We start from the raw sequence: 57,208 nt of genomic DNA, 5'->3' as shown, positions 1-57,208 counted from the left end.
TGTGGCGATCAAGGAAAAGTTCAGCTTGTGTTTTTCTGTGGCTTCATCTGCCTTATCTCTCATCAATTGAACGATTTTTTTGCCGAGTTCGAACGACTCTTCGCTCTCCCCGTGATGTTTTCCGGTCAATGCAGTCAAAGCTTCAGCCAGCCCGATAAATCCGATGCTCAATGTTCCGTGCTTTAGCACATCCTCTAGCGTGTCCTCAGGATCGAGCTTCTCGCTTTCATGCCAGATGCCTTGCGAATAAAGGAATTTAAAGTCTTTTGCTCTTTTTTTGCATTGAAAGGCGTACCGTTCAAGCAGCTGTTGAATCGTTAAATCCATGTAGCGGTTTAACAAGGCAAAAAACTGTTCAACGTTTTCGCTGAGCAGCCCTATTTTGACAATGTTGATCGATGTGAATGACAAATTCCCTCTGCCGACGCTGTTTTCTTTTCCATGAATATTGGACATGACGCGCGTTCTGCATCCCATATAAGCGATTTCGCTTTCCGGCGTTCCGTCATAAAAAGGTTTATTCACGGGCGAGTCGATAAAGCTGAAGTTCGGAAACAGCCTTTCAGCGCTCGTTTCCAATGCAAGCCGGTACAAGTCATAGTTAGGGTCTGTTTTATCGACGTTGACACCGTCTTTCATTTTAAAGATCTGAATCGGAAAAATCGGCGTCTCACCCTTGCCGAGACCTGCTTTTGTCGCTTTAAGAATATTTTTGATCAAAAGGCGGCCTTCCCTTGACGTATCCGTTCCGTAATTAATTGAAACAAACGGAACCTGCCCGCCGCCCCGCGAATGCATGCTGTTGGCATTATGTATAAAGGCTTCGCACGCTTGGTAAGTTGTGTTGTCCGTTTCTTCCCACGCTCTTTCCCTTATCTCTTCTTCTGTCAAAGTTGTCGGGTATTGTTTGATTTTCGCGAGATGCTTTTCGTACGTTTTCCGGACGTAAGGCGCCAGATCGTAATCGAACATCGGGAATGACTGGCCGCCATGCTGCATATTTTGATTCGATTGAAAAATGATGGATGCGAGTGACAATGCGCTCATAATGTCCTTCGGTTCCCTGAGGGAGCCGTGGCCTGTGTGGAATCCGTCTGTTAACAGCCGGCCCAAAGGTATTTGGCAGCAAGTCGTTGTCCCGCTCGGCATATAGTCTAAATCGTGCGGGTATATAAAGTTGTCTTCGACTGCTTTCTTGATTTCCGGCGACATTAAGTAATGGAGCGCATAATGTCTGGAACTCTCGGATGCAAACCGGCTCATTTGCCCCATCGGGGAGCGGCCGTCTACGTTGGCATTTTCCTGCATAATATCGTGATCTCCATACCCGACGATATCATGAAATGTTTCTGTCAATTGTAATAATCCCTGTTCTTTAAAGCCTGTTGTCATCCTAATCTCTCCTAAAAAGTAGCATATATAGTATCCATTTATTCATTAGACACTATATATTGATATTAGCACAAATTACATTCGTCAAATTTAGCAATTTGGTGACGTTATTCGAAAACGGTTATAAAAAAAACGCCCCGGACAAAATGTCCCGGTGCGCCTGCGGCAAAATTACTTGTAATCGATCGTCATTTGTTTCGGAGGTTTTCTTTGTTTCGTCCGCTTTTCGATCCAGACGGTTGCAAGCGGGGTCAGAAGCGAGGTGACAATGACGCTTGTCGCGATGATCGCGGTCGCTGAATCAGCTACCGGCGCAAACACGGGGTTTGCATCGGCAAGCGCATACGGCACGGCTACAGCAGCCCCTGCCGTTGATGATGCCGCTACGCCCGCGACACCGTCACCTCTTGCGACAAAGCGGTCCAGCAGATATAGAGTAGCACCTGAGAGAACAACGACTGATACGCCGACAACAATGCCTAAAAGGCCAGATTGGATCAACATTTTAAAATCGAGCGTGTTTCCAAGTGAAAATGCGAAGAACGGAATGATCGCCGGTACGACTTTTCCGAACAAATCGCGCAATTCAGAGTCAAGGTTCCCGAGAATGCAGCCGAGTAAAAACGGAATGACGGTTGCAGCCAGCGTCTCCCAAGGAAATGCCGCGAGCCCTGTCACACCGAAAGTGACCATCGTCATAAACGGGCCCGATTCCGTGCTGATAAAGGCAAAAGCACCGGCATCTTCCTTTCTTCCCATATGGTTCATTAAAGCCAAATACAGACCGCCGTTCGTTTCATTCATAACAGCGACAATCGCCAGCACGGACAGTCCCGCAAAAAACCCGCTTTGAATGCCTTCGTCTGGAATGAACTGCGCTGCGATCAAACCCAATAATGCGGCAAAGCCGACTTTGCCGAGCAGAAGCGTCAGTCCCTTCCTCGCAATATATCCTGAAGAACGAAAATCTATTGTCGCGCCAACGCAAAAGATAAATACCCCTAAAATCGGCAGCGTTCCGGTAATCAGGGCGCCTGTAAATCCGCCGAAAAACTCCGCGGTCCCCGGAGCAAACGTATTCAGCGTTGCGCCCAGAAAGAGCGGAATGATCATCATGCCGCCCGGCACACGTTCAATCGTTGCTTTAATTTTCATCATTTTTTCTCCCATTCTAAAAATTAATGAAAAAGCAAAGCTGTCGATCTTGCAAAACCTGAAGTCTTTTCACGCTGCGCACGCTTTATTTCTGCCGAACCCGCCGCTGAAAGATGCGCTGGAGATCCGCTTCTGACACTTTGTTCAGCTGGCTTCCCACTCCTACTGCCAATGCTCCGGCATCGAGCCATTTCTCCACATCGCCGGGATGAATCCCTCCGGTTGGTATGAATCGTACCTTCGGAAAGGGACCGGCGAGGTTCTTCATGTAAGGAATCCCGGAGGTCCCCCCCGGAAACAGCTTAAGAACCCGAAAACCCTTTGAGACCGCTTCCATAATTTCGCTTGGTGTTAATACGCCGGGAATAAAAAACGTATGCAATGAGGCGGCTTCCTCAGCCAGTTTTTCCGAAAAGCCCGGGCTGACGATGAATTTTGCCCCCGCCGCCGCGGCTTCCCTCGCCTGTTCGCTTTCAACCACTGTTCCGGCTCCGACAAGGAGACCGTCTTTTCCTGCAAATTTTTTAATCAACTCAGACGCTCCCGGCGTCGTATATGTGATTTCAATCGCAGTAATCCCTTTGTCGATCAGTCTGTGAATGCCTTCCTCAGCGGCCTCCTTATCGCCTGCGCGGACGACTGCGATCAGCCCGGCCTCGGCCAGCTGCTCTTGCACTTTTCCGATCATAGACATTTCCATTACGGTCAACCTCCTATTTTTTGGTTGTTTTCCTCTGCTGCCATAAAAGCTTTCAATTGATCCCTTGACGGCAGACCGTCCATATCCCCCGGAGCCATGACGGCCAGCGCTCCGATCGCATTTGCCCTCTGAACCGCTTCTTCCAGCGGAAGTCCGTCTAAAAGGCCGCTGATCATGCCGACGGCAAAACCGTCACCAGCGCCAACGGTATCAACAACCTTTTCCACCTCATAACCCGGTACATAACCTTCTTTTTCCGATGTACGGTAATAAGCCCCTTCTTTTCCAAGCTTGATGACAATCACCTTGACCCCCTGCATCACATAATATTGAGCGATATCCTCGGGAGAATTGCAGCCTGTCAGGAGTTTTCCCTCATTGATCCCCGGCAGAAACCAGTCTGCCTGCGCGGCGATCTCATTAATCGTATGAACCATTGTCTGCTGGTCCGGCCAAAGCTGGAAGCGGAGATTCGGGTCAAACGAAATCGTCTTCCCGTCTTTTTTCATCTGGTGAACGGCGTGGCGGGCAAAGCCCCGCATTTCCCTTGAAAGGGCAGGAGGTATGCCTGTCACATGCATATGTTTGGCTTGCTTGAAATACTCTGCCGGGTAGTCATCAATGCTCATCGTGCTTGCGGCTGATCCGCTCCGGTAATATGTGACATCAGGGTCCCCGCTTTCAACCTTTGACTTGAGCAGTATACCCGTCTGCCGGTCTGCAGTGCGTTTGACTTCAGAGATGTCGACGCCTTCTTTTTTCAATTCATTTAAAATAAAGGTTCCAAGCGAATCGGCACCGACCTTGCTCATCCAGCCGACCCGAAAGCCCAGGCGCGACAGTCCGACGGCAACGTTTGTTTCCGCTCCGGCAAGAGCCTTGGAAAACGAAGAAGCCTCATGCAGTCCGCCTGTTTCATTTGCGTAAAACATAGCCATCGATTCTCCGAAGGTCATCACATCAAGCGACATGATTTCACTCCCCTTTCAAAATGGTACCGGTTTCAAACATAGTTGCGGAAAAACACTCCCCCTAAGTTTTCGGGTGCATGAGTGTTTCCGTTTGACAAGTTCTACAGCGACTGCCTGTGAACAAGCTCCGCCTCAAGCTGAATCGTCTGCGGAGCACTTTCATCCCCTTCAATCCGTTTGATGATCCGCTCCATGGCGACCCTGCCCATTTCATGCGACGGCTGGGCGATGGTCGTAATGCCCGGACCGATCAATTTATACCATTCGGTATCATCAAATCCGGCAATTCCGATGTCTTCCGGAATCGAAATGCCAAGCTCATAAAGACAGCTGATGATTTTCAGCATTAGAAGCCCGTTGTTTCCAAGAATGGCTTTTTTCCCTTCTTTCATTTCCAAAAAGCTTTTGACGGACTGTAAAAGAGATTCTTTGTCTTTAACGTCAGCCTCATATACAAGAGGGATACCGCCGGCATTGCGTTCAAGCGCGATTTCTGTATAGGCGGAAACCCTTTCCTCCCTTGGACTGATCCCTTTAATCGGCTCGGTAAACAGACCGACCTGGGCATAGCCTTTGTCATACATGAGATTGACGATTTGACTTGTCACTTCGCGGTTGTTCGTTGTAACTGTATCGATCTTGAGCCCGGGCACTTTCCGGTCCACGAGCACAATCGACACATCCTGGCTGATTAAATCCATGAGCACATCGTTGTTTCTTCCCGTTGTATTCATAATCAGCCCTTCAATGTAATGCGCGTTCAGCTTGTGCAGCATCTCCCGTTCTTTTTCAGGACTGTTGTCCGTGTTGCAGACCATGATGCTGTACCCGTACTGATCGCAAACCTCTTCCACCCCTCTCAAGGTGGCAACTGAAAACGGGTTTGTAATATCCGCGACCAAAAATCCGATAACCTTGCTTTTTTTCACCTTCAGCCCCTGTGCCATCTGACTGGGGCGGTAATTAAGCTCCTCGATCGCTTTTTTGATGCTTTTCACCTTTTTCGGTGAGATGGCATCAATCTTCCCGTTGATATAACGGGAAACCGTTGATTTTGATACACCTGCATGTGCGGCTACTTCGTTGATGGTTACTTTCGCTGTTTGCTTATCCCTCATTCAAGTACTCCTATGACCTTATGATTTGAAACCGATTTCAAAAACTTTATACCATCAGCATATCACATCATTTAAAATTTGGAAGAGTCTTTTTTAATATTTCAAGATTGACCTTGACAATATTCAGAAAAAAGTGAAAAGACTGTTGACGATTTCCATTATTTACTTTACAATTCATGTTTGAAACCGTTACCAAAAACTTTGGCCCCTTCATTCAAGTCAGTCTAAAAACGTCCAATTCAAGGAGGAGAAGGTATGGAAAATCGTTATTCTGTTCATCCTGAACAAGCGAAACGATTCACAACCGCAGAGCTTCGCGAGCATTTTTTAATAGAGTCATTGTTTGTTGAAAACAAACTGAACATGGTTTATTCGCATGAAGACAGAGTCGTGATCGGCGGGGCCGTTCCAGTGAAGGAATCCATCGCGCTCGATGCCGGCGATTTTTTAAAAACGGACTATTTTCTGGAACGGCGCGAAATCGGAATTGTAAATGTCGGAAAACCCGGTGCGGTCAAAGTCGGTGATGAAGAATACGTACTGGAGCACAAAGATTTTCTGTATATCGGCCTGGGAAATAAAGACGTTTCTTTCTCAAGCTTGAATGAAGGCGGAGCCAAATTTTATTTCATCTCAGCGACCGCACACCAAAAGTATCCGGTGCAAAAAGCTTCGCTTTCAGAGCTTCCATACGATCATTTAGGAGAAGAAGCCTCTTCAAATGTCCGCAATCTATACAAAGTGATTCATGCAGACGGCATTCAAAGCTGCCAGCTGATGATGGGCATTACATTTCTTGAACCCAATAACACATGGAACACGATGCCGGCGCATGTTCATGACCGGCGGATGGAAGCTTATCTGTATCTTGACCTTGCTGAAGATGCAAAGGTGTTTCATTTCATGGGCGAACCGACGGAGACAAGGCACCTCGTCGTCGGCAACGAACAGGCAGTCATTTCACCGGCGTGGTCTGTCCACTCGGGCTCCGGCACATCCAACTACTGCTTTATATGGGCGATGGCCGGAGAAAACTACACATTTAAGGACATGGATGCTGTCCCGATGAATGTCATACGGTAAGGGCGTGAACGTGAGATGGGATATCTTGAATCGTATTTTTCACTTGAAGGCAAAACCGCGCTTGTCACAGGCCCGGGAACTGGAATCGGCAAAGGAATTGCCGAAGCGCTGGCAAAAGCGGGAGCGGATATCATCGGCACTTCACATACGAGCGGGCTTGATGAAACAAAGCGGCTGATCGAAGAAACCGGTAGAACGTTTACGTCTTATCAGCTTGATATGGGCAGCCTTGACGAGGTTGAAACCTTTGCAAAAGAGGTGCTTGACCGTCATCAGATTGATATTCTCGTCAATAATGCCGGGACGATCCGCAGAGAAAAAGCGGCTGATTTTTCCCGGGAGAACTGGGAAGCGGTGATCAATGTCAATTTGAACAGCTTATTTTTGCTGACGCAGGCTGTCGGCCGGCAGATGATTGAGCGAAAGCAGGGGAAAATCATCAATATTGCCTCGCTTCTTTCATTTCAAGGAGGCATTCTCGTCCCTGCATATACGGCAAGCAAGCATGCAGTAGCCGGATTGACGAAGTCTTTTGCCAATGAATGGGCGGCGCACAATGTCCAGGTCAATGCAATTGCGCCGGGCTATATCACAACGAACAATACAAAGCAGATCCGCGAGGACCAAAACCGCAATGCCGAAATCTTAAAACGGATTCCGGCCGAGCGCTGGGGTCAGCCGGATGACATTGCCGGAGCCGCCGTATTCCTTTCGGCGCCGGCATCCGATTATGTGAATGGACATGTGCTGGCGGTCGATGGCGGATGGCTGGCAAGATAATGCGCCGAAAAGGCTGCCGGTAGCTCGGCAGCCTTTATCATCGCTATGGCTTCAAAATCACTTTAATGCAATCATCTTCATGGCCGTTGAATAATTGGTAAGCGCGGCCGGCTTCTTCAAGCGGAAGCTGATGCGTAATGATTTCCTTCGGATCAAATTGATTCCCTTCAATCTTCTTGTAAATCTCAGGCATCAAATGGATAACCGGGGCCTGCCCCATTTTTAGTGTAACATTTCTGGAAAAGAACGCGCCGAGCGGAAACATATTATAATTGCTTCCATATACCCCTGTAATCTGTACGGTCCCGCACTTTCTGACCGCCTTTGTAGAAATTTGAATCGGTCCGAGCGTGCCGCCCTGAAGCTTCAGTTTTTGCTCCAGGTACTCAAGCGGAGATTTTTTGCCGTCCATCCCCACGCAGTCGATCACGACATCCGCCCCGCCTTTTGTAATCTCCTTTAAATGCTCGCCCATGTCAGGATATTTTGTAAAGTCAAATACTTCGACGCGGTTTAACGCTTCAGCCTGCCTTAGGCGGTAGTCCAAGTAGTCTACTGCAATGACCCGCTTCGCCCCTTCCATCCAGGCAAACTTCTGCGCCATTAATCCGACCGGTCCGCAGCCGAGAACAATGACGGTGTCTCCCTTTTTAACGCCAGCGTGAAGCACGCTCCAATACGCGGTTGGCAGGACATCTGATAAAAACAGGAGCGACTCGTCCTCCATCTCGCATGATTCAGGGATGACAAACGGCGTGAAGTTGCCAAACGGCACTTTTAAATATTCGGCCTGTCCGCCAGGGTGGTTTCCGAACTTTTCCGAGTAGCCGAAATATCCGCCTGAATCATAATGGGGATTGGCATTATCACACTGGCTTTCCAGCTTGTTTTCGCAATAAAAGCAATGTCCGCATGCAACGGTAAACGGGATGACGACCCGGTCCCCTTTTTTCACTTTTGTTACATCAGGTCCTGTTTCTTCTACAATTCCCATCGGTTCATGGCCGAGCTGGAAGCCTTTCGGAAGAGGAAAATTCCCTTGATAAAGATGGAGGTCTGATCCGCAAATCGCCGTAGAAGTAATTCTGACAACGATATCATCGCTTCTTTCTATTTTGGCGTCCTCCACCTGGCTAACTTTAACATGCTGAGGCCCTTGAAACGTTACAGCTTTCAAATCGTCACACTCCCATTATCGTTCAGTTGACTTTAGTGTGAGATAAACCCGGGTTCTTATTCAGTTTTTTAAACAAACGTTTCATTAACCGTCATGCAGAGCGGTCATGATTCATACATAGAAGAAAACGGAGGTGTTGGGATGCTGCTGCAAATACTAGTCGGAGGGCTGGTTGTTTTCGTTATTTTCTTTCTCGTGTTTCGGGCGATCAGAACGGGTAATCTGCCGCGCCATGACGATTCGCAGCCAGAAGACGGAGAAAACAGAGATCAGCCATGATTGGCTTGGCTGGCCTCCTCACACAAAAAAGGATGGGGCCATGCCCATCCTTTTGCCTATCGTTCAACCGGCTGCGTGTCAGTTCCCGTGATTCCGCCGTGCCTGTCCCGTAAATCCTGCTCGATTTCTTCAAGGCTTTTGCCTTTTGTTTCTGTTACTTTAAAGAAAACGAACAGGAAGGCCGCGATTCCGATGGCCGCATAGCACAGGAACAGGTAACTGATGCCCATCGCTTCCATGAGGACCGGAAAACTCAATGTCACAATTAAGTTCCCTGCATGAAGCATTAAAGTCGATACTCCGGTTCCCACCCCTCTGACATGAAGGGGGAACAGCTCAGGCAGCATCACCCAGACGATCGGCCCCCAGCTGACGGCAAATACGACGATAAACACACCTAAACAGATGACAGTCGTCCATGCCGCACCAGCGGTATTGCCAAAAAAGATATTGGTGAAAGAAAGCACGATCAAACTGATGACCATGCCGGCATTTCCAAATAATAAAAGCGGCTTCCGGCCAATCCTGTCAATAAAGCGGATCGCCACAAGCGTCATCAGAACATTGACCGTACCGATGCCGACTGTCCCCAAAATGGCTGCCGAATCTTCAAATCCGACATTCGTAAACGTTTTTGGGGCATAGTAAATAATCGTGTTGGTTCCAATAAATTGCTGGAGAAACGCCAGTCCGACTCCTGCGATTAACGCCGGGCGCACCCACGGTTCCAGCAGCTCTTTCAAGCCCCCCTGATCCTGCTTTTCCGCTTCCTTAATTTCTTTGACTTCCTGGTCGACCTGCTTTCCTCCCCTCATCTTGGACAAAACCCGTCGCGCTTTCTCTTCTTTTCCTTTTGTTAAGAGCCAGCGCGGGCTTTCCGGCATGAAAAAGATACCGATTAAAAGGCCGATTGACGGAATAAGAGCCAAGCCCAGCATCCAGCGCCATGCACCTGCGTCACTAAATGCATAATTGATCAAATAAGAGACCAGAATCCCGATCGTAATCATCAGCTGATTTAATGAAGAAAGCGCGCCCCTAGATTCCTTCGGCGCAAGCTCTGAAAGGTACAAGGGAACAATGGTCGTTGAACAGCCAACCGCAAGGCCGAGCACGATCCTGAAAACCACCATATATTCCGTGCTTGGAGCAAGGGCCGTTCCGAGCCCCCCAATGCAATACAGCACAGCCGCTGACATAATCGCCCTTCTTCTCCCAAAGCGGTCTGTCAGCCTGCCGGACAAACCCGATCCGAAAATCGCCCCGATTAAAATTGCGCTGACAACCAGCCCTTCTGTAAAGGCATTGAGCCAAAGCTCATCTTTCATAAATAAAATCGCCCCGGAAATGACGCCCGTATCATAACCGTAGAGCACACCGCCCAAGGCTCCAAAAAAATAAAGCCAGGCATTCGATCTTTTTCCCTTCATCAGTATATCCTCCTAACAAGGCTCGTCTTTTATAATCTTTAACCTTGTCTCGCTTTCTTCAAACCTAAGAAACTCGGAGCACCATTAAAAGGAATTTAAAAATATGAAACATTTTATCTGTTTCATCGTCTTATTTAAGGCGGCAAAATGATCAGATCCCGCGGAATTTCCAGAGAATCCCCATATGCAAAACAGCAAATATCTTGTAAAATCCAAGATTGGGAAACCATTTTTTTATCAAAATTTAGACTTATTCAACAATTGTACGTTTCAATATAAATAAAAGAGGAGCTTATACATGCTACGATCGCAACGAACGAAGAAAAAGAGACTAAGAAAATGGGTGAAATACTCATTGTTTTTCATTGCTTTAATCCTGACGGTGACAGCAGCCGCAGGCGGCTATGCGTACTACAAAGTGGCGAACGCCTCCAAAGATGCGCAAGTCACCCTTTCCAGAGGAGAACAGTCCGTCAAGCGGATTAAAGAGTTCAACCCCAAAAAAGATAACTTCTCCATCCTGTTGATGGGGATTGATGCCCGTCCCGGACAAAGCATGGACAAAGAACGAAGCGATGCGATGGTTCTCGCCACGTTCAACAGAAAAGACAAATCAGTGAAACTATTAAGCATCCCGCGGGATTCCTATGTTAACATCCCTGGACACGGCTTTGATAAAATCACGCATGCCCACTCATTAGGCGGGCGCGACCTCAGTACAGAAACCGTCGAAAACCTGCTCGACATTCCGGTTGATTACGTCATGGAAGCCAATTTTTCAGCTTTCAAAGAAGTAGTTGACGAGCTCGGCGGTGTACCGATCACAATCAAAGAAGACTATATTGTCCGGCAGATTAAAAAGGATACGAAAGGCAAAGTCAACCTCCAAACAGGTGAGCAGACGCTAAACGGAGAAGAGGCCCTTGCTTATGTAAGAACGAGAAAAGCCGATACGGACTTGAAGCGCGGCGATCGCCAGATGGAAGTCATCAAATCGATTATCAACAAATCCAAATCGCTTACTTCAATTCCGGCTTACGACGATATCCTTGATACAGTCGGAAAGAACGTATCAATGAACTTGTCGCTGAATGATGCAATCGGACTGATCCCGTTTATGACGTCCATTCAAACGATCGATACCCTTCAATTGAAAGGGAGCGATTATCAACCGGGCAAAGTCTACTATTTCCAGCTTGACCAGGAAAATCTCAACGAAATCAAGCAGGAATTAAAACAGCAGTTAGATGTATAATGAGAAAAAGGATGAAGATCATTCATCCTTTTTCTATTTAATGAAACTCAAGATTTACTATTGAAAAAATCTAAATTTAGGTTTAGCCTTTTACATAACATGTCCTTTTAGGGAATACTGCCGAAGAGAGCTGTTTTTCGCCTCCCGAAAAACGGCAAACTGCTCTTACAGGAGGTTATCTTTACATAATGAGGTTAATTGCGATCGATTTAGACGGGACTCTTTTAAATACCGAAAGCCAAATATCCGCAGAAAACCGGGCCGCTATCAAAAAGGCGCTCATCTCAGACTGCATCGTAACCATTTGCACGGGACGGGCCACATTTGACGTCAAAGCGCTTCTGAACGATTTGGATATTCCGATTATTGCCGCAAACGGGGGAACGGTTCACGATTTCAACTATAAACTCCTAAGCAGAACGTTAATGGACAAGGAAGCCGGAAAAAAGGCGGCCCAATACTTAACAGATCATCAAATCTATTTTGAGGTTTATACGGACGATGCGCTGCTTTCTCCTTATGACGGAGAGCAGAAGCTTGAAGCAGAGCTCGATATCGTCACAAGCGCCAACCCTGATGAAGACAGGGATACACTTTGGCAGGGCGCACTGACTCAGTTTAAACAATTCGGCATCAAACCCGTGCCCGACATTCGTGAGGTTTTTAACGGAGACGAACATATTTATAAGCTGTTGTGCTTCTCATTTGATATGGAAAAGCTGAAAAAAGCAAAAGAAGACCTTTCAGCCTTTCCAAAATTGGGACTCACATCTTCCGGAAGACATATCATCGAGATTCTGCCTGATGAATCCGGCAAAGGCCGCGCTTTAAAAGAGCTGGCCCGCCACTATGGAATCGAGAAAAAAGACATCTACGCGATCGGCGACAGCCCGAACGACCTGTCAATGTTTGAGGAAGCCGGCCATCGGATCGCGATGGGCAATGCAATCGATGAACTGAAGCATATCAGCACGTTTATCACGAAAAGCAATGACGAAAACGGCGTCGCTTATTTCATTAATAAACTGCTGGAAAATGAATATCAATAATTAAGAAAACCGCTCGAAGATGGACTCGAGCGGTTTTCTGCTACTCAATTCTGACGCTTCCGGCGTATTTATCTTTCCAATAGGCGCTCGTCTCCATATCTGCTGTCGTCACACCGGCAGACAAGGTGACAAGAACGACCTGGCCGTTTCCGATATAGATGGCGGGATTGAGAACAGTGGTTCCTTTAAAGAACACGATGTCTCCAGGCTCCAGCTCCTGTTTTGTGATTTTCTTGCCTGTACTGTATTGTTTATCAGCGTACCGCGGAAGTTCCACTCCTGCCGCCGTTTTATAGACATATTGGATAAACCCCGCCGTATCAAAGCCTTCCTTAGGCGATGTGCCGCCTTTTTGATAACCGACTTCGCCGATATGCCTGATCGCTTCGGATACAATCGGATTTTTCGGGAGGGACATGTTGTCAAAACGTCTGACTCCTGTGAACTTCTTCTGCCAGTAGGAAGCCGACAAGTAAGAGATCGTCACTTTATTTGAACGGCTCGCATGGATAAACCGGCCGCCCCCTGCATAGATGGCGTTATGGGATATTCCCGGTTTGTACGTATTGCTGAAAAACAAAACATCACCCGGCCGGATATCTTCAAGCTTCACCTTTTGACCGACCGCCCATTGCTGTTCCGCCGATCTTGGCAAATAAACACCGAGCACCTCTCTGAAAACGTATTGGGTCAGTCCTGAACAGTCAAACCCGAGATCCGGAGAGTTGCCTCCAAATACATATGGAACACCGACATAGCTCTTCGCTTTTTGAACGACAGGGTCCATAGAAATCTCAGGTTCTTTTGTGATCCTTTTCGCTTTAAGATACCCCGAGCTCCAGTAAGAGCTGCCTTCAAGCTTTGTCACGACAACTCCGTTTGATTTTGTGCTGTGGATGATTTGATCATTTCCCATGTAGATGGCGACATGAGTCGGCCCGTCCGTTTCCAGTTCGGCATTTTTGAAAAAGACAAGATCCCCCTTTTCGAGCTGCTGACGGCCGACGCTGCTTCCAAGGGTCGATTGCTCTTTTACCGTTCTTGGAAGCGTTATATCGAGCGATTGAAACACATATTGTACAAAGCCGGACGAGTCAAACCCCGTTTTCGGTTTCTCTCCGCCGTAGCTGTATTTCGCACCCTCAAGCTGTCTGGCGGTTTCTGCTATTTTCTCGCCGATCGTATCGGCGTGTACGTCATTGTGATTCGTTAAAAATAAAAACATCCAAAACACCGCAATTCCACAAAACAAAACCAACTTTTTGTTTGCCGCTTTTTTTATCAATTGTTCTGTTCCTCCTCTTCTTTCCTCTTTCATCGTCATTCAATTGGGATATTTAAAGGACTTTTTTTTACGTGTACAGCAGCGTCATAGCGAGAAGAAACGCGCAGCACAGCATGATCAGCTTTTTCACCTAAGCGCGGATTAAATGGATGAAGGGAAATATTCTAAAGAGGTCATGAACATGAGGTGTAGTTCCCATCCCGAATTGGTAAGGTGATGCATTTTTGAAGCTTAGTCGAAATTTGTCAGTTTTTATTCCCTTCAAAAGAATACAATAAACACGAACCCCAAAACCATGTATATATTCTCCTGATTTTCTATAAAACTTTATACACTGACCGGTTAAGAAAATTGTCGTGTTTCCTTTTCAAATCAGCCGCTTTTCACAGGTCTTTTATAACCGGAATCAGCACACGCAAAAAGAGAGTGCCGGCGGCACTCTCTTTTCTGCACTGTTATTGTTGGTTTTCCGTTGTGTGATCCTGCTGATTCACTTTTTGGATTTCCGTTGAGATTTTAGCTTTTTCATCGTTTGACAATTCATCAGAATACTTGAAAGCAGACATGAATGCAATGATCAACACTAAACCTACGAACGGCCAAATGGCTCTGACAAATTTCATTTGTTCACCACTCCGTTTTTGTTATTTTTCAGTTTGTCCGCATGATCGACTTCAAACGTCAATTTTCCGTTCTCTTCTTTCCAGTCGAGGTTTGTTCCTTTTGTCAATTGACGGAAGATCGCTTTTCGTTTCAAGAAATCGCTCTTGCCTAAAGGCGTCGGTGTTGCTTCGCGAATGTTGAGAGGCGTTATCTCAAAGCGCCCTTTGCCGTCATTCATTAAATGGTATTGTACAAGCGCGCTGTCCCGTGTTCTTGACCAGCCCTGATCAAACACAAAGTTTCCGAGGCTGTAGAAGATCACAGTGCCGTTATACACTTCGATCGGTTCGAGAACATGGGGGTGAGCGCCGATGATGACATCTGCTCCGGCATCCGCAATCGCTTTAGCCAGATCCTTCTGTCTGGCGTTCGGTTCATTGTCATATTCTTGTCCCCAGTGCACGTGGACAAGGACGATATCCGCTTTTTTGGATGCTTCCGCGATCATTGGAATAAAGATTTTCGGGCTGAGCGGCAGCACTCCGCCTCTGTTCTTTTTGGCTGTAAAGTTCTTCGTGTAGACGTCTGTAAAACCGAGCGTTGCGATTTTAACACCGTTCACATCCTGATAGGATACGTGCTGTTTCGCGTCTTCGAGATTATTCCCTGCTCCGACAAGCTCCAAATCCTCATTTGAGAATTTATTCAGCGTATCCTTCAAACCGTCTTCCCCGTAGTCCATCGCATGGTTGTTGGCAAAGTTCAGTACGCTGAAGTTCAGCTTTTTCAATGTTTCGACTGATTCTTGATTCGTTTGCAGATGGATGTTCTTTTCTGCCTCTTGATAGTCCTTTGCATTGGTTACAGGGTTTTCAAAGTTTCCTGTGATAAAATCTGACACATTAAAGTACGGCTTCACATTTTTGAAGACACTTTCCGAACCGTGCAAGTTTGTCACTTTTTCTACGTTTCTTCCCATCATGATATCGCCCACAAAAGTAGCTGTAAGCTTGGCATCTTCTTTTTTGTCCATTTGCGAAGGAGTTTTGGCGCTTCCGACCCAAGTAAAGACAAACATTAAACAGAAAATAACGGGCAATACGATAAAGACGTGCTTGTTTGTTTTCTTTTTCTCCTGCTTCGTCAGCTTCAGCAGTTTTTCCTGAAAGTTCAGTTGTTTTTTCATCGATTTGACACACCTAACTTTAGATTAGATAGTAAGCATACATAATGACGAATGTTGCTCCGCTCAATAAAAGCGTACTTCCAAGCGTAATCGTTAATCCCTGTCTTTGAATGGTATTCGCGATCAGCCCCGGCACGATAATTCCGATTCCCCTGAATTCGGCAATCTCAAACGGCATCACCGGATATATAAAATCAAAACCGATTTTCAAAAGAATTCCCGTAATCAGCATCGCTGCGAATTTTCTGCGTCCATATAGAATCATAATTTTGGAAAGTCCGAATTTCACGATGACATACGTCAGCAAACTGACAAAAAGAACGAGCAACATGAAAATCGGCTGATTGAACACAAGTCCCAAATAACCCGGTACGACGAGGCCGGCTGGTACAATTCCCGTTTTCTCTGCAAAAATCAAACTGAGTAAGACTCCTAAAATGAGGGCGATATATAAATCTGATCCAAACATTGTGTTTTCTTCCTCCTAGCTAACGAGCTGCTTAATCTTGTAATCTTGTATTTTTTCAATGAGAGGCTCCGCTGCTCCGTGGATATTTCCGACTCCGTAAATGACGCGGCCCTCAAGCTTGTTTTTCAGCATGAACATGATTTCTTCCGTTGATTTGTGCTCAAAATCAAACAGCTTGTCCGCAGGAATTTTGCCTGCTTCATATGCTTTGACGATCGGCTCTGTTGTTTCTCCAATCAGCACAAGTTCACTTGCTTCAATATAAGGAAGGACATCTTCCGCAAACTGCTGTGTTCTGTCTACCCTGTCGGCGCGGCAGTTCATAATGACGATCGGCTGATCCGTAGGATAGCCTATTTCTTTTACACGCTTCCATATGTTTAAAGTCGAAGCTGCGTCATTGGCCGCAAAACCGTTGACGAAATGTCCGGGGTTTTTGGCGTTCATCAGCGGCAGAATTCTCATGGCTCCCGGATCAGGCGGCGCATTCAGCATGCCTTTAAAAGCGGTTTCTTCGTCAATACCCAACGCTTGAGCCACACCGAGCGCAAGAGACGCATTATCAGGGAATACCATGTACTCAAACTGTCTGAGGTATTCATCTGTTATTTTAGAATTGTCTGCGACGATGACTTTTGTGTTCCTTTCTTTTGCAATCTGCTTAAAGAAATCGGTATACTCACTATCAGTGATAACTAAATGTCCATTATAAGGAATGGTTGCTGTGAAAGCTTCTGCAATTTCATCCAAAGTCGGCCCCATCACATCCATGTGATCCTCCAGCACGTTCACGATCACGCCGATATTAGCCTGAAGCAATTCTTCCTGAAAGATGATTTGGTAATCAGGGTTAACGGCCATGCACTCACTGACAATCGCATTGGCCCCTCTTTCCACCGTTTCTTTCATAACCTCTTTCTGTTCTCCGATATTCGGGCCTTGAGGTTTTCTTTTGATCGGTTTCTCTTCCGGTGTGTCCCAATAAATCATCCTTGCGTCTGTCCCGGTTGTTTTTCCTACTGTTTTGTAGCCTGCCTCGATTAATATCCCTGTTGTTAATCTTGTTACCGTGGACTTTCCGCGTATCCCGTTGATGTTCACTCGGACAGGCAGCGCATCGATGTTTTGCTGGTGGCGCCTTTTTTCATAAATGCCGATCCCAACAACGATCACACAGGCTAATAGCATTACCCACATTGTTTGTCTACATCTCCTTCTTGGAATCTGATATGTAAATTCATTCATCAGTATATAGGTTCACTATGAAATCACAATCGGCATTATGTAACAGAAGACGACGAAATTTTCCGTGACAAAGATCACCTAGTCCGAGTCAATAATGCCTATCTTTTTATTGATATTTTTGGTAATCGAAAGTTCTTAATTCCTATCAGTTTTTTGTCAGCGTTTTAAGTATGCGCTTTCAAAATTCGACATTATGATTTTTGTACTTTTCTCCCTATTTCTGATGAAAGATTGAAGGATGGATTCAGGGTCTCTTTTTCCCCCGGCTGAAATCCCCTAGAAATGGGCTGTCAACCGGGATATCCCCTTTCTTTTTGTATTTTCGCTCTTTTCCAACAGGTTAAAAAGTCACCAATATTCCCTCTTCAAAACAAATGCGTCCTATGACAATCAGATCACCTATTAAAAAATGAAAATCTCTTTAAGCATAAAGCGGGATTCATTAACAAATCCAATTTTTTTGTGAGCCGTTCGATTCACCTTATTTCTTTAGATTTTAGGTTAAAATCCTAAGATTTAAAAAGCCATTAATTTTTTTCAACGATAATTCATCAAACTTTAACATTTTTAATTTTTCTTATTATTCTCATTGTTACTGTAGTCGCCAATTTATGCCGAATGAAGGTTATTTTCTATTCAACATACTTGTATATGTCTCTATATCCCAACCCAGCTAAAAATTTTAGCGCCCGGACTTTTTTATTGAGATTTTAAAAGGATCATGATAATCTTTATGTAAACGGTTACACAAATGGAGAGGAGAAGTCTTTTTTGGCTACGATTAAAGACGTCGCACTTGCTGCAAAAGTATCTGTCGCTACGGTTTCCCGGGTATTAAATGAGACGGGATACGTCCATGAAGACACGAGGACACGCGTGTTAAAAGCGATGGAAGAACTGAATTACCACCCGAATGAAGTGGCCAGGTCTCTCTATAAAAGGGAGTCCAGACTGATCGGACTGCTGCTGCCGGATATCACAAACCCGTTCTTTCCTCAGCTTGCGCGCGGCGTTGAAGATGAGATCCACCGCCTCGGCTTTCGGCTCATCTTCGGAAACAGCGATGAAAATTTGGAAAAAGAGCTTGATTATTTGCAGACGTTTAAACAAAATCATGTGGTCGGAGTCATTTCAGCGACCAATTATCCGGATGCGCCAAATTATCAAGACTTGTCCATGCCGATTGTCTTCCTTGACCGGACGGGCGAGAATGCGCCGGCTGTATTCGCGGACAGCCGCGAAGGCGGCAGAATCGCTGCGGCTGAAATGGTCAGGAGAAACGCGAAACGAATTACGCTGATTAAAGGACCGGCCCACCTTCAGACTGCAAGAGACCGTTTCAACGGAGCGCTGGAGATGCTAAGCGGTGCCGATATCGATTTTCATGTTATGAAAACCGAGACATTTTCATTTCCGGAAGCCCAAAAACGGGCAGCGGAGCTGTTTGCCTCCTATCCGGAAACAGACGGCGTAATCGCAAGCAATGACATTGTGGCGACAGCCGTTTTGCATGAAGCCTTAAAACGGAAGATCAAAGTTCCCGACGAACTGCAGATTATCGGCTTTGATGACATTCCGCAAAGCGAATTGCTTTTCCCCTCTTTATCAACGATCAGGCAGCCCGCCTATGAAATGGGAAAAGAAGCGGCAAAACTGCTGCTGAGATTAATGAAAAATGAATATATTGAACAATCGGCAGTGCAGATGCCGGTTGCCTTTATTGAAAGACAAACGACAAGAAAGGCGGAATGACAATGAGTAAAATATGCGTGATTGGCAGCTCTTCGATGGATTTAGTTGTGACATCGCCTAAGCGGCCGGCTGCCGGAGAAACGGTGCTTGGCGAATCTTTTAAAACGGTTCCGGGCGGAAAAGGCGCCAACCAGGCAGTGGCTGCGGCCCGGCTTGGTGCAGAGGTCCATATGATCGGCTGCGTCGGCGATGATCATTACGGAAAAGCCATCCTCGACAATTTTCAAGCGAATGGTGTTTTGACAGACTATGTGGAACCGGTTACAGGTCAGGAAAGCGGCACCGCACATATCGTTCTCGCAGACGGCGACAACAGTATTATCGTCGTCAAAGGGGCAAATGACCATGTCACACCTGAATACGTTCAAAAAGCGCTGCCTGCGATTAAACAGGCAGGCATCGTTCTGATTCAGCAGGAGATTCCGGAAGAAACCGTCGATTATGTCAGCGGACTGTGCAGCTCACTCGGCATTCCTCTCCTGCTGAATCCGGCACCAGCTCGTCCGCTTCGCCCGGAAACGGTCGATCTTGCGGCCTACATTACGCCAAACGAGCATGAAGCTTCGGTACTGTTTCAGGGCATGTCCCGGGAGGAAGCGTTAAAGCGCTATCCGGAGAAGCTGTTCATCACAGAAGGAAAAAACGGGGTCCGCTATCACAATGGTCTGGAAGAAAGGATCGTCCCTTCATTCCCTGTCAATGCAATTGATACGACGGGAGCCGGAGACACCTTCAATGCGGGATTGGCCGTTGCGCTTTCCGAAGGACAAAGCATCGAATCTGCCTTGCGCTTTGCGAACCGGGCGGCTTCCCTCTCGGTTTTGAAATTCGGCGCGCAAGGCGGCATGCCGAAACGGGATGAAGTGGAGCGTGAATTGTCATGAAAAAATACGGGATTTTAAACAGCCATATCGCAAAATTACTGGCCGATCTCGGGCATACCGACACCGTCGTCATCGCGGACGCCGGCCTGCCCGTTCCTCCCGGCGTCCCCAAAATCGATCTTGCGCTGACATTGGGTACACCCGGATTTCAAGAGGTCACAAAGCTCATCGCCGATGAAATGGCCGTCGAAAAAGTGACGGCAGCCGAAGAAATAGAAAGCGTCAATCCCGGTCAAGCCGCATTTTTAAAAGCTGAATTTTCAAACCAAAAAATTGACTATATCCCGCACGAAGCATTCAAAAAAGCGACGAGCCACGCAAAAGCGGTCATTCGCACAGGGGAAGCAACACCTTATGCAAATTGCATCTTGCACGCGGGAGTGATCTTTTAGATGTTTACATTCTACATCTGGAAAGAAGGGATAGCCCATGCATATTAAAATGAAGGACATTTATAAAGCTTTTGGCCAAAACCAGGTGCTGTCCGGCGTTTCTTTCGAACTTCAGGAAGGTGAAGTCCACGCTTTAATGGGAGAAAACGGCGCCGGAAAGTCGACACTCATGAATCTGTTGACTGGACTTCACAAGCTGGACAGCGGAACGATCGAAATCGACGGAAAAGAAACGTATTTTTCAGATCCAAAGAAAGCCGAACAGAACGGCATTGCCTTTATCCATCAGGAGCTGAACATTTGGCCTGAAATGACCGTATTGGAAAATCTGTTTATCGGCAGAGAGCTTTCTTCCAAACTTGGATTTTTAAATAACAAGAAAATGAAAGCGCTAGCAAAAGAGCAGCTTGAAAGACTCGGAGTCTCGATTTCTCTTGAAAAAGAAGCCGGAGACTGTTCCGTCGGCCAGCAGCAAATGATCGAAATCGCAAAAGCCCTTATGACAGACGCGAAAGTGATCATCATGGATGAACCGACGGCAGCGTTGACAGAAAGAGAAATTGAAAAACTGTTCGGCGTCATTAGAGCATTAAAGAAAAACGGCGTCTCCATCGTCTATATATCCCACCGCATGGAAGAAATCTTCACGATTTGCGACCGGATCACGGTGATGCGCGACGGAAAAACGGTCGACACGAAACGGATTCCCGACACCGACTTTCATGAAGTGGTGAAAAAGATGGTCGGACGGGAGCTGACCGAACGCTATCCTGAAAGACAGCCAAATCCGGGACGCGTCGTTCTCGAAGTCAAGCAGGCATCCAAAAAAGGCGTCTTCCAAAATATCAGCTTTACCGTCCGCTCCGGCGAAATCGTCGGGATTTCAGGACTGATGGGTGCCGGGCGCACCGAGCTGATGAGGGCGATTTTCGGGCTCGATCCGCTTGATTCGGGAGACATTTTCATCGAAGGCAAAAAAGCGACGCTCAAAAAACCGAGCGATGCCGTTCAAAAAGGAATCGGTTTTATTACTGAGAACCGCAAGGATGAAGGACTTGTGCTCGACACGTCCATCAGGGAAAATATCGCCCTTCCGAATCTCGCCAGCTTTTCACCGAAAGGATGGATTGACAAAAAAAGCGAGCAGGAATTTGTCGACCTTCTGATCAAGCGGCTGACGATCAAAACGGAATCGCCGGAAACCCACGCGCTAAACCTTTCAGGAGGGAACCAGCAAAAAGTGGTCATCGCCAAATGGATCGGAATCGGTCCTAAAGTGCTGATTTTGGATGAGCCGACGCGAGGCGTCGATGTCGGCGCGAAAAGGGAGATTTATCAGCTGATGAACGAGCTGACAGACCGCGGCGTCGCGATCGTCATGGTCTCTTCAGAGCTCCCCGAGATTCTCGGGATGAGCGACCGCGTGCTTGTGATCCATGAAGGAACGCTAAGCGGTGAGCTATCAAGAAATGATGCCACGCAAGAACGAATTATGACACTCGCTACAGGAGGGCGGTAACATGAAAACTCAACCGGCTGTGAAAAAAAGCCTTAATGTCGATTCTGTAATGCAAAAGCTCGGTCCTTTTCTCGGCCTGATTATTCTCGTCGTCATCGTATCAGTATTAAACCCGAGCTTTTTAGAACCGTTAAATATTTTAAACTTGTTAAGACAAGTCGCCATTAATGCGCTGATCGCGTTCGGCATGACCTTTGTCATTTTGACCGGCGGCATCGACCTTTCCGTCGGAGCGATTTTGGCGCTGTCGAGCGCATTGATCGCCGGCATGATCGCCGGCGGCATCGATCCTGTTTTTGCCGTCATCATCGGCTGCCTGATTGGAGCCCTGCTCGGCTTGGTCAACGGGCTGTTAATCACGAAGGGCAAAATGGCCCCGTTCATCGCAACACTTGCGACAATGACGATTTTCCGCGGATTGACGATGGTTTACACAGACGGCAATCCGATTACAGGGCTCGGCAATCACTACGGCTTCCAGCTTTTCGGACGCGGCTACTTTTTAGGCATCCCCGTCCCTGCGATAACTATGGCGGCCGCCTTTATCATCCTCTGGGTGATCCTTCACAAAACGCCTTTCGGCCGCCGCACGTATGCAATCGGCGGAAATGAAAAAGCGGCCCTGATCTCGGGCATTAAAGTTCCGCGCGTCAAAATGATGATTTATTCTCTTGCCGGCCTATTATCCGCGTTGGCTGGAGCCATCTTGACGTCACGGCTAAACTCAGCCCAGCCGACGGCAGGCACTTCCTACGAACTCGACGCCATTGCCGCGGTCGTATTAGGCGGTACAAGCCTTGCCGGAGGAAGAGGACGAATTGCCGGCACACTCATCGGCGTCCTCATCATCGGAACGTTGAATAACGGCTTGAACCTGCTTGGCGTCTCTTCCTTTTTTCAAATGGTCGTCAAAGGTGTCGTCATTTTGATCGCAGTCCTGCTGGACCGCAAGAAATCCGCTTAAGGAGGGCTATACTGATGAAAAAAACATTAACGGTTTTCACCGCATTGGCGCTTCTGTTTCTGTCCGCCTGCTCGCTGGAGCCGCCGGAATGGGCAAAGCCAAATAAAGAAAAAGGAACCGATATCAAAATCGGTTTATCTGTCTCGACTTTGAAAAACCCGTTTTTCGTTTCATTAAAGAACGGAGTTGTCAAAGAAGCCAAAAAACAAGGGATTGAAGTGATTGTCGTCGATGCACAGGATGATTCAGCAAAGCAGACGAATGATGTCGAAGATCTTCTGCAGCAAGGCGTTGACGCTTTATTGATCAATCCGGCCGACTCCTCCGCCATCTCAACGGCAGTCCAATCGGCCAATTCGCTTGGCATTCCGGTCGTCACCCTTGACCGCTCCGCCGAAAACGGAAAAGTAGAAACGCTCGTCGCTTCAGATAACGTAAAAGGCGGGCAAATGGCAGCGGACTTTATCGTACAGCAGCTCGGTAAAGGCGCAAAAGTGGCTGAACTTGAAGGCGTCCCCGGTGCATCGGCAACAAGGGAACGGGGCTCAGGGTTTCATAAGACCGCTGATGACAAGCTGAATGTGATCGCCAAGCAAACAGCCGACTTTGACCGGACAAAAGGGTTGAACGTTATGGAGAACCTTCTTCAAGGAAATCCTGATATTCAAGCGGTTTTCGCCCATAATGACGAAATGGCGCTCGGCGCGATTGAAGCGATCAGAAGCTCAGGGAAAGAGATACTTGTCGTTGGCTTCGACGGCAATGAAGATGCGGTTAAAGCGGTTCAGGCCGGAGATATGTCGGCCACGATCGCCCAGCAGCCTGAATTGATCGGCAAGCTCGCCGTACAAGCGGCCCGCGATATTTTGAACGGCAAAAAAGTTGAAAAAACGATACCCGCACCGCTCAAACTGGAAACGAAAAAGTAACTACAAAATCAGACCTCTTCATACATGGAGGTCTGATTTTTTTTGGCCATCTCCATAAAAGCTTTTGCCGCCCGGCTCAAATAGCATGTTTCCGGATAAGCAAACACAAGCGTCCGGGACGGATCGGATTGCAAAGGAACATAGACGATTCTGTCAGACTCTTTCCGCATGACCATCCGGGGCACGACCGTGACCCCCATTCCGTGTTCAACGAGAGATTGGGCGGTTTCAATGCTGCTTGTTTTGAAGGTCACTTTCGGTTGAAACCCTTCCTCCGCACATAAATCAAGTACCATTCTACGGAAGCCGTAGCCTTCTTTTAATAAAATAAACGGCACATCCTCGGCCGTTTTCAAAGCAAGGGGGTTTTTTTCGGCATTCGACCGGACCGAAATGATGAGCTTCCGCAATTGGCCGGTCATCCAGCTCTCCCTTTCATTTGGAATCGCCAAAAAAAGCGGCTCGGTCAGTATCGGCCGGATCGCGAGCCTGTCATTTTCAATCGGCAAAGGGAGAATCGACAGGTCCACCGCTCCGTTTTCCGTCATTTTTTCCAATGCCGCCGGCGAGTCTTCTATCAGCTGAACCTGTACGTTCGGATGCTTTTTCAGAAAGGCTTTCAGGAGCGGCGGAAGAAGATACCCTCCCGTGACAGCGGGAACGCCGATCGATAATTCCGTCCCCATTTCCTCGAGCTGATCGCGCATTTCACACAGCAGTTCATCTCTTGACCGCAAAATATCCTGCGCTTTTCGGATGAAGCGCATCCCTTGAGGAGTCGGCGAGACCCCCTCTCTGTTTCTGTAAAACAGCGGAAAGCCGAGCTCGCTTTCCAGCTTTTTTATTTGCTGGCTCAGTGAAGGCTGAGCGATATGCAGGCTGGCAGCCGCCTTTGTAAAACTGCCTTTTTTGAAAATCTCTGCCGCGTATTCAAAAAGTCTCATATCCAATTCCCGCACCCCCATAGTTTCCGCCTATCATTTTCAAACATTTTATATCTTAGACTGATGGCTGTCGACTCCCCTAATATAAATACATAGCCGATAGGAGGATGATACAAATGAAAACTAGCGCGCAACGGCAATTTTCAAAAAATCCGGAGCAATATCGAGATGAGCCGCTGTTCTCATCGGGAAAAGATCTTGATTCCATGGTCAGCTGCCGGAATCTGAACGGAGGTGAAACCCTGCTTGATATCGGAACCGGAGCGGGACATACGGCCATTGCCTTTTCGCCTTTTGTCAAACATTGCACAGGAATCGATATTACAGAAAAAATGGTTCAAACCGCGGCTCAATTTGCCAAACAGGAAAATGCTGAAAATGTGGTTTTTCTTAAAGGCGATGCAGCACAATTGGATTTTGCAGACGAGTCCTTTAATATTGTCACATGCCGGTATGCAGCCCACCATTTCCCGGAGATCAGCCGGTCCATGCAGGAAATAGCGCGCGTCTTGAAAAAAGGCGGCTCCTTTCTCCTCATCGATCATTGTGCTCCGGAGGACGAAGCTTTAGACCGATTTATAAATCGGCTCAATCAATTGAGAGACCCGTCACACGTAAGGGAATATTCAGAGAGCGAATGGCAGAAGCTGTTTAAAGAGAACGGACTTGATTTTGCCGTCCGGGAGAGATGGAATCTTCCGATCGATTACGAGAGCTGGCTTCGTAGAGGCGCCGTACCTGAACAAAGAAAGGCAGCCATCCATGCCCATTTGTCAGAACCGTCCCAGTCGTGCCGTGACATGTTTAACATCGTCCACGATGAAAACGGGCATCCGGTGTCTTTTTGTCTGAAAGCGGTATTGATTGCCGGAATGAAAGCATAAGCAAAACGGCCCGCTGGATTCCGGACTTTTTCGCAACAGTATTTTTAAAGTAGCGAGCGAACGCAAAAAAGCCCCCTTTTCAAAGAGGGGGCTTTTTCATTTACTCGGGATTGCCTTCGGCCGCTTCAATTCCGGCTGCAAGATCATGTTTATTGAGATCCGCTTTAAAGAAATCTTGCGTATTCGGCAATCTGAGATTCATATTGAGTTTTTGAGAAATTTGCACCGTGCATTCTTCGATTTCATAATCGAAAACGTGTCCGCCGACATTGCGGTCTTCATCAATAAAGTGAAGATGGAAGCCGGAAACTGCGATTCCGTTGGCATATTGCGGCGTCCAAAAGCCGACGATCGTCCCTTTAATATCATTAAAATCAAAGATCGGCTGCGATTTTACCGCATCGACCATCGGCACGTACGGTTTTTCCTGCAGTTCAACCGTTCTCGTTTTGACTTTCTTAAAGATTCCGTCCATGCGGATCGCGTAAAACAGGTTTTCACTCGGCATGATCCGTTTCATTTCTTCCTCGAACGCCTTAAGCGGCATCCGCTGCTTGATTTCGTGATAAATATCCGGCCGGAAGAAAGCGAGCGAGCAAAACGGAGAACAATCGCTTCCTTGAACAGGATAGGCTTTTCCATCGGAACGAAGACGGTAAAACTCACCGTCGAAACCGATCAGCTCACCGTCGAGCCGGTTGAATGTTCCGATTCCGAAGTCTCCGTAATCCTTTGCTTCAGACATGTAAAAATCCCCGTCATAAATCCCGTCCAATAACGATATCATCGTTGAGACCTGAAAGACCTGGTCGAGGTTCTTGTCAACGGGCTGAACCACTTTTTGTTTGCTTGCACTTTTCATTTTCCTCTTTTCACTCCCTTGATTTTGTTTGTTATGACTGGACTTGCTGTGATCAAGATTGCTTAGAGGCTTGTTTACTAAAATGTTCCTCAAAGTTTTTTGGAAAACGCTGATCAGCCAAATGAACGTTGTCGCTGTAATCAACCGGAATATCAATGACAACCGGACCCTCTGCATCAAGACCAGCTTTAAGCACCTCTGCCAATTCGTCTGGCGAATTGACCCTTAAACCTTTTGCTCCAAAGCTTTCAGCATATTTTACAATATCGATTCCGCCGAAGTCGACTCCGGACGTCCGCTTGTATTTCATCTCCTGCTGAAACGCAACCATATCGTATGTGCTGTCATTCCAGACAATGTGAACGATCGGCGCTTTCAATCTGACCGCTGTCTCAAGCTCCATCGCGGAGAACAGGAAGCCTCCGTCCCCGGAAACAGACACGACTTTCTGTCCCGGATTGACCAGTGTTGCTGCGATCGCCCACGGCAAAGCAACGCCCAGCGTCTGCATGCCATTTGAAGTCAGCAGTCCATACGGACGGTATGTGCGGAAATATCTCGACATCCAAATCGCATGGGAGCCGATGTCGCAAGTCACTGTTATATCATCGCTCAGCAAATCACGCAAATCGCGAACGATTTGCAGCGGATGAACAAGATCCGTTTTTGTTTCTTTAGGCGGCTCGCTTTGCTCCTCCAGCGCTTTCTTCAAATAATCAAGTACAGGTGCAAATGATTCATCGATGGAAACCGGCAAAGAATCATGTTCAATATGGTTTAATGTCTCTGCGATATCGCCGATCAGCTCAATTTCAGGCTGATAGTCATGATCGATATCGGCTTGTATTTCATCAAGATGAATCACGCTGCGCTCGCCTTTTCCGTTCCAAAAGACGGGGTCGTATTCAATCGGATCATAGCCGACCGTCAAAACGAGATCCGCTTTTTCCAACAAAATATCTCCGGGCTGATTGCGGAATAATCCGATCCGGCCGAAGTACTGGTCTTCTAAATCGTGAGACAGCGTACCCGCTGCTTGGTATGTTTCAACAAACGGCAGTTTCACTTTTCTCAGCAGACGGCGGACCGCTTCAATCGCTTCAGGTCTTCCGCCTTTCATCCCTACAAGCACGACGGGAAGGTTCGCATTGTGAATTTTGGCGATAGCCGCGCTGATCAGTTCATCCGGAGCCGCGCCCAGCTTCGGCGCCGGCATGGTTTTCACCGGCTTGGCAGTTGCCGGACCGGCCGTAACGTCCTGCGGAAAGCTGAGAAACGCTGCCCCGGCCTGTCCGGAAGCTGCCGCTCTGAATGCATTGGTTACCGCCTCAGGGATGTTGTTCGCATCTTCCACTTCTGCGCTATATTTTGTAATCGGCTGAAACAACGCCGCATTATCCATCGATTGATGAGTTCTTTTGAGACGATCCGCTCTTTTTACAGCACCCGCCAGGGCAACAACCGGATCTCCTTCTGTATTGGCTGTTACAAGACCGGTCGCTAAATTAGACGCTCCCGGACCCGAAGTCACCAGGCAAACACCGGGCTTTCCAGTCAATCGTCCGACTGCCGCCGCCATAAATGCTGCATTCTGCTCGTGACGACAAACAATCAGTTCAGGCCCCTTGTCTTTCAATACGTCATACACCGCATCGATTTTCGCTCCCGGAATACCGAAAACATGAGTGACACCTTGCTGAATGAGACTATCCACCACAAGCTCTGCTCCTCTTACAGTAAGAGTTTCATTTTTAGCGGCTACATTTTTCAAAGCCCTCACTCCTCCATTTTCATTCGTTTACAATGAATTTTTAATAAAATTATTGTATTATTAAATATACATCTTGTGGAAATTGTTTTCCAATACTTCTTTGTCTTACAATTAATATGTAAAACGACTGAAATCGCATTCAGAAAGGAATGAGTGAATAATGGAGCTGCGCCATCTTCGTTATTTTATGGTTGTTGCCGAAGAACTGCATTTCGGAAAAGCAGCTCTTCGGCTGAACATGACTCAGCCTCCGCTCAGCCAGCAGATTAAACAGCTAGAAAGTGAAATAGGCGTCACCTTGCTGAAGAGGTCAAAAAGAGCCGTCAGGCTGACGGCGGCAGGCGGGGTCTTTTTAAAACAAATCAAGGAAGGACTTTCCCAGATTGATCAAGCCGTCGACATGGCTCAGCGGACGGCCCGCGGGGAGCTGGGCAGACTCGTGATCGGCTTTGTCGGCTCCGCAACATACGAGATCATGCCTCCCATCATCAGGGAATACCGAAACCGGTACCCGTCCGTCCAGATTGATCTTCGGGAGCTTTCAACCCCCAATCAGGTCGAAGCACTGCTAAACGGACACATTGACATCGGCGTGCTGCATCCCCCGTTGGGAAACGACGAGCTAAAGTCATACACAGTGAAGAAAAGCCACTGTGTCCTTGCACTTCCGAAACACCACCCGCTGACAGAAAAACCCCGGGTACATTTGAAAGATCTTGAAGACGAATCGCTGATCGTCATTGCCAAAGAAGCGTGGCCCTCTTTATACACGGAATTTAATTTCTTGTGTGAAAAAGCCGGGTTTATCCCCAACATCGCCCAGGAAGCTACAGAATACCAAATGGTGATCGGCCTCGTGACAGCCGGAATGGGAATCGCCGTTGTGCCTACAGCGGCTAAACGATTATTTAACCTCGATGTTGTATACAAAGAAATCGAAGACTTTCCCCTTCGCGCAGAATGGATTACCGCACATCGAAAAGACAACCGCAATCCGGCGCTTAAGCATTTCATCGAAATCTCGGATCAATACTCATAGCCGGATAGAAAAAAACCCGTGGACAATTCCTCCTTGTTCACGGGGTTTTTTTCTCATATTGACGTTTGCGCGTTTTGAAAACGGAGTTAACTGCCGATTGCCGCCCCATCGCTTCTCGGATCGCTTCCCCCTCTCAGGAAACCTCGATCATCAATCTCGATGATGCCGGCATGACCCATCACACCGTCAAAGTCGCCGACAATGGTTACATGATGCCCATGCTTTCGCAGTTTTTCAATCACTTCGGGCGCCACTCTGCTTTCCATTCTTACACCTTCCACCCGTTCTCCCCATGTTCTGCCCCACACCCATCTCGGTTCATGAACGGCGGTTTGCGGATCCATCCCGTAATCTATCATTCTCGTGATAAGAGCCGTCTGCGTCTGCGGCTGTCCTTCTCCCCCCTGCGTTCCGTAAAGAAATTTCGGCTTGCCGCCTTTGAACGCCATGGCGGGCATCAGCGTATGAAAAGTTCTTTTTCCCGGCTCCAGTGAATTGACATGGCCGGGATCAAGCGAGAAAAACGACCCTCTGTTCTGCAAAATGACACCGGTATCTCCAGCTGTCACACCTGAGCCGAATTCGAAATACAAACTTTGAATAAACGAAACAGCATTCCCGTCTTCATCTACTGCTGCAGCATAAGCCGTATCGCTGCCGAGCGGCTGGCTCTCCGCCTGAAGAGACGGCAGTCCGATTTTTGCGGCCAGCTCCCGCGCATACCCTTTGTCAAGCAGGCGCCCCAGCGGAATTTGGGAAAATGCCGGGTCAGTCAATACTTTATTGCTGTCGGAAATACTTAATTTCAATGCTTCGATGAGCAGATGATAATACTCGAAAGAACCGTGCTCGATCATGCCAAAGTCGTAGTTTTCCAAAATATTCAATGCCATAAGACCGGTAAATCCTTGTGAATTCGGAGGCATTTGATAGATCGCATATCCTCTGTATGTAGAGGAAAGCGGAGACACCCATTCCCCTTGATGCCGCTCGAAATCTTCCAGGGTCAAGATGCCTCCGTTGTTTTGCAAATAGGCTGCTGAAGCTTGGGCAATTTCCCCTTTATAAAAGGCGTCTCTTCCTTTCTCAGCGATCATCGCCAAAGTGCGCGCGAGCTCTTTTTGCACAAAGCGCTCACCTGGAGAGGGCGGGTTTCCTCCCGGAAGATAAATATCTGCAGTGATCGGCATACCGGAAAGCCACTCGGCGTTTTTCACCGTGTTTTGACATTGATCCGGCGAGACCGGGAAACCCTTTTCTGCATACATGATCGCCGGCTTCAGCACCTCCCGAAGTGATAAACGGCCGTATGCCGCCAGTATTTCGGCCCAGCTGTCCGCCATCCCCGGCACGGTAATCGCACTGCTCATGCCCCTGACCGGAATGGCGCGCTCTCCTTTATACTGATTCCGGTCCGCTTTCCGCCCCGACCGCCCGCTGCCATTGTATCCTTTGATCTCACCGCTTCCATTGTGATACATCAGCCAAAAAGCATCCCCTCCAAGTCCTGTCATATGCGGATAGACAACAGCAAGGCACGCGCTTACTGCCACAGCCGCGTCAAACGCGTTTCCTCCCTTCTCCATGATGCTGTGCCCTGCAAGCGAAGCGAGATAATGAGGACTGACAACCATTTGTTTCGAACCGATCTTCAGCTTCTCCATAGCTCCCTTCCTTTCTTTCAAGCATCCATTTGTGTTTGAAGTATAGTGGCCCGTTTAAAGAGGCGCTACTTTCAGGGAAGAAAAACTAACATCCTTTTTCAATAAGTATTAAAAAAACGTTAAAATGATTCATATCGAAACCTGTATTATGATACAATTTACAAAATGTTCATTTTCAATGCGATTGACAAGCAATTTCGCATGATAATGACCAAACAGAAAGGAAGGGACATTTGTGAGCCTCGACTACCATATGCCAAATTTAATTCTTGATGAAACGGATAAAAAAATCCTTTCGATCTTGCATGAGGAAGGAAGAATCTCTTATACGGATTTAGGAAAACGCGTGGGACTTTCAAGAGTTGCCGTACAGACGCGGATCAACAACTTGATTGAAGAAGGCATCATCGAAAAATTCACAGCCGTCATCAATCCGGTCAAGGTCGGGATTCACGTATCGGTGTTTTTCAATGTTGAAGTCGAACCCCAATATTTAGAGGCTGTTGCCGTTACTTTGGAAAGAGAGCCCGCCGTGACAAGCCTCTATCATATGACAGGGCCGAGCAAACTGCATATGCACGGCATTTTCGCAAATGATCAGGAGATGGAGGAATTTTTGACGAAGCGCCTGTACCCTCTGAAAGGCGTTGTAAGCGTCGACTGCCAGATGCTGATTAAACGATATAAGAGCCGAATGGGAATGAAGCTTTAACTGAATAGGAGGAAACGCGAAATGAAGCACCCTTACCGGGAACTGATCATCGCAATGACAAGAACGGGGATATTGGGATTTGGCGGCGGACCCTCCGTTATCCCGCTGATCCGTCATGAAGCCGTTTCGAAGTTCAAATGGATCGATGATGATGAATTCGGGGAAATTTTGGCGATCGCCAATGCGCTGCCCGGACCGATCGCGACAAAAATGTCGGCATATTTAGGTCATAAAGTCAAAGGTGTTCCGGGCGCTGTCGTGGCCACAGCGGCTCATATCTTGCCGACGTGCGCTGCGATGGCCGCCTTGTTCGCAGCCGTTAATGTGCTCAGCCACTCCAAAATCGTAAGCGGCATGATCGGCGCTGTTACCCCTGTCATCGCTGTCATGCTCGGCATCATGGCTTACGAATTTGGGCAAAAAGCATTGAAAGGCTTCGGCTTGCTTGCCGGCGTGCTTTTCTTTATTCTTGCGTTTTTGGGTCTTCAGGTGTTTTCCATCCATCCCGGCATCATTGTCATCCTGTTTTTAACATATGGCGCGTTCCACTTTAAATTAAAAAGAAAAACGGCCCGGGAAAAGGATAAGGGAGTGTCCGCTTCATGATCATTTTTTATTTGTTTTGGGCTTTCTTTATTGCAAATTTATTGGGCTACGGGGGCGGTCCGGCTTCAATTCCGCTTAATTTTGAAGAAGTTGTTCAGCATTTTCACTGGCTGTCAAAAGAGGAATTTTCAAACATGCTTGCGCTCGCAAACGCACTGCCCGGACCGATCGCGACAAAAATCGCCGCTTATGTCGGCTACAGTGTGCTCGGATGGCCCGGTGTCTTCATTGCTCTTGCCGCAACTGTACTGCCTTCGGCCATCGCGCTCGTTTTGCTGCTCAAACTGATCGGCCGCTACCGCCAGTCGCCGGTCGTCAAAGGAATGACTTTGGCGGTTCAGCCGGTTATCGCTGTGATGATGCTTCTTTTGACATGGGAAATCGGCGGTGACGCAATCCGGTCGATCGGCATGGTTCAATCACTTGTCATCGCGCTGATCTCTTTGGCGGCCTTGACGAAGTTCCGCGTCCATCCGGCTTTCCTGATCGTGGCCGCCTTCGCATACGGCGGGCTTGTCATTCCGCTTTTGTAGAAAGCGACGTCCGGCCGCTTTCTATCGATGATATAAAAAATCAGCGCCGCATAACCGGCGCTGACATTTTGGCTGACGGGCTTTTGTGAACAACCTTTCACAGCAGGCCCATCAGCTTTTTCTTTTTGACGGGACGGGGTGTATCTTTATGAATCTCCCGGTTTTCCAAGAGAAGGCCCGCGTTTTTTATAAACACGTTTAAGAAATCGCGGCCGTAATCGTTTTCCACTGCATCAAAAAAGAAAGATCGGGTCGTGAGGTTGTGGGCGTCTGATGCGATAAAATGGACAAGGTTCGCTTCAAGAAAGCGGCGGGCGAGCCGTTTGACGCTTCTGCCAAAGCGGCCTGTAAGACTTGAACATGTCAGCTGGACGCACGCACCGTTCTTGACAAGGCGGTACAGCAGATCGGGATTCTCCATCAATTCAAGGTTCCGCTCGGGGTGTGCGATAATCGGAATGTAACCATTTAACTGAAGATCGAACAGCAGCTTTTCGGCATACCGCGGAACATGGTGGTAAGGAAGTTCAATCAGCAAATACTTTGTGCCGGCGAGGCTGAGCAGTCTGCCGCGTTCAAGATCACGCTTCAATTCACCGTACAGGCGGATTTCCTGTCCGGGAGCAATGAGCACCGGGATGTTTTCCTTTTGCACCCGCGTCTTTAAACCCGAAACAGCTGCAAGAATGGCCTCTTTTTGGTGTTCGTATACACCGTTTCGGTGGTGAGGTGTGGCGATAATCGTATGAATCCCTTGACGGGCGGCTTGTTTAGCCATTTCTACACTGTCATTCATACATGCTGCCCCATCATCAATGTCCGCAAGAATGTGGCAATGAATATCGATCATAGGCGACCTCCCCGTGTTTTCCCGTTTTAGAGCGTATGGTCTTTACCGACAAAGCTTTCCAGCTTCCGGGCTTGTCCTTTTTTCGGTTTTACATACAGAATATTTCCCAACACGTGAATGTTCAGCTCTTTTTCGATGTCTTCTTCATTTCGAACGGTATTTTTCAAAAGCTCGAGCAAAAATGCAAGCCCTGCGCCAAACAGCAGGCCGAACCCTGTAGAAACGGCGATGTTGAACTTCTTGTTCGGGCTGACGGGAGCAGGCGAATGTTCGGGGTTTGCTTTCGCAACAAGGCTGACTTCGGTATTTTCACCCATAATGCCGTCAATGTCCCTTTGGAATACGGCGACGACCGTGTTCGCGATGTCCGCCGCCTTGGAATAATCCTTGTCAGTCGCGGAGATACTGACAATCTGTGATTCATTTTCGCTGATAACCGTAATTTTTCCCTTCAGGTCTTCAGCCGTTTCCGGCAGGTTCAGTTCGTCTTTAACCCTATTTAAGATGATCGGGCTTTTCATAATGACGTTATAAGTGTTGATAAGCTCAAGGTTGGTCTGAATATCGGTGAAGTTCGACGTTTGACGGCCGTTGATGAGGATTTGGGCGGATGCCTGGTAGACGGGTGTAAGCCAATAAAAGCTGACGGCAGCGCTGGACAGAGCGGCCGCAATGGTAATCAGTGCGATCAGAACGAATCTTTTTTTCAAAATGATGAATACATCTTTAAAGCCGATATGATCTCTCATAAAAGCCTCCCTTTAGGATTCGCGTATTTATTTAAATTTTCAGCACATTAAATACCTCCCTTTGATTATACATGGTTATTTCGTTTCCGAAAGAAATGAATCCTGACAAATAACGGGAGATACCGGGGAAATCGCGTCTTTATATGGTATTAAATATCGACTTTTGCAGGACCTGCGCGCTTTTTGCTGAACGAAAAAGTGTGCAAACCGCAGTTTGCACACCTTTTACGTCGTATATCCATTTTTGATATGAAGAATGAGATCTTCAAGAAGTTCTTTCGTCGTTATGTCTTTTGATTTTTCACCAACGTCATACGCATGCATAAGAATTCTCAAAAATTCTTCCTGATTCAATTCCTTGTCATCCATATCCTTTTCCTTTCAGATTCCATAAATTAAAACATTTCTGATTATATTTCAAATTATATGATGTAAAGAATCAATTTGCCATAGTCTATTACATTATTCGACAGCCATCCGTTTTTATGTCCTTTTCCTGAGAAAATCTTTTTTGGACGGATTGATTAAGCTATAATAGAGAGATTGGAAACTTTTTAAAAGCCATTCGGTTAGGAGCGATAGACATGCTTCAAGACATGATTTCAAAAACGGTTGTGATGGATGCAGCTGAACAGTTTAAGCATGTACTGCCGTGCACAGAAGCTAACATTCAGCTCATGAAGAAAGCCCTTATTTTATACAGACAGGATTCCGTCTATCGGGTCAAGCCGATGAGCGGGCATACGGTCAGCGCTTACGTTCAGGATGTGGTCCCGGTGAAGGTCTTCATCGACCTCGCCGACGTTAAAAAAAGCAGCTGTTCCTGCCCTGCTCAAAACATCTGCCGGCATGTGCTTGCCGTTTACTTATATCTGTATGCACAATATGATCGATTGGGAACGTTTACGGAGTTTTGGAAAGAAGCGCAAAAACGCCGCGAAAACAGGGACATTCTCGAACAGCTTCAGCGCGGAATGAAGCCCCGCAGCCACACGCTCGATCAATGGATATCGTTTTTCAAAACGGAGTTCAGACGGTGGGAAGAGCATACGCCTAAAAACCAGCAAACGATGCAATACCTTTACTACGGGTATTTTTCAGCTTTAAAAAAGCGGACGCCTGCGGAGCCGGAGCTGAAAAAAATGTATCAAATCCACGCGGCTCTTGCGACATGGCTTGCCATGCATTCGCTCGTCGAGAAAGGGCGCATTGATCCTGAAAAGGATTTTTACTCGCTGAATCCTTATATCGAACAGCTGATGGATACGATCTACAGCTCGATCGATGAACTGAAAACATATGCGCTATCGTTCTCACTTGACCCGTTTTTAGAAAAAACCCCCGGCGTGATCCGGGAACTGCTGCTCAAGAAAGACATTTTTCAATATGAAAGGCTGCGGATTTTCGGGGAAATCTGGAGTGCGCTTCTGTCGCGGCCAACCTGGCTGAAGCGGGAGCTCGATGTGCTGAACGACCTGGAGCCGTCGCCTGAAATACAATTCGGCAGGCTGCATCTTGAATTTCTGCTGAAAAACGACGATGTGATTCTTGATCAAGCCGGATCGTTTTCACCTGAGATTCTTCCTTATACATTTCAATGGCTCAGCGTCATGACCGCCAAAAAAGACTGGAAGCGCCTGAAAAAATGGTATGAACACCTTGAGCAGCTTGCAGCCGGCTTCTGCAGACTGGATAAGCCGTACCGGGAAATACGCGATGTTTTAAGCGAATTCTTCTTGTTTCTGAGCGATTACAGCAAAAACGCAAAAGAAGAGCATGTATATGAACGGTATTGCAAAAAGTGCCTTCCTTATACGTTTACTGAATACAGCCATTTTTTATATAACAAAAACCGCTTTACGGAGTGGATGGAGATCCACAGCCTTGTCGGTTTTTCAATCTCTGAGATCGGGCAGAACGCCTTGAAAGATATCGCAGCAGCGGCTCCTGATGCATTGATTCCTTCCTATCACAGAGAAATTTCCGGGCTGGTTGAACAAAAAAACCGCTCAAGCTACAAAGAAGCCGTCAAACAATTAAAAAAGCTGCGCACCCTTTATAAGAAATCGAAAAAACAGGATGTCTGGAACCGGTTTATGGAGCAGTTTTCAGCCCGCTATAAACGGCTGAGAGCCTTCCAGGAGGAGCTTAAGAAAGGAAAGTTGATCGATGGCGAGTCTTAAGGAAATCGTGATACATGTCGAACAATCCGATGACTATACATTCATTTTATCTTGTCATGACGGGGATCATCAGTTTCTCACGCGAAATGAAATGGAAAGGCATTTGTTTCAGTGGCACGAATCGTCTTTTTACGGAACGTTTCTCGAAGATGCCGGTTTAGAGACTCCGGCGGTTCTGCTGTCCCCGTGGATGGCGGTCGAATTTCTCGGCAAAAACTCATTTAATTCATACAGCGACATCATCCTCACCGAGGAAACCGAACCTTTAATGAAAACGGCTTCCACCATTTATGAGTTTATCGCAGATGAAGACTTCCTTCCCGACTATGAAGCATGGAAGCAAGAGGCGCTGCGCTGGAAAGATAAAGAAGGGATTTTGGAAGGCTATACAGCTGAATGGTTTTCACACGCTGTCGAAGACTACATCAACTACAATGACGAGTTAAAAGCAAAATGGGAATCGATTATCGCACATTCTCCCGCTGTCACCACATTTCAGGGACACTTTCTCGATGAAGACGATTTTCTTGAAACGATCGGCTGGCATGAAAACCCTATGCCGTTTACCGTCGGACTCCGCTTAAATGAACCTGACTTTGACGGAGACGATTGGAAAATCGAACTGTTTTTGCGCGACAAAAAAAGCGGCGCCATTCAGTTCTTTGAAGGCTTGAACAGGCTGAAAAAATCGTGGCAGGCATACGCTGATAAAATCGCCCGCGAACAAGACAGATTCCGCCAAATCGTGCCGTGGCTGACGATCGACTCGGGGACGACGCTTTTAACGGAAGAGGAAGCATGGATCTTCCTCTCCGAAGCAAGCGAAACTCTTGTCAGCATGGGGATTGAAATTTTGCTGCCGTCATGGTGGCAAATCGTCAGAGACAGCAACATGCTCCTGAAAGCGAAAGTGTCATCGGCTCCCCGCGGCGAGTCTTTTGTCGGAATGAATGCATTGATGGACTTCAACTGGCGTTTTGCTACGAACGGAATCGAACTTACAGAAGAAGAATTCGAGCAGCTTGTCGCCAATAAAAGACGGCTTGTCAACATACGCGGACAGTGGATTAAAATCGATCCGAATTTTATTAAACAAATGAAAAAGCTGATGGAACGAGCAGAAACAGAGGGACTTCATATGTCTGACATCCTGGCGCGCGAGCTGACGGAGCGGAGCGAAACCCGCGAGGATGATGATCTGTTCGATGCTTCCGCATTCAGCGATGTGCGGTTTGAACTGTCTTATCAGCTGAAAAACATGATCAGAAAGCTGAGCCAGCGCGATGATCTCCCGTCATACCCGGTCAGCAAATATTTTCACGGAACGCTCAGGGCTTATCAGGAAGACGGTTTGAACTGGCTGATCTTTCTCAGAAACTGCGGCTTCGGCGCCTGCCTGGCAGATGATATGGGACTCGGAAAAACCATCCAGATGATCGCCTATTTCGCCTATTTAAAAGAACAGGGACAACAAACGCCGTCTCTCATCATTGCGCCGACTTCCGTCCTCGGGAACTGGCAGCGCGAACTCGAGACCTTCGCGCCCGGCCTGACGGCAGCGCTCCATTACGGGCCAAAACGCCCTAAAGGTGAAACGTTTCAGGAATCTTACAAAGATGCAGATATCGTCTTGACGTCATACGGCCTCGCCCAATCCGACTTTGACGATCTCAGCAGCGTCGCCTGGAACTGCATCTGCCTTGACGAAGCCCAGAATATTAAAAATGCGCACACGAAGCAATCCCGTTCAATCAGAAAGCTGAAAGGCCTGCATCATATCGCGCTCAGCGGGACTCCGATGGAAAACCGCCTGACGGAGCTGTGGTCGATCTACGATTTCATGAACAAAAGCTATCTCGGAAGCCTCGGCAGCTTCCATAAGCGCTTTGTCCTGCCGATTGAAAAAGATCGCGACGAAAAACGGATCGAACAGCTCCAGCAGCTGATCAAACCGTTTTTATTAAGACGGACAAAGCAGGACAAGGAAGTCGCGCTCAACCTGCCTGAAAAACAGGAAGAAAAAGAGTTCATCCCGCTCTCCGCAGAACAGGCTTCACTATATGAACAGCTTGTCAAAGATACGTTTGAACATATGTCAAGCCTCGCCGGAATGCAGCGTAAAGCTCTCATCTTAAGCATGCTCGGCAAGCTCAAACAAATCTGCGGCCACCCTGCCCTTTACTTAAAAGAGACCGGGAGCGAGCTCCTGAACGGAAGGTCAGTTAAGCTCGAAAAACTGCTGGAGCTGACGAAGACGATTCGCGAAAGCGATGAAAGCTGCCTGATTTTCACCCAATATCTCGGGATGGGAGATATGATGAAGCGCCTGCTCGAAAAGTCTTTCGGCGAACCGGTCAAGTTTCTGAACGGCAGTTTATCCAAGCTTGAACGGGACAAAATGGTGGAGCAGTTTCAGAACAAGGAATTTCCGATTCTGATCTTATCATTAAAAGCCGGGGGCACAGGCCTCAATTTGACGGCCGCCAATCACGTCATCCATTATGACAGATGGTGGAATCCCGCGGTTGAAAATCAGGCGACAGACCGCGCCTACAGAATTGGACAGAAACGGTTCGTCCACGTTCATAAACTGATCACCACCGGCACAATTGAAGAAAAAATCGACCACATGCTCGAATCGAAGCAATCGCTCAACGATCAAATCATCCAAAGCGAAAATTGGATCACCGAGCTTTCCGAGCATGAACTCGAGGAGCTATTTACCCTGAACGCTTCGGCTATTACGGGTTAAATAAAACAGCTGTCTGCTATAGACAGCTGTTTAGATTATTGACAAAATCCCAAAACGACTTTTTGTTTTGGGATTTTGTCATCCCTTCAGCGTGATTGAAAACCCTTGCAGTCTAGGAAGGCCGAGCATCGGAGCGGACTTTCACAGGAGGTGATGACGGCGGCGTTCAGGCAGGACGCCTGGGCGGTTAGCCGCCGATCCTTCCTCTATTCGTGAGCACCGACGCGCAGGCCTGACAACGAATGCGAGGGTTTGTCGACACGCTGAACAGCTGTCTGCTATAGACAGCTGTTTTTTGTGTTAATGACAGTCCCAATTATACAATACGTTTGAAAAGTCCTTATTCTTTAAATCATCAGGCCGTATAAAAAAATTGGCAATCCCGACATCTCCCCACATCGCATCAATGTCCTCATCAGAATCAATTTGCAATAGCAGAACGGTATGATCCGGAAAATCGCCTTCCCGCGGGTCATCTTGCGTGAAGGCTGCGTAGCCCCCGATCTTATGGGAGAAGCCGCCGTACATTTCATGGTATTCTTCGAACACCGTTTCCTCTTGATCGCCGAATTGCTCAAAGAATGTCCAAGCATCTGTTCCCGCGTATCGCTCAAATTGAAAGTCAGACGCGGAGACAAGTTCAGACCCTATGTCAGGCGTGATTGAAGCTTCGCAGCCAATCGGAAATGCCAGCTCATCCTCAAGCTTCACAAACGAAAAATCGTCGACAAGCTCGTCTTCATTTTGGGTGATATTCTCAAAATACTTAATGCAAAAACTCGACTGTTCACACGGATCGTCAAAATTTAAACCGTAAACATCATCACTTACTGAAATGAAAAAAAGCAGAATTCCCGATTCCGGGAAATTCTCAAGGCGGGGCATGTCTGAAAAATTGAGTTGCGCAAGCAGTTTCATCGGCTTGCCCTGCGAATCGACAGGATACTGTTCTGACTTTGGAAAATAAGGATCGCCGGCCAATTTGCTGTCATATCGGCCTGTTTTTCCTTTTGTCGTGTCAAGCTTCAAAAAATCCCGCGCTGATTGTTCGAATTGCCCGCGGTATCGGGCCATTTTTTCGGGTAATTGAAACGGCTTTTTCATTTTTGTCATTCTCCTTTTGATCAGGTGACTCTTCATTTCAAATACAATCAATAGTTAAATAGTAACAAAATTAACCATTGCCAACAATGAATCAAAAGTCATAATCGCCGGGTCAACCACATTAATAAAGGCCTCCGACATTGTCGGCGGCCCGCGGATCAATAACATCCGCTGCTTAACCGCACTCCTTCAATCGTTACGCTGCCGTGTACCGGCATCACGCCGATTTGAAAGGATGTACGAATTAAACCGGTTTGACTTGCTGTTCAATCAGCTGATTCAGGATGTGAGCGACGCCATTTTCATCATTAGTGAGCGTCACCTCATCAGCCATCTCTTTAATGTCTTCGCGCGCATTGCCCATGGCAAAGCTTTTCCCCGCGATCTTCAGCATCGAAAAATCATTGAGGCTGTCTCCGACGGCAGCTGTTTCCTGAAGGGAAATGCCAAGTTTGCGTGAAAGCTTTTCCAACGCCAGCCCTTTTGACGCCTGAAGATGCTCAATTTCAAAGTTATGCTCGGCTGAAGTGACAAGCGTAATATCTTGCGCATCTTTAAATCGCTTCCAGCCAGTTTCCAGTTTTTCTTTATGAAAAGAAAAAGCTAATATGTTATATACATTGACATCTTTTCCCGCTAAAAACAGGTCGGTATAGGAGCTGATGTATGCATATCCGTTTTGGCTGAGCTGCTGTTCAGCCGCGAGTTCCAGCCTTGAAAGATCGGCCCCCGGATTTGCGCTTTTCAAGCGGTCCAGCTCAATGTCAAGCAGCTCGCGGCCGTTTTGTGGCGTGAAGATCGCTTCATCGCTGAATACCTCATAATAGTAATTCTTTTCTTCAAGCCATTGAAGAATTCCTTCCGCCCGTTTCCGGTCAAGCGGCACCGAGTGGTAAAGGCGGCCTTCAGGATCATGAATTACCGCTCCGTTGGCACTGATAATCCATGTTTTAATACCTGTCGGCTCAAAAATCGCTTGCACATCAAAGGATGCTCTCCCCGTGGCAACCACTACTTCAATCCCGTGTTCCCGCGCTTTTTTAATCGCATCGATGTTTTCATTTGAGATCTTGCTTTCACTGTTTAACAAAGTCCCGTCTAAATCGCCCGCAATCATTTTCATCTGCTGTTTTCCCCCTTAAGTATCGTGATGTTCAGCCACGAGCAGCTCCACATCATGTTCATCAAGCAGTTTCTGAAACGGTTTCGGCGGCAGCCGGTCTGTAATGAGAAGGTCGATGTCACTGAGTTCAGCATACCGGTAAAAATCCGTTCTCCCGATTTTCGAATGGTCGGCAAGCGCTATGACTTGTTTCGCTTGGGAAATCATTTTCCGTTTCACCATGCCATCCTCCTCATGGGCGATTGTAAGCCCGTGTTCGGAAATCCCCACCACGCCGATCAGCGCTTTATCAACATGATAGCATGACAGCTTTTCAATGACGGAGGCGCCGTACAAAAAGCGGTGCTCTTTTTGAAGCTTCCCTCCAAGCAGGTGGATATCAGCACCTTTTCTTGAGGAAAGAACATCCGCAAGGTTAATCGAATTGGTGATGATCGTGCAATTGACATCCGGCAAATGCTCGGCGCACGATTGGACTGTCGTGGAAGCATCCAAAATCATATGGTCGCCTTCTCTGATTAAAGAAGCGGCTGCTTTTCCGATCATGCTTTTCTCTTCGGAAACCATGCCCAGCCTGCCCGAATAGTCTTTGACCTCATCATGAACGGTAGGCAGAATCGCCCCGCCCCTTGTTCTGATAATAGCGCCTTGCTCCTGCAGTTTGACCAGATCCCGCCTTGCCGTATCTCTTGAAACTCCGAATAAAGAACATATTTGTTCAACGGAAATTCGTTTACGCTCTTTTAAATAGTCGATGATGGAAATTAACCTTTCCTCTTGATACACTCGATCATTCCTTCTTTACCCAAGTAAAATTCATTATTTATAAGTGATTATAAGTTATTTAACCGAATAAATCAAGAACACATAAGTAATTATAAGTAAACATAAAGCCTGAGTCCGGTTTCCCGGCCCTCAGGCTCGCACGCTAAATTGAAAATGTTCCATATTGAGAGTGCCAAATTTCACGAAACGCATGGATATCACGGTCTGCAGCCGGATGATCAGCCAAATGGCTTAAAAGTTCAGGGCTGATTGTCGCCTCATGGCTTCCCGCTTCCATGACGGCAAGAATTTGACGGTTATGTTTAAAGCTTGCCGCAAGCACTTTGCAATTTAAACGGTATGTGTTCAATAAGCCGACAATCGTTTTGACAACGCCCGCCCCATTACCATACTCTTGATCAATACGATTGACATACGGCGCGACATAGGAGGCGCCGGCTTTTGCCGCCAGTACAGCCTGTGCAGCGGTATAAACCGTTGTCCCTGTGGTCTGGATGTTTTCAGCCGCAAGCTTTCTGATCGCGTAAAGTCCTTGAGCCGTCACCGGAATTTTCACCGACACGTTTCCATCCAGCCAGTTATAGAGCGCCTTCGCCTGATCGACCATATCCCGCCATTGGTCGGCGATCACCTGGGCATGGAGAGACAGATGCTCGGGAAGGAGCCGCCGAATATCTTGAATCTGCTGTTTAAAGGGTTGCTTTTCCCTCGCGATCAGCGCCGGGTTTGTTGTGACGCCGCCAGCGGGAAATGAATCCAGCAATCTTTCAATCTCCGGTATATGCGCTGAATCAATCAGCATGTTCATCATCGCTTTCCCCTCGTATTTTAATGCATGACCTGCCCTCCGGTTACATTGATCGATTGACCCGTCATATAGGATGCCTGGTCAGAAGCGTAAAATAGGATGGCATTGGCGATGTCATCATACGTACAGCCCCGTCCGAGCGGCACTTTTTCGGTGTACACGCGCTCAACTTCGCTCTCCGGAATGCCGAGCTTTTTCGCGTATTGCGGGATCAAGCTTTGGAACATCGGCGATTTTAACAAATTCCCCGGCATAATGCTGTTCACGCGAATGTTATGTTCGGCAAGATCAAGCGCTAGGCTTTGAGTGAGACCGACGCCTCCAAATTTGGAAGCTGAATAAGCTGTATTATGTTTGCTGCCGACTTTTCCCGATTTGGAGTTAATTTGAATGATTGACCCGCTTCCCTGCTCAATCATGACCTTCGACGTTTCCCTCGCGCAAAGAAAATACCCGGTCAAATTGACTTCGATTGTCCGTTCCCAGTCTTCAAGCTCAAAATCTGTGATTTTATTGCTTTTGGCGATTCCCGCACTATATACCATCACATCGATTTTATTAAATTCCTCCGTGACCCTGCCGATCATTTTTTCCACATCGGCTTCCTTTGTAAAATCCGCTTGAATCCACAGCGATTTGACCCCGTATTGACCGGCTGCATGTTCAGCCGTTCTTTCGGCGTTCTCGCCGTTGATGTCTGCGACCGCGATGTCATATCCCGCCTCTGCCATGCGGTAGGACAGCGCTTCTCCGAGACTTTGGCCGCCACCGCATATCAATGCCACTTTTCCTTTATTCATCTCCATATTGCACCCGCTCCTTATGAGAATCTTTTAACTTGAATACAGTCTCCTGCTGAAACCTCCGGCAGTTGTTCTTTTCGTTCAAGGTACAGCGTTCCCGGCAGCTCGGCTGAAGCCGATCCGTCAAATTTCAGCGTAATATGCCCGAGATTCGTCAGGTTCTGCCGAACGGCTCCGCCAACGGCTGTGATTTTGTATGACTCGCCGCCCAGTATGAGCTCATCGCCTTCATTGAAGTCGCCTTCTACAGGATTTATATCAATTGATAAACAATAATCTTTCAATTCATCCGGAGCACCTTCGCCAAATAAGATGAGCATCTTTTCATCTGAAAATGCCGCTGCGTGAGCTCCGATTTTGTTTATTTTTGTTTCATACAGCATGACCATCATTCTCCCTCCTTAAGAAAACCTCAGCTGTCATACATGCCAAAGCTGGCCAGCCAAGCAATGAAAACGGTTGGCGCCCCCGTCAGAAAACGCGAATACAGCACCGACGGCACTCCGACTTCAACCGTTTCGACTTCCGCTTCCGCAAGACCCAGGCCGACCGGAACAAAGTCGGCAGCCGCTTGCGAATTGATCGCAAATAACGCCGGCAGCGCCAAATTCGGCGGAATGTTTCCTTTGCCGATCTCGACACCGATCAGCGAACCGACAACTTGTGCAATCACCGCCCCGGGTCCAAGGAACGGGGAAAGCAGCGGAAATGAACAAACAAGCGAGATTAATAGCAATCCGGGCAGTGACCCTGCAAATGGTGATAAATATTTGGCAAAAATGTCTCCGATGCCTGACTCTTTAATGATGCCGATCAACAGCGCCACAAAAGCCATGAACGGAAGAATTGTTTTGATAACGGTTTCAATTGCTTCCCGTCCCGCTTGATAAAACGTGCTGACGACCGATCCCATGGCCATCCCGATTGTCGCCATCATCCCTTTCGGCGACTGCTGTTCACTAATTTTTTTCTCTGTGCTATAATGGTTTTGTTTATTTTGCATTTGTTTTTCTTCTGGAATATTAGACTGTTTAGGCTCCTCCACAGCTCCCAGCAGTTTAATATTCTCTTTTTTTACTCCGGAAACATATATATCTTCTGTAATATGGGCGGCAAGCGGCCCGCTTTTCCCGGTCGCCATCACATTGATCGTCGGAATTCGCTTTTGCGGATAAAGTCCGCAGCGCAGCGTCCCTCCGCAGTCGATGATCACAGCGGCCATTTCGCTTTCGGGTACTGTCGTTTTAAAGCCGTCGACCAGGGTGCACCCCGTCAGCTCAGCTAAATGATCCGCAAAATCGGGTTTGTTTCCGCCGGTGACGTACACGATTTTATTTCTCTCTTCATCAGGCGTGATCACCAAAGGCCCGCCAAACCCTCCCGGCCCTTTTGAAACTTCAACCGAACGATAGGAACTCATCTGTAAACCGCCTTTCTTATTTAAGATCAATCGAATCTTTCAAGGCTATGCCCTGCTGTTTCGCGACATAAGCCGTTGTCATATCCGTTACCCAGCCCCTGAGAAAGTTTGTCACAATCCCGACCAGAAGATAGCGGAGAGCAAGCTCGGTCGTTTCATGCCCCAGCGTCGTAATTCCTGCGGCAATCCCGAGGAAAACAAATAGCTCGCCCGGATTCACGTGCGGGAAAAGTCCGTTATGCGTATGACAGGAATAGGATGCAGCCGCATAATAGCTCGGTTTGTATTTTTCAGGCAAGAACCTGCCAAGCGACAGCGTCATTGGATTTGCAAGCATGAACGTACCAATGACAGGCAAAAGCATGTATCTCGTTAATGGATTTTTTCCCGACTTTCTCGCGAGCGCTTCAACGCGCTTTTCTCCTATCAGGCGTATGAGGGCATTCATGGCGACAAGCAGCATAATCAATAAAGGAACAATGTCTGTAAGCATACTGACAAACACTTCTCCGCCATGTCTGAATAAGTCCATAAACTTTTCCGCAAGCCATGTTACGTTTTTCATAATTCACCTCTTTTTTTGATTTGAAAGCTCATCAGTTTTTGAAGCCGTGTTTTCTTCTGCGGGACATCACCCCCTTTCGTGATGATGTCGAATGTTTTCAAGGCATCTTCAATTGCGAGCCGTGTGAGGCGGTCGTGCCGGGCAAGCTCCGCTTGTCCGATTTTCAGCAAATACTTTCCTTCAAACCCTTTTAAAGGCCTGATTCTTGAAAAGACGGTGACGCCTTGCATTTTTGACGCCTTCAAAATTTTATTGCGCTTGTCAATGACAAACAGGACGACCGTTCCGGCTCTGAATAAGCCGGTCTTCCTTCCGACCGCGACTCTTCCCATACGTCTGTATGCGGCGAATGTTCGGTTGAAATGCCTGATTTGCAAAAAACCAAAAACGCTTTGGAGAAGCCATGCAGCTCCAAGGGCGATGATAAAGTAAATGATCATGATTGGTTTCTTACCTCCTCGGCAATTTCTCTTGCTGTTTCGGCAGTTGTCACCAAAATATTAATATAGCGGCCTTTTGCAGCCCCGATAATAGAAGGGACTTTTTCATGGGATTCGGCAAGACCGATGGAATACTCCAAATTCTTTAACCGGTTGATGTCTATCGCGATGGTTCTGTCATGAATCTCTGTTTCTACCAATGCACCCGAATGATCAAAGAAACGCGAGCATATATCTCCGACCGCCTGTTTTTCTTCAAGGCGCTCGATATCCTGATCGCCGTAAAATCCGGTCCAGATCATATTTGAAGAACTAAGCGGCGCTCCGATCCCGACGGCTGCCACGGTAAGGCCGTTCCACAGACTTTCTATTTTTTTGAAATAGTGGGACTTGACGATTTCCTCTTTCGTTTCTTTTTTTTCGACAACGGCTGCCGCGTCTATAAAGTAGGGCGTACCTCCAAAGTCACCGGCAATGCTGTAGACGATGCTGTTCACGTGATATTTCGTATCCATGGCGCCCGGACCGCCGACAAGCGGCACGAATGAAGCGCTCCGTTTTTTGACGCCGTGAAACTCCCCGATCATTCCCGCCATCGTCGTCCCCCATGCGAAGCCTACCGTATCTCCGTCTTTCACGACGCGTTTTAAGATTTCTGCACCGGCTTTGCCGACGAGTTTCTTCTTGTCTTCAGCTGTTTGTTCCGGTTTTGCGTCGCATATGTACACTTCTTTAAGCCCGAGCAGCTGTTCGAGCTCCCGTTCCAAATCATAGTGTGTCCCGATATGGTCATCGATCGTGATTTTAACGATTCCTTCCTCGCGCGCTTTTTTCAGCATGCGTCCGACGGTTGTTCTGTATATCCCTGTTGCGTTTGCAATCTGGCTCTGTGTCATATCCTCTTCGTAGTACATTTTGCAGACTTTGATCAGAAGGCGTTTATCATCCTTCATTTCCATAAGATCACCCTTTACCTTTGCACATTTGTGCAAACATTGATCATTTGTTGTTGTATTCGCTTACATTATACATACGGAATTTTTGGGCGTCAATTTAAATTTGTCTATTTTTTGTCTAAAATAAAAAAACCGGTCATTCAAAACCGGTTATACAGGGGGATATAATAGAGGATATTGATTGATTCTTTTTAAAGAAAGGCGTTTGCAGAAGGAGTTTTACGGTTTAAGCTTCCGCCGGCTCATGGGCTTTTCGGCTTTCTCCCAAAAATCTGACTGATCGGGCGACAACTTCTGTAGTAAAGACGCGTTCGCCTTCTGAATTGACGTATTGGCGGGTCTGGATTCTTCCGCTCAGCCCGATGATGGAGCCTTTTTCGCAATATTCGGCTGTGTTCACGGCAGTTTTGCGCCAGAGGGTGCAATTGACAAAGTCCGCTTCAATTTCGCCTGCTGCATTTTTGAAAGGCCTGTTGACAGCCAGTGTCACATTTGCAACAGGGACACCGTCAGAAGTGTACCGAAGTTCGGGATCTTTAGTCAAACGCCCGACCAGCATGATCTCATTAAACATTTCGTCCCTCCCTTCCTGTTCGGGTATCCCCAGTTTATAAGAGATCGGTATTTAAGCAAAATCCTCATAAAAGAAAAATAACCCGGAAAAAACCCGGGTTCACGTCATAATTTTTGTTTCTTTCTGCCATTAATTAAAAAAATCATCTCATTGTTATTTGAGAAATACGTATTTTTCAGAAACTGAAAAAAAACAGGAGATGCCAGCCACCGCTCTGAGTATACGCGGACATATGAGCCCCCGTCCCAAGCATACAAACGGAATGACAACTCTTTCTGTTTAATCGTTACTTGAAATTCGTATATTTCCATTCTGTCTTTTGTTTCATAGCGAAACACGATGCCTTCATTGGCATACGTGCTGATTTCGTGCTTTTTGTTCCCGGCTGAAAAGCAAATCATAGGCATATATTGACGGCAGTCAGCAGCTGGATTGCTTGCGATCACAAATACTTCTTTTAAGTAAAAATGGTTCATAAGTCACCTCCCGCTCAATATCACCTAAAGTATAAATAAAAATAAAGCATTATAAAATACTTTTTGCAAAATTTAAAATACGAATATGCTCCTATTGCATAAACAAACCAGGGTCAAGAGTTCTTCCAAGCGAATGTGCTATAATGGTTATACAACTATGGAAGCTTGTGAGGTGATACTAGTGAAAACCTTTAGGCTTATTGATTTAAAAATTGTCCGCCAGGATGAAACATCAAAGCGGCTCGAGGAGTTCCCGCTGATCGACGGCCTTATCATTAATAAAGAAGACGGAGAAAACCACTGGATGGTTGAGGGGCTGGTTTCGAAAGAATACCGGTATTTTTTCGAATACCTCCTTCAGGAAGGCAAAGAAGTGAAAACATATGTAACGATCACGAAAAAAAGCAACCGCCCCGCACAGCTGTTAGCGAAGGTCAAAAAGATCACGGTACTAGGCGAGCATGTTTCCGTCTTGTTGGACGGCAAAATGGTCAGCTCAAAGCTGAGGAAAGGCTCCGACAAGATTTTGGAAGATTTAATGAAAGAAGGATATTCCGGAGACCGGCTTCTTGAAGCATTTAAACAAAATATATAGAAAAGGCTGTCTTCGCCGGACAGCCTTTTCGCTATAGCTTTAAGAGCGTTTCGTCTGCTCTTTTAACAAATCCCGTATTTCCTTAAGCAATTCTTCCTGCGGATCAGGAGCAGCTTTTTCTTCTTCGGCATCCTTCTTCTTCAGCTTAGAGATATAACGGATAAATAGAAAAATGGAAAACGAAATAATAAAGAAATTGACGATCGACTGAATGAACAGCCCGTATTTAATTTCGGCATCAACAAATGTGAACGACAGCGCTGAAAAATCCAGGCCTCCTAGCAGAAGACCGAGGAGCGGCATCATTAAATCATTGACAAGCGAAGTCACGATTTTTCCAAAGGCGCCTCCTATGATGACCCCGATTGCAAGATCGATTACATTTCCCCGAATCGCAAAGCTTTTAAATTCTTTCCACATGTATGATCACCTTTTCGCTTTTATGATAAAAAAACAAAATGGGCTTTTACGAAAACCCATTTTGCTACATTATTCCTGTTTTTCGCCAAGAGAAAACATCAATTCGGCTTCACAGACCACTTCTCCGTCCACTTTCGCGACTCCTTTTCCTTTGCCGATGGACCCGCGGAAACGAAGCACTTCAAGCTCAAGATGAAGCTGATCGCCCGGTTTGACCTGCTTTTTGAAGCGGCAGCTGTCAATTCCCGCAAAAAACGCGAGCCTTCCGCGGTTTTCTTCCTTCATCAAAAGCGCCACGGCACCCACTTGCGCAAGCGCTTCAACAATCAAAACGCCAGGCATCACCGGATAATCCGGAAAGTGTCCGTTAAAGAATTCTTCATTTACTGTCACATTTTTATAACCCGCGGCCCGTTTTCCTTCCTCTACTTCTGTCACACGGTCTACCAGCAGAAAGGGATAGCGGTGGGGAATGATTTCTTTAATTTGCTGAGCATCAAGCATCGCCTTGACATCTCCTTTTTCGAAAAATATGTATAGAATGATATGTCAGTGCCTTATTCTGTACATCTGGAAGTATATTATGAAACGGAATCTTTTTCAACAAAAGATGAGAGACAACGCTGAAAATAAAAAAGAGCCTGAACCAAACGTCGTTTGGCCGGCTCCTGTTTTGCTGTGCTAGCGAACTGAATTGATCAGCCCCATCATTTGATCGCCCATCGTGATGGCGCGGGAATTCATTTGATAAGACCGCTGCGAAGAGATCAGGTCGGTCATTTCCTTCGATACATCGACATTTGATGATTCGAGGAATCCTTGTTTTAGAGAAATGTCCTGCCGCCCGGCTCCGTTCAGATTGATAAGAGCCGTTGCTCTCAATTCATCGCTGACAGAAAAAAGATTGCTTCCTTCCTCTGTTAGAGCTTGAGGTTTGACAGCCCGGACGATTCCCAGGTTAAAACGCAACGGCGCTTCACCCTGATTGTCTGAGGAAACGGTGACACTTCCCGAATCGTCGACTTTGATGTGTTTATAGCGCTGGTTGAAGCGGATGGGATTTCCGTTTTCGTCAAGAACGGCATGCCCTTCTTTCGTCACCAGCTGCATCTGGTTGGCGTTTCCCGCCGCAGGCGTCAGGTAAAATGCTCCGTCTCTTGTATATTGCACTTCCCCGTCGACATTGACCTGGAAGTACTGATAAGGAGAAGTCAGTGCGATATCAAGATCGCGGCCCGTCTCCTTAAGGCTTCCCTGTTTATGTGTCAGCCGGTCGGTCATGACGGCTCCGACGCCGAGCCGAAGTCCGGGCGGCGTCTTTCTGCTTGCCGCAACTTCATTATTTTTCTCGTTTACCTGTTCAATCTGCTGCCTGATCAGCTCCGAAAAGCTTGTGTTTTTCGCCTTATATCCCGTTGTATCGGTATTTGCAAGATTATGGCTGATATTATCAATTTGTTTTTGCAGTTCAAACATTGTGTTTGAAGCCGTGATCATGGACCTAAGCATCGTTTTTCCACATCCTCCATTTACGCTGATCGCGATCGGTCATTATCCGATCCTTCCAATCTCATTGGCCGCCTTTTCCATGCTTTTATCATAAGCCTGTAGAACTTTTTGGTTGGCTTCAAACGAGCGGTAGGCAGCGGTCATTTCCGTATAGGCTCTCGTTACGTCGACATTCGACCGTTCCGTCATTCCCTGCTTGACAGAATAAGTGACTTCGGGATTGCCGACTGCGCTTGGCAGCGCCTCACCGTTTTCAGTACGATACAGATCATCGCCTTCTCTTGCTAAATTTCTCGTATCGAGCGCGATCCTGACATCGATCCTTCCGAGATTTTGGCCGTTTTCAGTCACCGTTCCGTCCTCAGCGACTTGAAAATTCTCGCTTCCCACCGTAATCGGCCGGTTTTCCGTTGAAAGGACGAGTCGGCCGTTTATTGTCAATTGATTGTTTTCATTTAAAGAAAAACGGCTGCTTCTTGAATAGCGTACATCCCCATTTTCAAGCCGGACCGTGTAGAAAAGCGCTGCTTTATCGTTTGTTTCCCCGTTGACCGGAACTTCGGTTTCGCTGATTGCAATATCTGTCGGCGCATTCGTGCTTTGCAGATCGCCTTGCGAGAATTGAGGCTTCAGTTCCTGCATGTATACCCCTGTATTGATAGAACCGATCGGCGTCTGTGTTGAAAACGAACGCGAAGCGCTGCCGGCCTTGACAGAATCGGATTCAATCCGGCTCAAAAGCATTTCCGGAAAAGAACGGATTGACCCTTGGTCTTCTTTATATCCCGGCGTATTTGCGTTCGCGATATTATTCGTCAGCATCTCTGTGCGGCGCTGCTGGGTGATCATTGCTGAAGTCGCTGTATAAAGTCCTTTTAACATCATTTCACCTCAAATAAGTGTCATGCTCCAGAGTTTCTCTCGAAAAAACCTCTTTTGCGAAAGGCTTGCAATTTATATTTGCTAATACAGAACATTTGTTCTATAATGGTATTCAAACATACTACTCTTTTTATCGGCAGCCATTCGGTTCCTTTAAAGCATTTCACATAAAAAACCTCATTCTAAAAAAGAATGAGGCTTCTGATCAGCTCAGTTTGCGCTTAGGAAGCTTGTCCATGTTATCAAGCATGACACCCGTACCGACTGCCACACAATCCATCGGATTTTCGGCAACGAGAACCGGCACTTTCAGTTCTTCGGCAAGAAGCTGGTCAAGACCGTTTAACAATGCGCCGCCTCCTGTAATGATAACGCCTCTGTCGATAATGTCGGCTGACAGCTCAGGCGGCGTTCTTTCGAGCACCTGCTTGGCAGCCTGTACAATGACAGATACAGATTCGCGCAGCGCTTCTTCCACCTCTTTGCTCGTTACCGTAATGGTTCTCGGCAATCCTGTGACCATGTCGCGGCCGCGGATGGAAATTTCCTCGTGACGTGCGTCTGGGAAAACAGTTGCGACTTTAATCTTAATGTCTTCGGCTGTCCGTTCGCCTATGAGCAGCTTGTACTCGCGTTTGATGTAGTTCAAGATTTCAAGATCAAACTTGTCCCCAGCCATTTTAATAGAAGAGGCGGTGACAATATCGCCCATTGAGATGACTGCGATATCTGTCGTTCCACCGCCGATATCAACTACCATGTTTCCGCTTGGCTGGAAAATATCCATTCCCGCTCCGATTGCGGCCACCTTAGGTTCTTCCTCCAAATAGACATGCTTTCCGCCGCTTTTTTCGGCAGCTTCTCTGATAGCCTTCTGCTCCACAGAAGTAATATTTGTAGGGCAGCAAATCAGCATGCGCGGCTTTGAGAAAAGACCTTTTACATTCAGCTTGTTAATGAAATGCTTCAGCATGGCTTCCGTTACTTCAAAATCGGCAATGACGCCGTCTTTTAATGGACGTATCGCAACAATATTCCCAGGTGTACGTCCTACCATTCTCCTTGCTTCTTCACCGACAGCGAGCACTTTCCCATTGTTTTTGTCAAGAGCAACGACTGATGGTTCATTTAAGACAATACCTTTTCCTTTGACATGGATCAGCACATTCGCTGTACCAAGGTCAATACCAATATCCCTTGCAAACATCTATCTATATCCTCCTCGAAATCTGTTTCACAGCAATGTCCACATTCTGCCCTAATTATATATTTTATCATAAATATTAGAAAAAAAAGAGAGCTTATTAAAGTTCTTCATAAAATTTTTGTGGCTTTTTACGGAGGATACCGGGAAATTCTGATAAACGCTGTTCGTTTCTGAGCCATTATTCCTTATTGCACGGGTTCTCTTTCAAAGATTTCCTCTTTCTTGTATTTTAGTTTTGTCGCTTCTCCGCCCCGCAAATGTCTGATTGATTTATGATAATCAAGAATTTCTTTTACTTCATTGGCCAGGTCAGGATTAATTTCAGGCAGCCTTTCTGTCAAATCTTTGTGAACGGTACTTTTGGAAACACCAAACTCCTTCGCTATCACACGAACCGTTTTTTTCGTCTCCACGATGTACTTCCCTATCTTGATTGTTCGCTCTTTGATGTAATCGTGCACACCACTCGACCTCCCTAAAATGGATGTGAGAAGTGTGAAATGAGATCCGTCTTGTGAAAAAATTCGCTATTTGCGCAGCTTCTTCGTTTTATGCTTTTCCAAGTAGAATTTTGAAATACTCCCACGATCCCTCACCTCAAACACTCTCTTTGTTAGGTTTGTATCAGTGTATTAGCATTTAAATGGGATTATGCTAAAAACTCAAGGAGGACAAGGGCCTTCTCTGATAATTTTATTTCGGGCTTCAAAAATTTTAACTTTACACTAATCCTGACTTCCGATAAAATGAGTAAAGTTTATTATTTACCTAGGTAACTATTTTGAAGGAGTCCGGGAATGGAACACATCAATCGAAAGATTATTCACCAGCTCAATCAAAGCACGCGGATGGTTGCGAAAAAAACGAATGAACAGCTCGAAGCGTACGGCCTTTACGGTTCACAATGGTCGATCCTATACTGTCTTCACACTTACGGACCGATGACGCAAAAAGACATATGGACTTACTTGCACGTCGAGGCGCCGACCGTGACGAGAACCGTCAGCCGCCTCGAAAAAAACGGCTGGGTTGAACGGATACAAGGCGATGACAAACGGGAAAAAGTCGTCAAAATGACAGAAGAAGCCAAAATTAAATATGATGACATTCAATTAAAAATGAAAGAATTTGAAGAGGAAATGCTTTCCGTATTTGAAGAACGGGATAAAAAAACACTTCAAAGGCTGTTAAATCAATTATTAGAAGGACATCAGGAGGAGTTGTAGCCTATGAAGCAAGCTGAACCCATTTGGACCAGGGATTTTATCATGGTCGTTTTGATCAATTTATTTATATTCGTCTATTTTTACGCACTGTTGACCGTGCTTCCGGTCTATGCAATGCAGGAGCTCGGCGGCTCCGAGTCAGAGGGCGGCCTTTTGATCAGCGGCTTCATGCTGTCCGCGATTTTTGCGAGACCGTTTTCGGGAGCCGTTATTGAACGTTTTGGCAAAAAAAGAATGGCGCTCATCAGCGTCGTGCTGTTTACTTTGGCATCATTTCTTTATATCTTCATTCATGATATCTACCTGCTGCTCGGCATTCGCTTTTTCCAAGGCATTTGGTTCAGCATCATCACGACGGTGACGAGTGCAATTGCAGCCGATTTAATTCCGCCGGCCCGCCGCGGAGAAGGTTTGGGCTACTTTGCCATGTCGATGAATTTGGCGGTTGTCATCGGTCCGTTTATCGCGTTGAACCTGCTGGATAAAATGAGTTTTTCCGATCTGTTTATTTTATTTTCAGGAATCGTCACTGTGGCCATCCTCTGCACGGCACTGGTCCGGATTCCTAAAGGAAGCGACATCCGTTCGGCCGTGTTCAGGTTGTCTTTTTCCAACATGTTTGAAAAGGGCGCGATTCGGATTGCCACGGTCGGATTGTTCGTGTCGTTTTGTTATTCAAGCGTCATTTCCTTCATCTCTGTTTATGCCAAATCTCTCGGCCTTATTGAAGCAAGCAGCTATTTCTTTATGGTGTTCGCGGTGACAATGATGATCACGCGGCCGTTTACGGGAAAACTGTATGATAAAGTCGGCCCTGGAGTCGTCATTTATCCGTCCATTATCATTTTTTGCGCCGGGCTTTTCCTGCTTGCTTTTACAAACAGCAGCGGGATGCTTTTACTATCCGGAGCTGTCATCGGCATCGGCTACGGATCTATCACACCGTGCCTTCAGACCTTGGCGATTCAGGCTTCGCCGCCTCACCGGAGCGGCTATGCAACGGCGACTTATTTTACGCTGTTTGATACCGGGATCGCAGTCGGATCCTATGTTTTTGGGTTGGTTGTGGCACAAGCCGGTTTTTCAAACATCTATTTATTCTCAGGCGTTTTTGTGCTCATCAATCTGTTTCTGTATACGTGGAGCCAAAAACCCGCACTCGCAAAGGAGAAGCGGGATATATCGATGGCTGAATAAGCCGTTCAACCTCGCCGGGCCGGGATTGCCCGGCTTTTTTCATGCAAGCTGATACAGGCCGATCTGTCATTTAATGAAACTTTTGCAAAATCAAATACGTCTCCTAACTGTCTGACCAAAAACTACTACTCTATTAAAAAGGTGATTTTTTGAACTATTGGCTATTTACACGCATTCATCAATTAGCAAACCACAACCACATCCTGGACAGCGCTATGATTTTGATTACAGAAAAAGCAATTTACATGTATGCGCTCATTTTGCTTTTAATCTGGATCTTCGGAAACCGTTCTTATAAAATGACCGTTCTTCAGGCAGGTGTGACGGGTATTCTCGGATTGGCGGCAAATTATTTGCTGTCATTGGTTTACTATGAGCCAAGGCCGTTTGTCGCTCATCATGTGGACGTATTGATTCATCATGCTGCCGACGCTTCATTTCCCAGCGATCATACAACCGGGGCGTTAGCCATTTCGATCGCATTTTGGCTTTATCATCGGAAAATTGGAACCTGCCTGATTGCTTTCGGGTTATTGACGGGCTTTTCCCGTATTTGGGTCGGACACCACTACCCTGTTGACGTTTTAGGCAGCATTTTGGTCGCTTTATTTGTATCACTCGTTATGTTTAGATTCTCAGCGTATGTGCAGCCGCTTTTTGAACGGATCATCTCACTCTACGAATCGATCTTGCGGAAATTGCGGAAAGCCGTATCCAGAACGGCATAAGAAAACACCCGAATCTCATGATTCGGGTGTTTTTCATTTCCTTAACCTTTTAAAGCTTCGGTTAACGGCGGAACAATTTGTTTTTTGCGGGATACAACGCCTTTCAGTGTCGCTGTGTTGTCTGACAATGTGACATTGAACGCTTTTTCCACTGCTTGTGCAGCTTGTCCTGAAGCCACAACAACCGAGTCGTTTGTTAAAATGTCGGTTACCACAAACACAAATAAATCCAATCCTTTTTCAGACACCACTTTTGCAAGTTCTGCGTCAACTTCCTCTTTGCGGGAGAGCACGTCGTTTGTATCGACAGTGTTAACTTGCGCGATCTCTACTTTATGGCTTCCCATCGTAAACTCTTTTGCGTCAAGAGAGAGAAGCTGAGGAATCGTTTTTGCGCTCAAATCAGCTCCGGCCTTCAGCATATCGAGTCCATAGCTGTCGGCATCAACGCCGGCAATCGCAGCCAATTCTTTTGCAGCTTTGACATCTTCGTCCGTGCAAGTCGGAGATTTGAATAAGAGGGAATCTGAGATGATCGCCGACAGCATCAATCCTGCGATATCTTTTTTAATTTCGACGCCGTTTTCTTTATAGAGCTTGTTTAAGATCGTTGCCGTGCAGCCTACAGGCTCTGCGCGATAATACAGAGGGTCGCTCGTTTCAAAATTGGCGATCCGGTGGTGATCGATGACTTCAAGCACGCGAACTTGATCCAGGTCATCGACGCTCTGCTGGCGCTCATTATGGTCAACCAGAATCACGCTGTCAGTTTCATTCGCAACAGTGTTCACAAGGCGGGGTACTTCTGCATTGAATTTCTCAAGCGCGAATTCGGTTTCGCCGTTGATTTCGCCGAGACGGACGGGTTCTGCGTCGATGCCGAGCTCCTTTTTTAATTCGGCATATGCAATCGCTGAACAAATCGTATCCGTATCCGGATTTTTGTGGCCAAAAATAAGTACTTTACTCATGATATAACTCCTTACTGTTGTTTTTATAGTAAGCTTACCTGACAATAAAAAAATCTGCAAATCTGTCACTTATTTTAATATGTACGAAGTGTTTTGTCATTTTAAAAATAAAAAAAGAGCCGTTCGGCTCTCAGCTTGTAGAGAAACCTATGTTTTTCTACAAGCTTTTTTGTTTTAAATGGTTTTGATGTGTTTTGTCATCTTTATAAAAGAAATAGAAAAAGTCCTCCCACACCCCTAGCCTAGCTTCGC

General features: G+C 46.9%; 60 protein-coding genes (1 of these 60 cut by a window edge). 22 read left to right on the top strand and 38 right to left on the bottom strand.

Translation table 11 applies throughout. From position 1 onward, the window contains the following. The 5 genes from KI350_RS05580 to KI350_RS05560 form a co-directional block, all read right to left on the bottom strand. On the bottom strand, positions 1–1,392 hold the 5' portion of the coding sequence (locus tag KI350_RS05580) for an anaerobic ribonucleoside triphosphate reductase (protein WP_059230804.1). Its footprint begins 477 nt before the window's first position; 1,392 of the gene's 1,869 nt are visible here — the first part of the coding sequence; its start codon is at positions 1,390–1,392; the stop codon falls past the left edge of the window. A gap of 171 nt (positions 1,393–1,563) precedes the next feature. After that, positions 1,564–2,547 (bottom strand): 2-keto-3-deoxygluconate transporter, encoded by a 984-nt coding sequence (gene kdgT / locus KI350_RS05575; RefSeq protein WP_059230806.1) that lies wholly within the window; start codon positions 2,545–2,547, stop codon positions 1,564–1,566. 85 nt (positions 2,548–2,632) lie between these two features. Beyond that, entirely contained in the window at positions 2,633–3,247 is a 615-nt protein-coding gene (locus tag KI350_RS05570) for a bifunctional 4-hydroxy-2-oxoglutarate aldolase/2-dehydro-3-deoxy-phosphogluconate aldolase (RefSeq protein WP_059230807.1), read from the bottom strand. 5 nt (positions 3,248–3,252) lie between these two features. Next, a complete protein-coding gene (locus KI350_RS05565) occupies positions 3,253–4,218 on the bottom strand; it encodes a sugar kinase (protein ID WP_059230809.1) in 966 nt (321 codons plus the stop codon). Between the two features lie 101 nt (positions 4,219–4,319). Beyond that, entirely contained in the window at positions 4,320–5,336 is a 1,017-nt protein-coding gene (locus KI350_RS05560; protein WP_059230810.1) for a LacI family DNA-binding transcriptional regulator, read from the bottom strand. A gap of 255 nt (positions 5,337–5,591) precedes the next feature. Between KI350_RS05560 and kduI the strand changes: the two genes are divergently transcribed. Together kduI and kduD are read left to right on the top strand one after the other, a co-directional pair. Next, a complete protein-coding gene (gene kduI, locus KI350_RS05555) occupies positions 5,592–6,419 on the top strand; it encodes a 5-dehydro-4-deoxy-D-glucuronate isomerase (RefSeq protein ID WP_020453163.1) in 828 nt (275 codons plus the stop codon). A gap of 15 nt (positions 6,420–6,434) precedes the next feature. Beyond that, positions 6,435–7,199 carry a 2-dehydro-3-deoxy-D-gluconate 5-dehydrogenase KduD gene (gene kduD / locus KI350_RS05550; RefSeq protein WP_059230812.1) on the top strand — a complete coding sequence of 255 codons (765 nt, stop codon included), beginning with the start codon at positions 6,435–6,437 and terminating at the stop codon, positions 7,197–7,199. A 43-nt stretch (positions 7,200–7,242) separates the two neighbouring features. Here the strand turns inward: kduD and KI350_RS05545 are convergent, their stop codons facing one another. Continuing rightward, the gene (locus tag KI350_RS05545; protein WP_059230815.1) at positions 7,243–8,376 is read right to left on the bottom strand and encodes a zinc-dependent alcohol dehydrogenase; all 1,134 of its coding nucleotides are present in this window, start codon (positions 8,374–8,376) and stop codon (positions 7,243–7,245) included. A 141-nt stretch (positions 8,377–8,517) separates the two neighbouring features. Between KI350_RS05545 and KI350_RS05540 the strand changes: the two genes are divergently transcribed. After that, positions 8,518–8,655 (top strand): hypothetical protein, encoded by a 138-nt coding sequence (locus KI350_RS05540; protein WP_023857161.1) that lies wholly within the window; start codon positions 8,518–8,520, stop codon positions 8,653–8,655. A 56-nt stretch (positions 8,656–8,711) separates the two neighbouring features. Here the strand turns inward: KI350_RS05540 and KI350_RS05535 are convergent, their stop codons facing one another. After that, on the bottom strand, positions 8,712–10,085 hold the full coding sequence (locus KI350_RS05535) for a sugar porter family MFS transporter (RefSeq protein WP_065644242.1): 1,374 nt from the start codon (positions 10,083–10,085) through the stop codon (positions 8,712–8,714). A gap of 298 nt (positions 10,086–10,383) precedes the next feature. Between KI350_RS05535 and KI350_RS05530 the strand changes: the two genes are divergently transcribed. Together KI350_RS05530 and KI350_RS05525 are read left to right on the top strand one after the other, a co-directional pair. Beyond that, positions 10,384–11,340, top strand: a complete 957-nt coding sequence (locus KI350_RS05530) for an LCP family protein (RefSeq protein WP_059230818.1) — start codon at positions 10,384–10,386, stop codon at positions 11,338–11,340. 188 nt (positions 11,341–11,528) lie between these two features. Beyond that, entirely contained in the window at positions 11,529–12,389 is an 861-nt protein-coding gene (locus tag KI350_RS05525; protein WP_065644241.1) for a Cof-type HAD-IIB family hydrolase, read from the top strand. Positions 12,390–12,429: 40 nt separating this feature from the next. On the opposite strand, the gene KI350_RS05520 is transcribed toward KI350_RS05525, so the two are convergent. The 5 genes from KI350_RS05520 to pgsB all read right to left on the bottom strand — a co-directional run bounded on the left by KI350_RS05520 (position 12,430) and on the right by pgsB (position 17,129). Next, complete coding sequence (locus KI350_RS05520; RefSeq protein WP_059230820.1) at positions 12,430–13,674, bottom strand: C40 family peptidase; 1,245 nt, start codon at positions 13,672–13,674, stop codon at positions 12,430–12,432. A 455-nt stretch (positions 13,675–14,129) separates the two neighbouring features. Next, a complete protein-coding gene (locus KI350_RS05515) occupies positions 14,130–14,297 on the bottom strand; it encodes a hypothetical protein (RefSeq protein WP_020453170.1) in 168 nt (55 codons plus the stop codon). After that, positions 14,294–15,463, bottom strand: coding sequence for a CapA family protein (locus KI350_RS05510; RefSeq protein ID WP_059230822.1), 1,170 nt, complete (start codon positions 15,461–15,463; stop codon positions 14,294–14,296). The genes KI350_RS05515 and KI350_RS05510 overlap by 4 nt, the downstream gene beginning before the upstream one ends. A 19-nt stretch (positions 15,464–15,482) precedes the next feature. Further along, the gene (pgsC, locus tag KI350_RS05505; protein WP_003185831.1) at positions 15,483–15,932 is read right to left on the bottom strand and encodes a poly-gamma-glutamate biosynthesis protein PgsC; all 450 of its coding nucleotides are present in this window, start codon (positions 15,930–15,932) and stop codon (positions 15,483–15,485) included. 15 nt (positions 15,933–15,947) lie between these two features. Next, positions 15,948–17,129, bottom strand: a complete 1,182-nt coding sequence (gene pgsB / locus KI350_RS05500; protein WP_003185833.1) for a poly-gamma-glutamate synthase PgsB — start codon at positions 17,127–17,129, stop codon at positions 15,948–15,950. Positions 17,130–17,948: 819 nt separating this feature from the next. Between pgsB and KI350_RS05495 the strand changes: the two genes are divergently transcribed. The 6 genes from KI350_RS05495 to rbsB are packed head-to-tail and all read left to right on the top strand — an operon-like array spanning position 17,949 to position 23,617. After that, positions 17,949–18,929 carry a LacI family DNA-binding transcriptional regulator gene (locus KI350_RS05495; protein WP_020453172.1) on the top strand — a complete coding sequence of 327 codons (981 nt, stop codon included), beginning with the start codon at positions 17,949–17,951 and terminating at the stop codon, positions 18,927–18,929. 2 nt (positions 18,930–18,931) lie between these two features. Then, positions 18,932–19,813: a ribokinase gene (rbsK, locus tag KI350_RS05490; protein WP_059230823.1), complete on the top strand. Its 882-nt coding sequence runs from the start codon at positions 18,932–18,934 to the stop codon at positions 19,811–19,813. Next, the gene (gene rbsD, locus KI350_RS05485) at positions 19,810–20,205 is read left to right on the top strand and encodes a D-ribose pyranase (protein WP_059230825.1); all 396 of its coding nucleotides are present in this window, start codon (positions 19,810–19,812) and stop codon (positions 20,203–20,205) included. The genes rbsK and rbsD overlap by 4 nt, the downstream gene beginning before the upstream one ends. A gap of 37 nt (positions 20,206–20,242) precedes the next feature. After that, positions 20,243–21,724, top strand: a complete 1,482-nt coding sequence (locus tag KI350_RS05480; RefSeq protein ID WP_059230826.1) for a sugar ABC transporter ATP-binding protein — start codon at positions 20,243–20,245, stop codon at positions 21,722–21,724. A gap of 1 nt (position 21,725) precedes the next feature. After that, on the top strand, positions 21,726–22,688 hold the full coding sequence (rbsC, locus tag KI350_RS05475) for a ribose ABC transporter permease RbsC (RefSeq protein ID WP_020453175.1): 963 nt from the start codon (positions 21,726–21,728) through the stop codon (positions 22,686–22,688). 14 nt (positions 22,689–22,702) lie between these two features. After that, positions 22,703–23,617 carry a ribose ABC transporter substrate-binding protein RbsB gene (rbsB, locus tag KI350_RS05470; protein WP_020453176.1) on the top strand — a complete coding sequence of 305 codons (915 nt, stop codon included), beginning with the start codon at positions 22,703–22,705 and terminating at the stop codon, positions 23,615–23,617. A gap of 8 nt (positions 23,618–23,625) precedes the next feature. Here the strand turns inward: rbsB and KI350_RS05465 are convergent, their stop codons facing one another. Next, entirely contained in the window at positions 23,626–24,567 is a 942-nt protein-coding gene (locus tag KI350_RS05465) for a LysR family transcriptional regulator (RefSeq protein ID WP_059230931.1), read from the bottom strand. Positions 24,568–24,677: 110 nt separating this feature from the next. Between KI350_RS05465 and KI350_RS05460 the strand changes: the two genes are divergently transcribed. Then, positions 24,678–25,445 (top strand): class I SAM-dependent methyltransferase, encoded by a 768-nt coding sequence (locus KI350_RS05460; protein WP_059230828.1) that lies wholly within the window; start codon positions 24,678–24,680, stop codon positions 25,443–25,445. Positions 25,446–25,545: 100 nt separating this feature from the next. Here KI350_RS05460 and budA read toward each other — a convergent pair whose 3' ends face one another. Then, the gene (gene budA / locus KI350_RS05455; RefSeq protein ID WP_020453179.1) at positions 25,546–26,307 is read right to left on the bottom strand and encodes an acetolactate decarboxylase; all 762 of its coding nucleotides are present in this window, start codon (positions 26,305–26,307) and stop codon (positions 25,546–25,548) included. 52 nt (positions 26,308–26,359) lie between these two features. Further along, the gene (gene alsS / locus KI350_RS05450; protein WP_020453180.1) at positions 26,360–28,078 is read right to left on the bottom strand and encodes an acetolactate synthase AlsS; all 1,719 of its coding nucleotides are present in this window, start codon (positions 28,076–28,078) and stop codon (positions 26,360–26,362) included. 160 nt (positions 28,079–28,238) lie between these two features. Between alsS and alsR the strand changes: the two genes are divergently transcribed. Beyond that, positions 28,239–29,117 carry an acetoin biosynthesis transcriptional regulator AlsR gene (gene alsR, locus KI350_RS05445; protein ID WP_020453181.1) on the top strand — a complete coding sequence of 293 codons (879 nt, stop codon included), beginning with the start codon at positions 28,239–28,241 and terminating at the stop codon, positions 29,115–29,117. 86 nt (positions 29,118–29,203) lie between these two features. Here alsR and ggt read toward each other — a convergent pair whose 3' ends face one another. Then, complete coding sequence (gene ggt, locus KI350_RS05440) at positions 29,204–30,781, bottom strand: gamma-glutamyltransferase (protein WP_212930448.1); 1,578 nt, start codon at positions 30,779–30,781, stop codon at positions 29,204–29,206. Positions 30,782–31,034: 253 nt separating this feature from the next. Between ggt and chrS the strand changes: the two genes are divergently transcribed. Genes chrS through chrA form a run of 3 tightly spaced genes read left to right on the top strand, consistent with a single transcriptional unit; the run spans position 31,035 to position 32,632 of the window. Next, complete coding sequence (gene chrS / locus KI350_RS05435) at positions 31,035–31,493, top strand: chromate efflux transcriptional regulator ChrS (RefSeq protein WP_154495561.1); 459 nt, start codon at positions 31,035–31,037, stop codon at positions 31,491–31,493. Between the two features lie 21 nt (positions 31,494–31,514). After that, positions 31,515–32,099, top strand: a complete 585-nt coding sequence (chrB, locus tag KI350_RS05430) for a chromate efflux transporter ChrB (RefSeq protein ID WP_065644240.1) — start codon at positions 31,515–31,517, stop codon at positions 32,097–32,099. Further along, positions 32,096–32,632, top strand: a complete 537-nt coding sequence (gene chrA, locus KI350_RS05425) for a chromate efflux transporter ChrA (protein ID WP_065644239.1) — start codon at positions 32,096–32,098, stop codon at positions 32,630–32,632. The genes chrB and chrA overlap by 4 nt, the downstream gene beginning before the upstream one ends. Before the next feature lie 97 nt (positions 32,633–32,729). Here the strand turns inward: chrA and KI350_RS05420 are convergent, their stop codons facing one another. The 3 genes from KI350_RS05420 to KI350_RS05410 form a co-directional block, all read right to left on the bottom strand. After that, positions 32,730–33,482, bottom strand: a complete 753-nt coding sequence (locus KI350_RS05420; protein WP_065644238.1) for a tyrosine-protein phosphatase — start codon at positions 33,480–33,482, stop codon at positions 32,730–32,732. 26 nt (positions 33,483–33,508) lie between these two features. Next, complete coding sequence (locus tag KI350_RS05415) at positions 33,509–34,231, bottom strand: YveK family protein (RefSeq protein ID WP_065644237.1); 723 nt, start codon at positions 34,229–34,231, stop codon at positions 33,509–33,511. Between the two features lie 225 nt (positions 34,232–34,456). Continuing rightward, positions 34,457–34,600 carry a YwzD family small protein gene (locus KI350_RS05410; protein ID WP_003185866.1) on the bottom strand — a complete coding sequence of 48 codons (144 nt, stop codon included), beginning with the start codon at positions 34,598–34,600 and terminating at the stop codon, positions 34,457–34,459. Between the two features lie 215 nt (positions 34,601–34,815). Between KI350_RS05410 and KI350_RS05405 the strand changes: the two genes are divergently transcribed. After that, the gene (locus KI350_RS05405) at positions 34,816–36,414 is read left to right on the top strand and encodes an SWIM zinc finger family protein (protein ID WP_065644236.1); all 1,599 of its coding nucleotides are present in this window, start codon (positions 34,816–34,818) and stop codon (positions 36,412–36,414) included. Beyond that, positions 36,401–39,166 carry a DEAD/DEAH box helicase gene (locus tag KI350_RS05400; RefSeq protein ID WP_065644235.1) on the top strand — a complete coding sequence of 922 codons (2,766 nt, stop codon included), beginning with the start codon at positions 36,401–36,403 and terminating at the stop codon, positions 39,164–39,166. Before KI350_RS05405 ends, KI350_RS05400 begins: the two co-directional genes overlap by 14 nt. A gap of 300 nt (positions 39,167–39,466) precedes the next feature. Here the strand turns inward: KI350_RS05400 and KI350_RS05395 are convergent, their stop codons facing one another. From KI350_RS05395 to KI350_RS05340, 12 genes are all read right to left on the bottom strand, one after another. Continuing rightward, positions 39,467–40,270: a YwqG family protein gene (locus KI350_RS05395; RefSeq protein WP_065644234.1), complete on the bottom strand. Its 804-nt coding sequence runs from the start codon at positions 40,268–40,270 to the stop codon at positions 39,467–39,469. A 244-nt stretch (positions 40,271–40,514) separates the two neighbouring features. Beyond that, positions 40,515–41,393: a Cof-type HAD-IIB family hydrolase gene (locus KI350_RS05390; RefSeq protein WP_065644233.1), complete on the bottom strand. Its 879-nt coding sequence runs from the start codon at positions 41,391–41,393 to the stop codon at positions 40,515–40,517. A gap of 15 nt (positions 41,394–41,408) precedes the next feature. After that, positions 41,409–42,179 carry a transcriptional regulator GlcR gene (locus KI350_RS05385; RefSeq protein ID WP_065644232.1) on the bottom strand — a complete coding sequence of 257 codons (771 nt, stop codon included), beginning with the start codon at positions 42,177–42,179 and terminating at the stop codon, positions 41,409–41,411. Positions 42,180–42,321: 142 nt separating this feature from the next. Then, a complete protein-coding gene (locus KI350_RS05380; protein WP_236808618.1) occupies positions 42,322–42,990 on the bottom strand; it encodes a transaldolase family protein in 669 nt (222 codons plus the stop codon). Positions 42,991–43,007: 17 nt separating this feature from the next. Next, a complete protein-coding gene (gene srlD, locus KI350_RS05375; RefSeq protein WP_065644230.1) occupies positions 43,008–43,793 on the bottom strand; it encodes a sorbitol-6-phosphate dehydrogenase in 786 nt (261 codons plus the stop codon). 14 nt (positions 43,794–43,807) lie between these two features. Continuing rightward, positions 43,808–44,179 (bottom strand): PTS glucitol/sorbitol transporter subunit IIA, encoded by a 372-nt coding sequence (locus tag KI350_RS05370; protein WP_065644229.1) that lies wholly within the window; start codon positions 44,177–44,179, stop codon positions 43,808–43,810. Between the two features lie 23 nt (positions 44,180–44,202). Beyond that, entirely contained in the window at positions 44,203–45,210 is a 1,008-nt protein-coding gene (srlE, locus tag KI350_RS05365) for a PTS glucitol/sorbitol transporter subunit IIB (RefSeq protein ID WP_065644228.1), read from the bottom strand. A 16-nt stretch (positions 45,211–45,226) separates the two neighbouring features. Then, positions 45,227–45,775 (bottom strand): PTS glucitol/sorbitol transporter subunit IIC, encoded by a 549-nt coding sequence (srlA, locus tag KI350_RS05360; protein ID WP_065644227.1) that lies wholly within the window; start codon positions 45,773–45,775, stop codon positions 45,227–45,229. After that, positions 45,772–46,215, bottom strand: a complete 444-nt coding sequence (locus KI350_RS05355; RefSeq protein ID WP_065644226.1) for a transcriptional regulator GutM — start codon at positions 46,213–46,215, stop codon at positions 45,772–45,774. The genes srlA and KI350_RS05355 overlap by 4 nt, the downstream gene beginning before the upstream one ends. After that, entirely contained in the window at positions 46,212–47,174 is a 963-nt protein-coding gene (locus KI350_RS05350; protein ID WP_065644225.1) for a sugar-binding transcriptional regulator, read from the bottom strand. The genes KI350_RS05355 and KI350_RS05350 overlap by 4 nt, the downstream gene beginning before the upstream one ends. Positions 47,175–47,397: 223 nt before the next feature. Then, the gene (gene ssb / locus KI350_RS05345) at positions 47,398–47,745 is read right to left on the bottom strand and encodes a single-stranded DNA-binding protein (protein ID WP_065644224.1); all 348 of its coding nucleotides are present in this window, start codon (positions 47,743–47,745) and stop codon (positions 47,398–47,400) included. A gap of 104 nt (positions 47,746–47,849) precedes the next feature. Beyond that, positions 47,850–48,221 carry a hypothetical protein gene (locus tag KI350_RS05340; protein ID WP_020453205.1) on the bottom strand — a complete coding sequence of 124 codons (372 nt, stop codon included), beginning with the start codon at positions 48,219–48,221 and terminating at the stop codon, positions 47,850–47,852. Positions 48,222–48,402: 181 nt separating this feature from the next. On the opposite strand from KI350_RS05340, the gene KI350_RS05335 reads away from it, so the two are divergent. Continuing rightward, on the top strand, positions 48,403–48,816 hold the full coding sequence (locus KI350_RS05335) for a YwpF-like family protein (protein ID WP_020453206.1): 414 nt from the start codon (positions 48,403–48,405) through the stop codon (positions 48,814–48,816). A 39-nt stretch (positions 48,817–48,855) separates the two neighbouring features. Here the strand turns inward: KI350_RS05335 and mscL are convergent, their stop codons facing one another. The 6 genes from mscL to spoIIID all read right to left on the bottom strand — a co-directional run bounded on the left by mscL (position 48,856) and on the right by spoIIID (position 53,295). Next, entirely contained in the window at positions 48,856–49,236 is a 381-nt protein-coding gene (mscL, locus tag KI350_RS05330; protein ID WP_020453207.1) for a large conductance mechanosensitive channel protein MscL, read from the bottom strand. A 69-nt stretch (positions 49,237–49,305) separates the two neighbouring features. Next, positions 49,306–49,740: a 3-hydroxyacyl-ACP dehydratase FabZ gene (gene fabZ, locus KI350_RS05325; RefSeq protein WP_003185902.1), complete on the bottom strand. Its 435-nt coding sequence runs from the start codon at positions 49,738–49,740 to the stop codon at positions 49,306–49,308. A gap of 177 nt (positions 49,741–49,917) precedes the next feature. Further along, the gene (locus tag KI350_RS05320; protein WP_023857130.1) at positions 49,918–50,745 is read right to left on the bottom strand and encodes a flagellar hook-basal body protein; all 828 of its coding nucleotides are present in this window, start codon (positions 50,743–50,745) and stop codon (positions 49,918–49,920) included. Between the two features lie 42 nt (positions 50,746–50,787). Next, positions 50,788–51,627, bottom strand: a complete 840-nt coding sequence (locus tag KI350_RS05315) for a flagellar hook-basal body protein (protein ID WP_065644223.1) — start codon at positions 51,625–51,627, stop codon at positions 50,788–50,790. 205 nt (positions 51,628–51,832) lie between these two features. Beyond that, a complete protein-coding gene (gene mbl, locus KI350_RS05310; RefSeq protein WP_003185909.1) occupies positions 51,833–52,834 on the bottom strand; it encodes a cell shape-determining protein Mbl in 1,002 nt (333 codons plus the stop codon). Between the two features lie 185 nt (positions 52,835–53,019). After that, a complete protein-coding gene (gene spoIIID, locus KI350_RS05305) occupies positions 53,020–53,295 on the bottom strand; it encodes a sporulation transcriptional regulator SpoIIID (RefSeq protein ID WP_003185911.1) in 276 nt (91 codons plus the stop codon). 336 nt (positions 53,296–53,631) lie between these two features. On the opposite strand from spoIIID, the gene KI350_RS05300 reads away from it, so the two are divergent. The 3 genes from KI350_RS05300 to KI350_RS05290 all read left to right on the top strand — a co-directional run bounded on the left by KI350_RS05300 (position 53,632) and on the right by KI350_RS05290 (position 55,985). Next, positions 53,632–54,060, top strand: a complete 429-nt coding sequence (locus KI350_RS05300; RefSeq protein ID WP_065644222.1) for a MarR family winged helix-turn-helix transcriptional regulator — start codon at positions 53,632–53,634, stop codon at positions 54,058–54,060. Between the two features lie 3 nt (positions 54,061–54,063). Next, entirely contained in the window at positions 54,064–55,257 is a 1,194-nt protein-coding gene (locus KI350_RS05295; RefSeq protein ID WP_065644221.1) for an MFS transporter, read from the top strand. A 149-nt stretch (positions 55,258–55,406) separates the two neighbouring features. Further along, the gene (locus tag KI350_RS05290) at positions 55,407–55,985 is read left to right on the top strand and encodes an undecaprenyl-diphosphatase (RefSeq protein ID WP_065644220.1); all 579 of its coding nucleotides are present in this window, start codon (positions 55,407–55,409) and stop codon (positions 55,983–55,985) included. A gap of 41 nt (positions 55,986–56,026) precedes the next feature. On the opposite strand, the gene KI350_RS05285 is transcribed toward KI350_RS05290, so the two are convergent. Beyond that, on the bottom strand, positions 56,027–56,956 hold the full coding sequence (locus KI350_RS05285) for a manganese-dependent inorganic pyrophosphatase (RefSeq protein WP_065644219.1): 930 nt from the start codon (positions 56,954–56,956) through the stop codon (positions 56,027–56,029). Positions 56,957–57,208: the final 252 nt, after the last annotated feature.

Origin of the sequence: Bacillus sp. J41TS8 (genome assembly GCF_018333035.1) — a bacterium.
Lineage (GTDB): Bacteria > Bacillota > Bacilli > Bacillales > Bacillaceae > Bacillus > Bacillus paralicheniformis.
The sequence above is the reverse complement of the archived record's forward strand: the minus strand, read 5'-3'. Positions and strand labels throughout refer to the sequence as shown.

Coding starts and splice junctions, on each gene's coding strand:
- kdgT (WP_059230806.1), bottom strand. CDS start 2,547: ATGAAAATTAAAGCAACGATTGAACGTGTGCCGGGCGGCATGATGATC.
- KI350_RS05570 (WP_059230807.1), bottom strand. CDS start 3,247: ATGGAAATGTCTATGATCGGAAAAGTGCAAGAGCAGCTGGCCGAGGCC.
- KI350_RS05565 (WP_059230809.1), bottom strand. CDS start 4,218: ATGTCGCTTGATGTGATGACCTTCGGAGAATCGATGGCTATGTTTTAC.
- KI350_RS05560 (WP_059230810.1), bottom strand. CDS start 5,336: ATGAGGGATAAGCAAACAGCGAAAGTAACCATCAACGAAGTAGCCGCA.
- kduI (WP_020453163.1), top strand. CDS start 5,592: ATGGAAAATCGTTATTCTGTTCATCCTGAACAAGCGAAACGATTCACA.
- kduD (WP_059230812.1), top strand. CDS start 6,435: ATGGGATATCTTGAATCGTATTTTTCACTTGAAGGCAAAACCGCGCTT.
- KI350_RS05540 (WP_023857161.1), top strand. CDS start 8,518: ATGCTGCTGCAAATACTAGTCGGAGGGCTGGTTGTTTTCGTTATTTTC.
- KI350_RS05535 (WP_065644242.1), bottom strand. CDS start 10,085: ATGAAGGGAAAAAGATCGAATGCCTGGCTTTATTTTTTTGGAGCCTTG.
- KI350_RS05530 (WP_059230818.1), top strand. CDS start 10,384: ATGCTACGATCGCAACGAACGAAGAAAAAGAGACTAAGAAAATGGGTG.
- KI350_RS05525 (WP_065644241.1), top strand. CDS start 11,529: ATGAGGTTAATTGCGATCGATTTAGACGGGACTCTTTTAAATACCGAA.
- KI350_RS05515 (WP_020453170.1), bottom strand. CDS start 14,297: ATGAAATTTGTCAGAGCCATTTGGCCGTTCGTAGGTTTAGTGTTGATC.
- KI350_RS05510 (WP_059230822.1), bottom strand. CDS start 15,463: ATGAAAAAACAACTGAACTTTCAGGAAAAACTGCTGAAGCTGACGAAG.
- pgsC (WP_003185831.1), bottom strand. CDS start 15,932: ATGTTTGGATCAGATTTATATATCGCCCTCATTTTAGGAGTCTTACTC.
- pgsB (WP_003185833.1), bottom strand. CDS start 17,129: ATGTGGGTAATGCTATTAGCCTGTGTGATCGTTGTTGGGATCGGCATT.
- rbsK (WP_059230823.1), top strand. CDS start 18,932: ATGAGTAAAATATGCGTGATTGGCAGCTCTTCGATGGATTTAGTTGTG.
- rbsD (WP_059230825.1), top strand. CDS start 19,810: ATGAAAAAATACGGGATTTTAAACAGCCATATCGCAAAATTACTGGCC.
- KI350_RS05480 (WP_059230826.1), top strand. CDS start 20,243: ATGCATATTAAAATGAAGGACATTTATAAAGCTTTTGGCCAAAACCAG.
- rbsC (WP_020453175.1), top strand. CDS start 21,726: ATGAAAACTCAACCGGCTGTGAAAAAAAGCCTTAATGTCGATTCTGTA.
- rbsB (WP_020453176.1), top strand. CDS start 22,703: ATGAAAAAAACATTAACGGTTTTCACCGCATTGGCGCTTCTGTTTCTG.
- KI350_RS05460 (WP_059230828.1), top strand. CDS start 24,678: ATGAAAACTAGCGCGCAACGGCAATTTTCAAAAAATCCGGAGCAATAT.
- budA (WP_020453179.1), bottom strand. CDS start 26,307: ATGAAAAGTGCAAGCAAACAAAAAGTGGTTCAGCCCGTTGACAAGAAC.
- alsR (WP_020453181.1), top strand. CDS start 28,239: ATGGAGCTGCGCCATCTTCGTTATTTTATGGTTGTTGCCGAAGAACTG.
- ggt (WP_212930448.1), bottom strand. CDS start 30,781: ATGGAGAAGCTGAAGATCGGTTCGAAACAAATGGTTGTCAGTCCTCAT.
- chrS (WP_154495561.1), top strand. CDS start 31,035: ATGCCAAATTTAATTCTTGATGAAACGGATAAAAAAATCCTTTCGATC.
- chrB (WP_065644240.1), top strand. CDS start 31,515: ATGAAGCACCCTTACCGGGAACTGATCATCGCAATGACAAGAACGGGG.
- chrA (WP_065644239.1), top strand. CDS start 32,096: ATGATCATTTTTTATTTGTTTTGGGCTTTCTTTATTGCAAATTTATTG.
- KI350_RS05420 (WP_065644238.1), bottom strand. CDS start 33,482: ATGATCGATATTCATTGCCACATTCTTGCGGACATTGATGATGGGGCA.
- KI350_RS05415 (WP_065644237.1), bottom strand. CDS start 34,231: ATGAGAGATCATATCGGCTTTAAAGATGTATTCATCATTTTGAAAAAA.
- KI350_RS05410 (WP_003185866.1), bottom strand. CDS start 34,600: ATGGATGACAAGGAATTGAATCAGGAAGAATTTTTGAGAATTCTTATG.
- KI350_RS05405 (WP_065644236.1), top strand. CDS start 34,816: ATGCTTCAAGACATGATTTCAAAAACGGTTGTGATGGATGCAGCTGAA.
- KI350_RS05400 (WP_065644235.1), top strand. CDS start 36,401: ATGGCGAGTCTTAAGGAAATCGTGATACATGTCGAACAATCCGATGAC.
- KI350_RS05395 (WP_065644234.1), bottom strand. CDS start 40,270: ATGAAAAAGCCGTTTCAATTACCCGAAAAAATGGCCCGATACCGCGGG.
- KI350_RS05390 (WP_065644233.1), bottom strand. CDS start 41,393: ATGAAAATGATTGCGGGCGATTTAGACGGGACTTTGTTAAACAGTGAA.
- KI350_RS05380 (WP_236808618.1), bottom strand. CDS start 42,990: ATGATGAACATGCTGATTGATTCAGCGCATATACCGGAGATTGAAAGA.
- srlD (WP_065644230.1), bottom strand. CDS start 43,793: ATGGAGATGAATAAAGGAAAAGTGGCATTGATATGCGGTGGCGGCCAA.
- KI350_RS05370 (WP_065644229.1), bottom strand. CDS start 44,179: ATGGTCATGCTGTATGAAACAAAAATAAACAAAATCGGAGCTCACGCA.
- srlE (WP_065644228.1), bottom strand. CDS start 45,210: ATGAGTTCCTATCGTTCGGTTGAAGTTTCAAAAGGGCCGGGAGGGTTT.
- srlA (WP_065644227.1), bottom strand. CDS start 45,775: ATGAAAAACGTAACATGGCTTGCGGAAAAGTTTATGGACTTATTCAGA.
- KI350_RS05355 (WP_065644226.1), bottom strand. CDS start 46,215: ATGATCATTTACTTTATCATCGCCCTTGGAGCTGCATGGCTTCTCCAA.
- KI350_RS05350 (WP_065644225.1), bottom strand. CDS start 47,174: ATGGAAATGAAGGATGATAAACGCCTTCTGATCAAAGTCTGCAAAATG.
- ssb (WP_065644224.1), bottom strand. CDS start 47,745: ATGTTTAATGAGATCATGCTGGTCGGGCGTTTGACTAAAGATCCCGAA.
- KI350_RS05340 (WP_020453205.1), bottom strand. CDS start 48,221: ATGAACCATTTTTACTTAAAAGAAGTATTTGTGATCGCAAGCAATCCA.
- mscL (WP_020453207.1), bottom strand. CDS start 49,236: ATGTGGAAAGAATTTAAAAGCTTTGCGATTCGGGGAAATGTAATCGAT.
- fabZ (WP_003185902.1), bottom strand. CDS start 49,740: ATGCTTGATGCTCAGCAAATTAAAGAAATCATTCCCCACCGCTATCCC.
- KI350_RS05320 (WP_023857130.1), bottom strand. CDS start 50,745: ATGCTTAGGTCCATGATCACGGCTTCAAACACAATGTTTGAACTGCAA.
- KI350_RS05315 (WP_065644223.1), bottom strand. CDS start 51,627: ATGTTAAAAGGACTTTATACAGCGACTTCAGCAATGATCACCCAGCAG.
- mbl (WP_003185909.1), bottom strand. CDS start 52,834: ATGTTTGCAAGGGATATTGGTATTGACCTTGGTACAGCGAATGTGCTG.
- KI350_RS05300 (WP_065644222.1), top strand. CDS start 53,632: ATGGAACACATCAATCGAAAGATTATTCACCAGCTCAATCAAAGCACG.
- KI350_RS05295 (WP_065644221.1), top strand. CDS start 54,064: ATGAAGCAAGCTGAACCCATTTGGACCAGGGATTTTATCATGGTCGTT.
- KI350_RS05285 (WP_065644219.1), bottom strand. CDS start 56,956: ATGAGTAAAGTACTTATTTTTGGCCACAAAAATCCGGATACGGATACG.